This window comes from Chitinophagaceae bacterium (genome assembly GCA_007695095.1).
In the GTDB taxonomy this organism is placed as follows: domain Bacteria; phylum Bacteroidota; class Bacteroidia; order Chitinophagales; family REEL01; genus REEL01.
Genome location: REEL01000062.1, coordinates 1 through 47,359 on the forward strand (window position 1 = coordinate 1; position 47,359 = coordinate 47,359).

The following is a 47,359-nucleotide window of genomic DNA, read 5'->3' on the forward strand; positions in this document are numbered from 1 at the left end:
AAATTAATTGAATTAGGCTATTAAAGAATATAGTTAAGTCCTTATCGTTATTAAGTTAAACAATAAGATTATGGAAGTAAGATACAAAAGCCTTAGCATTTTTGAGTTTCAACAACGCTTTCCGGATGAAAGAAGTTGTTACATTCATTTATCAAAATTAAAATGGTCACAGGGCTATCAATGTAAAAAATGTGGTCATAAAAACTATTGCAAAGGGAAAAAAGAATTTGATCGCCAGTGTACATCATGCAAGTATAGTGAAAGTCCTACTGCTGGTACTTTATTCCACAAACTCAAGTTTTCAGTCCTAAAAGCTTTTTGGATTATCTATTATTTATCCACCAATAAGAAAGGGATGGCCTCTACAGAGCTGAGTAGGAAGTTAGAACTGAGGCAAAAAACCTGCTGGTTGTTTAAGCAAAAAGTGATGCAAGCGATGAAAAGTAGTGGGCAACACCCATTGGAAGATCAAGTTGAAGTAGACGAATTTGTAGTAGGTCAACAAGAAGAAAAGGTAAGGGGCAGAAAGAATAAGAAAAAAAAACTGGTAGTATTGGCAATTGAGAAGAAAGGCAAAGGAGTCGGAAGAATGTATGCAAAGCACATTAGCAGAGCATCAAAGAAAGAGTTGGGCTCCTTTATGCATCAAACAATAGAAAAGCAAGCAGGAATTACCACAGACGGTTGGCCTGCCTATAAGGGCTTGAAAGTAGACTTTCCAAACCTCAAGCAAGTCAAGTCAGGAGCAAAAGGGAAGAATTTTAACATGCTACACAGAACAGTGATGGGTTTTAAATTATGGCTAAGAGGAATACATGCACATGCAGAACTTTTGCAAGGATACTTGGACGAATATTGCTACAGATTTAACAGAAGCTTTATGAAAGAGGGAATATTTGACAATTTATTAAACCGTATGGTAAGCGGTCAACCGTGTACTTATAAAATGATTATTTCTTAATAGCCTAATTCTAAAAATTAATTTTAATCGTAGAATTTTATTTTGGTCAGTAATTTTAAGGTTTAGCCTGCGTTTTTTATTAAATTTATGTAACTATACATTATGCCACGTTTACTATTCATTTTCTTTATTCTTTTGTTTGGCACCCATAGCGTGTACTGTCAGTCACAAATGGTAAGAAGCGACCGTCCGTATGTGGATAGTAAAGTCAGGGTACTCTTCATTCTTGATGCCTCGGGAAGTATGCGGGAGATGGTTGGAAATCAAAGAAGATTTGAATTAGCTAAAGATTTACTGCTAGAGCTCCATGATAGCATATATAAGAATAGGCCTGATACTGAGTTTGCTCTCCGGGTATTCGGACACCGTTCAGGTCATGATGTGTCTGATTGTAAGGATACAGCCCTGGAAATCCCTTTTTCAAAAAATAACTTCAGAAGATTCCAAAACACTTTGCAGGGTTTAGCTCCTCGGGGTTGGACACCAATTGCTTATTCACTTTCTGAGGCAGCAAAAGATTTCACCGGCAGTAAGCCTGATGAAAAAAATGTCGTTATTCTAATCACAGACGGACTTGAAACCTGTGGAGGTGATCCATGTGAAATAGCAGAAATTTTTGAAAGAAACCGAATTGCTATAAGACCTTTTGTTATTGGGATGGGACTTGATGAAGACCAGCTTATCAATTTTGATTGTGTAGGCCCAAATTTAGATGCTTCTGATCCTGAAAGCTTTTTAGCTGTGAAACAAAAAGTAGTATCCTATGCAATAGGAGAAACTTCATTAATTATTAATTTATTAGATAAAAATGATAATGCAACAGTGAGTAATCTGCCTTTTTCTGTTTATGATTACTATGAAAAGAATTTATTAAACCGCTTTATACATACCATAAGCCGGAGAGGAAATACGGACACTATCTGGCTCAATCCTTCCGGAAAATACTATGTAAAAGTACATTCAAAACCGGCTATTTACAGCCCTGCATTTAGGCTGAACCCCGGGGAACATAATGAAATTGACATACCGGTTAAATTAGGAGAACTCTTTATTTACAGTCCGGGAAGTCCTCAGGATATGAATCATATACAAACGATCATTAAAAAAATCCCTGAGGATGAAACCGTCTATGTTCAGGACTTTTCTACAACAGAAAATTATTTAGAGGGTGACTATAAAATTCATATTTTAACAATGCCTGTGATAAGCAAAGAAATTTCTCTGAAAGCTGATGAAAAAAAGGAAATTTCTATTGAAAGAGGCGGAATGGTTAATCTGATGAATGCTGAGGGGATAATTGCCGGCCTTTATCATAAAGACGGCAAGTATAAAAAACTCTTTTGGGAAGAGCTTATAAGCATTAACAGAATCACTTTACTCTTGCAACCCGGCGAATATGAAATTATTTATCGTCATAAAGACGCAAGTACATCTTATGCTACAAACTCTCAAAAATTCAGTGTTTTTTCCGGAGGTCAGGTAAACCTCAGATTGTAAAATAAATTTTATGAATAAAAGATTACTGATATTTTTTCTTTTTACTGCTTTGTTTTCATTTAAAGCTTTTTCGAATGAAACAACGCGCATTTTATTTATTTTAGATGCGTCGAGTAGTATGTCTATTACCTGGCATGACGATAAAACCAGAATGGACATTGCAAAAGAGGTTTTAGGAAATTTAATAGATAGTCTTGAAGGTAAAAAAAATATAGAGCTGGCTTTCAGAGTTTACGGACATCAATCTCAACTAGGACAGAGAAACTGCACAGACACAAGGCTTGAGGTGCGTTTCAGCAGAAATAATGCCGGACAAATCAAAAGAAAACTGGCAGATATTCGCCCCAGAGGAACTACTCCTATTGCCTACACATTGTCTCAGGCTGCCGGTGATTTCCCAAGTTCAGATACAAGAAATATCATCATTCTTTTAACTGATGGTGAAGAGACCTGTGGAGGTAATCCTTGTGAAGTAGCTCAGGAACTTGAGCAAAAAGGAGTGGTACTCAGGCATTTTGCCATTGGCATCGGCTTAACAGAGGAAGTAATGTCCTCATTCGAATGTCTGGGCAATCACTTTAATGCTCAGGATGGTGTCAGGCTACAAATGATACTTGAAAGTATTATCAGACAAATTACAGATGAAACAAGTGCTCAGGTTTTTATAGGAAACAATGTTAACAGACAATCTTATACAAATTTAAATTTCTCAATAATAAATCATCATACAGACGAGATAATAACCAGCTTATACCATACCTTATCAGAAAATAACATACCGGACACATTATTTATTGATCCGGTGATAAACTACAATCTGCTATTTCATACAATTCCGGCGGTTTACAGAAGTAATATTTCTATCGAACCCGGCAAAAACAACCAACTAACTTACAATATGCCACAAGGTTTTTTAAGTTTTACTATAAGCCAACCTTCTATTTCCCGCACACTGGAAGATAAAATTCGGCTGGTTGTTTATGAAAATGAGAATGGTAATGTGCTCATGAACATGAGAAATAAACAAAACACAAGATTCCTGAGTGATAACTATAAAACTGAAATTTTAACCCTTCCGATAATTACGAGGAATAGCACAAACATAGAAACTGACAAGACTCTTCGTGTTGAAATACCTTCTCCCGGGGTATTAAACCTGAATAAACGTCACGAATATTTCGGTGGAATTTTTGTTATGAAATCCGGTGAGCTGGAAATGATACACGAACTGAAACGAGGAAACAGAAACGAAACGCTGGCTCTACAACCCGGTAAGTATAAAATCATTTACAGAACCCGCCTGGCAGACACTGCTTACCAAACTGAATACCTTAATTTTAATATTAAAAGCGGCGAATCACTTCGCTTAGAGCTATAGTAAAGTATTTTTTTATTATAAAAGCAGTTGTAAACTATGAAATTCTCATGTACCACTTTTTTTAAAAAAACTAAATTCTAAAAGCTTCCTTACATAATTCATATTTAACCGACTAAAATATTATTTTTGCATTGCTAAACAAAAGATATATATGCTAAATTTTGATATAAAAGAACATAAAGATACCCGCTCCGGCTTTGGAGACGGCATTTTTGAGCTGGCAGTAGAAAATGAGAATGTAGTTGCCCTATGTGCCGACCTTGCCGGTTCATTAAAACTCAATAAATTTATTGAAAAATTTCCTGAAAGATATTATCAGGTTGGGATAGCCGAGGCCAATATGATGGGAATCGCTGCCGGTTTAACAATCGGTAAAAAAATACCTTTTGCCTGTACATTTGCAAATTTTGCTACCGGAAGGGTGTATGATCAGATAAGGCAATCCATTGCTTATTCCAATAAAAATGTAAAAATTTGTGCTTCTCATAGTGGATTAACACTTGGTGAAGACGGAGCAACTCATCAAATTTTAGAGGATTTAGGTTTAATGAAAATGCTACCCGGCATGACCGTGATTAACACTTGTGATTACAATCAGACAAAAGCCGCTACCAAAGCAATTGCTGATTGGGACGGGCCGGTTTATCTTCGATTTGGACGTCCAAAAATGCCGGTTTTTACACCGGAAAATCAAAAATTTGAAATTGGAAAGGCCTGGAATATTCATGAGGGCAAAGATGTAAGCATTTTCTGTACCGGCCACCTTGTATGGAAATCTGTAGAAGCAGCCATTGAGCTTGAAAAATCCGGAATATCCGTTGATTTAATAAATATTCACACCATTAAACCTTTGGATATAGAAGCAGTTTTATCTTCAGCTAAAAAAACAGGAAAAGTTGTAACTGCTGAAGAACATCAAATGAATGGCGGTTTAGGTGACAGTATAGCTCAATTATTGGGCAGAAATTATCCGGTTCCAATGGAAATGGTTGCTGTAAATGATTCTTTTGGAGAAAGTGGAAAACCCGAAGATCTGATGAAAAAGTACAATATTGACAGCTCAGATATTGTAAATGCAGTTAAAAAAGTTTTAAAAAGATAAAAATGAAAAACAAAGCCTATCTCCCTTCTGAAGTTGATTTTAAAATCGAAGACATTGCAAACCGTAATGAACCTTTGAATGTTTTGATGTGTACTCCTGACCATTTTGACATAATAGATGTTAAAAATGTACACATGGAAGGACAGGCCGGAAATTTAGATAAGGAAAAGGCAAAAAGTCAGTGGAATTCTCAAAAAGAAATTTATCAAACTCTCAAAACCCGTGGAGTTATAAATGACTATTGGGAAATCAAAGGACAGATGGACTGTGAAGATATGGTCTTCTGCGCCAATCAGACTTTTCCATGGATTAATAATAAAAATGAAAAGCTGGTAATTCTCAGTAAAATGAGGCATCCTTCCAGACAAAAGGAAGTTGCTTATTTTAAAGAGTTTTTTGAAAATAAAGGCTATCAAACAATAGATTTAAAAAAATCAGAAATGTTTGAAGGTATGGGTGATGCTATACCTCATTACGGTAAAAATTTGATTTACGGAGGCTTTGGTCACCGTACTAAAAAAGAAACCTATGACGAAATAGCTGAAACTCTAGATGTAACTATAGTCTGCCTTGAGTTAATTGACAGTCGTTTTTATCACTTAGATACTTGTTTTATCCCATTGGATGAAGAAAGTGTAATTCTGTGTCCCGAGGCATTTACTTTGGAAGGTCTGAAGGTTATAGAAAAATTGTTTTCAAATGTTATAAGAATCCCATCAACAGAAGCTTCAGGCTTGTTTTCGCTGAATGCCCATACCATTAACAATCAAAAAAACGGGAAAAAAGCTGCAATTATACAGTATGGTTCAATTTTTACCTACAATGCGCTGGAAAAGTCAGGCTTTGAAGTTTTTGAAATTGATACAGCAGAATTTATGAAATCAGGCGGGAGTGTTTTTTGTATGAAAATGATGACTTATTAAACGGCTTAGACTTCATTTTTTTCCCATTTTTCAATGGTTTCCCCTATTAGATTGAGTACTTTTTCCTTGCCGGTTTTTTTCAAAGCTGAGGTAGTTATATTGGTCGGCATAGCTTCCCATGACTCAAGCATTGCATTTTCAAAAAGGCTTTTATTATCTGAAACCGTTTTTTGGTTTATTTTATCCGATTTAGTATAAAGAATCACGAATGGAATTCCCATTTCACCAAGCATATTAGCAAAATCCAGATCATTTTGCTGAGGTTTAATTCTGATATCAATTAACAAAAAGACACAAGCCAGATTTTCCCTTTTTGACAAGTAGTTATGAATCATCTTCTCCCACTTTTCTCTGGATGTTTTTGAAGCTTTAGCATAGCCGTAACCGGGCAAATCAACTAAATACCACTCGTCATCGATAATAAAATGATTTATGAGCTGGGTTTTCCCGGGAGTTGAAGAAGTCTTAGCTAATTTCTTATTACCTGCCAGCATATTAATCAAACTGGATTTCCCTACATTAGACCGACCAATAAAAGCGAACTCCGGCAAATTTGTTTCCGGACAAACACTCAAAGAGTCAGAACTTTTTACGAATTTTGCATCTTTAATCAACATCTTCTCATAATTTTTGTTTGAAAATACAATTATAAAACGAAATAAGCTTTGTCAGAACAAGTTAAACCATATAATCAGGAAGATAGCAGTAAAAAAGAACAGGTAGAACAAATGTTCGACAACATCGCCGGCCGCTATGATTTCTTAAACAGACTTTTATCCGTAGGAATTGATAAAATCTGGAGACGTAAAGTTATTAATATTTTACGACCACACAAACCTAAGTTAATTTTGGATGTTGCTACAGGCACGGCTGATTTGGCTTTAGCCTTGAACAAGTTAAATCCGGATAAAATAATAGGCATTGACATTGCAGAAAAAATGCTGGAAATTGGCAGAACAAAAATTAAAAACAAGAATTTACCCGATAAAGTTGAGTTACTGAAAGGTGATTCTGAAGAAATTCAGTTTGAGGATAATTTTTTTGACGCTGTTACCGTTGCTTTTGGAGTTAGAAACTTTGAAAATTTAGACAAAGGCTTATCGGAGATTTTTCGGGTTACCAAGCAGGGAGGAATCGTAACAGTACTTGAGTTTTCTAAACCAACGGTCTTTCCGGTTAAACAATTTTACAGTTTTTATTTTAACTTTATCCTGCCGGTAGTAGGAAAGTTGTTTTCCGGTGACCAACGTGCATACAAATATCTCCCGGAATCCGTTAGAGTCTTTCCGGTTGGAAAAGAATTTGAAAAAAGATTACAATCAGCAGGATTTAAAAAAACCTCATGCAAAAGACTAAGTTTCGGAATCGCATCCATTTATATAGCAGAAAAATAGCCGTTTCAGTTTTATTTTTCTTATTTGCCTTCACATCCAACTCAACATTCGCGCAACAAAACTATTTAGATTTTGCGAATAAGAGTTTATACTTTGGGATTTCTCTGGGGTATAATACTTCTGATTTTAAAATTATTCATTCCAATGATTTTATTCAGGGTGATAGCATCTTGACCGTTCATACTGACAGAGGCCCCGGCTTCCAGTTGGGTATTATTTCTAATTTGGAGTTCAGCAATTATTTTGATGTTCGCTTTGTGCCTACCCTTTCTTTTGCTGAAAAAAGTCTGGATTACAAACTCAGCAACAATGAAACTGTCAGAAAAAATATAGAATCTATAAACCTTGAGTTTCCGGTAAGTATCCGTTTTAAATCTCAGCCGGTAAATGATGTTCGCTTTTATGTAATGGCAGGACTGAAGTACAATCTGGATTTAGCTTCAAATGCAGAAGCAAGACAAGCGGAAGACATGGTTAGAGTTACCCGTCATGATTACTCCGTTGAATATGGTTTAGGTATTCAAATTTACTTCCCGCTTTTTGTCTTTTCACCGGAAATAAAAATCTCCCACGGATTAGTAAATATACATGCCCCTAATGAGGATCTTATATTCTCTAACGTAATAGACCAATTATTTTCAAGGACTATTATGATAAGCTTTAACTTCGAAGGTTAATTCAGTTTAGAACTTGTTTTTCCACATCATAGATTCAATTGGCTTGATGCTGCGCTCATTGTATTTTGCATTCTGCTTGGAGTGATAGTAGTTTTTGATTTCTCCTTCAACAGCAAAATAAATTAACTGTCCTATAGGCATTCCCGCATACACTCTCACCGGTTGTGCGCAGCTAATTTCAAGTGTCCAGGTATTGCAGTAGCCCACATCCCCTTTACCTGCCGTTGCATGTATATCTATTCCCAACCTTCCAATGCTTGACTTTCCCTCTAAAAATGGAACATGTGCGTGAGTCTCAGTGTACTCTTCTGTAACACCTAGGTATAGTGTATTTGGTTGTAAAACATATCCCTCTTCAGGAATTTCAACAGAAATGATAGTATTGTGCGCTTTGGCATCCAGAACCCTGTCTTTATAAACCGCCAAATGTTTACTTAAATGAACATCATAAGAATTGGTACCCAAACAATTTTCTTTAAAAGGTTCAATCTTAATAGTGCCTTTTTCCATTTCTTCAAGTATGCGCTTATCTGAAAGAATCATAAAGTTATTTTTAAAAAAGTTTTGCCGTAAAGATACATTCAGCAATTAAATTTTCTTAGGATTATCTACTGAATATTTACTCCCCGCATCATCACTACCTTATCGTCTCCGCAAGTAATTATCATTTCAGGGTCATCCAGCCAAATTATATCGTTTACTGAATTTTTGTGTGAAATCATTTTATCTTTTTCTATCACTTTTATCAATTTCAACGAGTATGTATCCCAAATTTTTACCGCCTTATCTCTGGATGCTGTTGCAAACCATTTTCCGGAAGGATGAAACGCAATTTGATTTATGGTAAACAAATGAGCCGGCACAGACATTAGCAATTCGTAATTATTTTTTACATCCCATATTGAATAATGAGCATCCCGGCTTCCGGCGACTAAAAGTGAACCATCAGGCGAATATGCCAGAGTAAAAACCGAGCTTTTGTGATGCTTTAGGATTCTTTTAATTTTGAATTCCTTATCCAAAATATAAGTATCACCATCACTGGATGAAAATGCTATATCTCCACTTCCTGCTGAACATGAAAACCTTCTGAGGCTCTTACCACTAAGTTGATGCTTCCTTACTAAATCATAATTATTAGTATCCCACATAGAAAACATTCCGTCTCCCCCGGCAGCTAATAGTAAGGATTTATCGAAAGGCAACAACTGTAAATCAAAAATACTATTTTCATGTAAGGCCAGGTGCTTTAATTCTTTTCGGTGTTCTAAATCTAAGACATGTATGCCGCCATTCATCTGCCCTATAAATAAAACCGGCTGATTTTCATGTAAGGCAATGGAAAATATCTGAGTGTCTATTTGAGCAATCACCTTACCGTCAGACTCCGGATGATCAATACTCCACTCAACGACCATCCCATCCCCACCGGCAGATAAAACAGTTCGATTTTGTGGTACATAGTGCAAACGATATAATGAAGATTTATGCCCGGTATGTATACTAGGGTCTTTTAATTTTATTGAATTCATATGATTTTGTAAATTTACTCAATTACCCATAATTTCAAGCCTTAAATAAAAAAAAATGAGTCTTATAAAGCTTCTGGAAACAACCGGAGAAACAAAAATTGGTGTTTGGAAAATGGAAGAAGAAGATGCATTTTTTTCTGAAAAACTAATCTTAAATGCCTATGACACTGAGGTTTTAAACAAAAGATCGCATCCGATAAAGAAAAAAGAATGGCTTGCCTCTCGATTTTTACTTAAATCTTTACTAAACTACAAAAAACAATTAATTTTAAAAGCAAATGGAAATGGCAGACCTTTTCTGGAAAACCACAAAGCAGAAGTGTCACTTTCTCACAGTCACGAAATGGTGGCTGCAATATGCAGCTACGTTTATAAAGTGAGTATTGACATTGAAAAAATCCAGCCTAAGATTCTGAATATCACTAAGAAGTTTTGCAGTGATGATGAAAAAGAAATGGTAAAAAATATGGATGAAGTACTTTTTTATACCATTATATGGTCTGTTAAAGAAACTGCTTTTAAACTCTATGACGATTATCATCTGGCTTTTAAAGAAAATATTCAAATCACCGCTTTGATTTTTAAAGGTGATAAAGGCCATTGTATAGTAGAAATTAATAAATCAGGCTTCTATAAAAAACTTAAAGTTCCGGTTTACTTAATCCGGGAGAATTATATTTTAAGCTATTCTACTTTATAGAAATATTACCGAATTCCGTAGAAATAATTTACTTCAGGATTACACTTTTCAGCATATCAGCATATTTTTTCTGAAAAGTATATAATTTATCGAGTTCTATCAAGTGGTCTTGTATTTTTTCTAAATCATTATTCTTTTCTGCCTCCTGAATTTGCAGACGTTCTTTCTCACAAAGATTTAAAATCACTTTTAAGTTAAATCGCAGGTATGTGGTAATTAAATCATTTTCAGCTCTTTTTTCACGCGACATCAAATAAATTTGGTGCTTTTCAGCCCAATTATTGCTCGGTTCCGGAAGATTCATGAAAATATCGATTACAAAGTCTTTTTGTTCTTTATTATCAGATTGATAGAAAAATTCGGGAGTAGGACATATTTTACCTTCAGTCCAGTGTGATTTCATCTTTTTAAACACTTCAATTGCATGATTATTTTTAAAATAACCTTCATTTATCTCTTCAAATATAAAGGTGGCAATTGTCTTTTCTTCATCATAGATGTTATTCCCAAACTCAAGTAAAATACGGATAACATCTTTTTCCTGATAATCAGAACTAACTTCTAATTCAGCCGCCTCTTTTGTCTCAGTTGCTAAAAGCTCTTCTTCCAAATTTGAATATTCCTGGAAGTTCGTTTCTTTTGTTCTCTTTTTTTGCTGGTCAAAATAATCTTTACGAAGTATTCTGGCTATTTTCTTAAATAATAAATCTTCCGGGAGATCCAGTTTTTTAGAACATTCTCTTATATAAATAGTACGCTTAATCGGGTCATTTATAAGTGCTATAGTTTCTGTTAACAGGTTCGCTGCTTTTGCTATAGATGATGGATCTTTGCCTTCTTTTTTCAAAAAATCATCTGCCAAGAAAATTATGAAGTCTGTAGCCTTTTCTTCAATAAACTTTAAAAACCCGTCTCCACCCAGTTTTCGAACATATGAATCCGGGTCTTCTCCATCCGGTAGAATAACTATTTTTATATCCAGCCCTTCACGTAAAATAATTTCCATTCCTCTTTTGGCAGCGTTAATTCCTGCGCTGTCACCATCATAAATAAGGGTTATTTTATCTGAAAGACGCTTAATCAAACGTACCTGATCCTCAGTCATAGCTGTCCCTGCCGTTGCTACTACGTTCTCAATACCGGACTGTACTAAAGAGAGGACATCTGTATAACCTTCTACTAAAAAGCAATTATTATTCTGTCTGATAGAATTTCTGGCTGCACTGATCCCATAAAGAATCTTACTTTTACTGTAAATAATGGATTCAGGGCTGTTCAGATATTTTGGCTGATTTTCAGCACTCTTTAAAATTCTACCACCAAAAGCAACTACCTTTCCGGTATAGTTATGAATGGGAAAAATAACTCTGGCTCTGAAAAAATCATAAGCATGCTCATTTTTTTCTCTGATCAGGCCTGCTTTGATAAGTAACTCTTTTTTATATCCGGCTTGCAAAGCTGCTTCTGTAAAAGCTGAGAAGCTTTCTTTTGAATACCCGAGTTGAAATAGCTGTATTGTCTTTTTGGTAAATCCCCGTTCTTTAAAGTAAGTTTGTCCAACCTGAATTCCTTCTTCAGACTCCCACAAAGTTTTTTCAAACCATTCTGCAGCAAACTTAAAAATCAAAAACAAGCTTTCCTTTTCATCATCTGTTCGTTTCTGTTCTTTATCATCTACTGATACATCCGGAATTTGAATATTATACTTCTCTGCAAGTTTCCGCAAGGCTTCCGGATAAGAAAGATTATCAACTTCTTTTACGAAACTGATACTATCACCTCCTACCCCGCAACCAAAACACTTAAAAATACCTTTTTGGGGAGATACCATCATAGAGGGAGTCTTTTCATTATGAAAAGGACATAAGCCAACATAGTTTGCCCCTCTCTTTTTTAAGCGCACATAATCCCCTACAACATCCTCTATTTGGGCGTTATATAAAATTTCCTGTACGACACTATCCGGTATAAATGACATAATTAATCACAAAAATAAACTAATTTATACAGTTCAAATAAAACTTTTTTTTTCTAAACAGATAAAAAAGACATTTTAAAATAATAGTAAAAAAGTTATGCTAAAACTACATGAAATACTTGAAAAATCTGCATTTGAAGACTAAAAACATAAGTGTCTGGTTTGCTGTTTTTTATAACTATATAAAAATATTGGCACGTTATTAGATAATGTTTTAAAAAAAAAGGAGGATATTATGAAACGCTCAATTTTACTTTTGACAATTTTTTCCCTGTTATCTTTAAGTTCTTTTGCTTATCATAACACAAGTACTTTTAGTTTCAGGATGGATAACAACGAAAATGTATTTATCATTTTAGGAAATTATCACTATGGACCGGCTTCAAGTTTTGAATTTGACATTCAGGCAGGGAGGTATAACCTTAAAGTGGAAAGAAGATTTAATACTTACTTTGGCTATACTACCCATGTTTTGTACAATGGCCATATAAATATCCGCAATAATATGCATGTGTTTGCCAGTTTGAATCATTTTAATCGCCTGAATATATCTGAGAAAGTTAAAAACTATACTCCACACTGGGGTAATCCGAGCGCCGGATACAACACTTGTCCTTCAGCCGGAGCTGTAACTCAAACAGTATATTATGAATATTCGCATCATCATCCTGTTGTTCAACCTATGAATAGCCAATCATTTAATAATCTATTGGCTACAATTAGAAATCAGTCTTTTGACAGTTCTAAAAGACAAGTGGCTAAGCAAGTAATTTCCAATAATTACTTTAGCACTTCACAGGCAAAGGCGATTATCAGATTATTTACTTTTGAAAGCAGCAAATTAGAAATAGCCAAATATATTTACAACAATACTATTGATAAAGAAAACTACTTTACCGTTTATGATGAGTTTACCTTTAGTAGCAGTGTAAGAGAATTATCAAGATATATATCTCAATACTAATTTTTCTCACTCTTTCTTTGCTTGAAAAGCCTGAATATTATTTTCAGGCTTTTCTTTTTTTATTTAAACATAAAAGTGTTTAGAAGTACCCTTAAAAAGTTTCTTCAGTTTTAGATTGAATATTGTATTTTTGCCCAAATCAACCATTAAATATGTCCTCAGCCAAAACCGGAATTTTATTGTTAGAAGATGGAACAATCTTTAAAGGAAAAGCAAGTGGAAAATTAAAAACCTCATCCGGGGAAATTTGTTTTAATACCGGAATGACAGGTTACCAGGAAGTTTTCACAGACCCCTCATATTCCGGGCAACTACTGGTTATGACAAATGCCCACATTGGCAATTACGGCTATCAAACTGAAGAAACTGAATCTGATAAAGTCCAGATTTCCGGATTAATTTGCAACCGTTTTTCTTCTTTTTACAGTAGAAAAAGTGCAGATGGAAGCTTAGAGTCATTCCTTACCGAAAATGAAATATTGGTTATACACGATATAGATACGCGCGCATTGGTACATCATATCCGTAAAAAAGGAGCCATGAATGCTATCATTTCCGGTGAAGACAAGTCAATAGAAGAACTAACAGAAATGCTGAAAAACACACCTTCCATGGAAGGTTTGGAATTATCCAGCAAGGTTTCGGTTAAGGAAGCTTATGAATTTGGAAATCCTAATGCTGAAATTAAAATAGCCGCTCTTGATTTAGGTATCAAGAAAAACATACTGCGTTGTTTGGATGAAAGAGCTTGTTTTATAAAAGTATTTCCTGCAAAAACGAGCTTTAGCGAAATGGAAAAGTGGAATCCGAATGCTTATTTTATTAGCAATGGACCCGGTGACCCATCCCCTATGGATTATGCAATTCAAACGGTTAAAGAAATACTCGATGCTAAAAAACCAATTTTTGGAATTTGTTTGGGCAATCAGATTTTAGCTTTAGCATGCGGACTAAAAACTTTTAAATTACATCACGGTCACAGAGGATTAAATCATCCTGTTATAAATAATAAAAGTCGATTGAGTGAAATAACCAGTCAAAATCATGGATTTAGTGTGAGTACAGAAAATTTAGAAAACTTTCCCAATATAGAAGTGACCCATACTAATCTTAATGACAATACAATTGCCGGAATTCGTTTAAAAGACAGACCGGCTTTTGCTGTGCAGTATCACCCTGAATCATCGGCAGGTCCTCATGATTCAAGATATCTTTTTGATGATTTTGTGAAAATGATTAAAGAAAACATGTTAACTCATTCAATAACCCCTTAAAGAATAAAAAATGGGTAAAATAACAAATGTACATGCCAGAATGATCTTTGACTCCAGAGGAAACCCTACACTTGAATGTGAGGTTACAACATCCGGTGGACATACGGGCAGAGCTGCGGTTCCATCAGGAGCTTCTACCGGTGAATTTGAAGCTGTTGAGCTAAGAGATGGCAATCAAGATGAATACATGGGTAAAGGCGTTTCAAAAGCTATTAATAACGTAAATAAAGTTATCAAACCTATTTTAATAGGTAAAACAGTTTTTGAACAAAAAGAAATAGATAAACTACTTATTGATACAGATGGTACATCCAATAAAGCAAATTTAGGGGCAAATGCTATTTTAGGTGTTTCTCTGGCAGTAGCAAGGGCTGCTTCTTTAGAAAAAAACATTCCTTTATTTCGCTATCTCGGCGGTAAAAATTCTAATACACTGCCTATTCCTCTAATGAATATATTAAACGGTGGTTCACACGCTGACAATAAAATAGATTTTCAGGAATTTATGATTGTACCCGTCAAAGCCTCAAGTTTTTCTGAAGCTTTAAAAATGGGTGTTGAAGTTTTCCATCAGCTGAAAAAAGTTTTAAAAAAGAATGGTTATTCAACGAATGTGGGTGATGAAGGTGGCTTTGCACCAAATTTAAATTCCAATGAAGAAGCTATTGAAATTGTAATAGAAGCTATTGAAAAAGCTTCCTATAAAGCCGGTGAAGATATATTTATCGCCTTAGATCCGGCAGCTTCAGAATTCTTTAATAAAGAAGAAAATGTCTATGAATTTAAATGGTCTTCCGGACAAAAACTAAGTCCTGAAGAAATGGTAAGTTACTGGGCAGAATGGATTGATAAGTATCCCATTATATCAATAGAAGATGGTTTATACGAAGATGATTGGAATGCCTGGAAATTACTTACTGAAAGAGTTGGTAAAAAAATTCAATTAGTGGGTGACGATTTGTTTGTAACAAATGTGGATCGATTAAAAAAAGGAATTGAAAATAATATAGCAAACTCAATATTAATAAAAGTAAATCAAATTGGCACACTTACTGAAACTATTGATGCAATTCATTTAGCACAAAAATCCGGATACACAACAGTTATAAGCCACAGGTCAGGTGAAACTGAAGACACAACCATAGCAGATTTGGCAGTAGCCTTTAATACCGGTCAAATAAAAACCGGTTCTGCTTGCCGCACAGACCGAATGGCCAAATACAATCAATTGCTGAGGATAGAAGAATATTTAGGCGATAAGGCTTACTATCCCGGCAAAAATTCTGAATTATTAAAGAATTAAAGAAAGTTCACTTTGTATCTTTAACTTAAAAGCTATGATTTAATAGGTTTTAAAATAAGAATTAAGTAATTTTAAGTATGAATCGGATTAAAAAAATATTTGCATCTAAATATTTAACCTACCTGAAGAATAAATACGTACTCACTGTAATCGTGTTTACATTCTGGATTTTAGTTATGGATCAACATAATTTGATTTTTCAGTACCGCTTAAATAAAGAACTCAGCGAGGCTCAAAAAATGGAGCAATATTATTTATCAAAAATAGAAGAAGTAAATAAACAAAAAACACATTTGTTTACCAGTTCAGAAAATTTAATTCAATTTGCCCGCGAACAGTACTTGATGAAAAAAGAACATGAAGATATTTTTATAATTGTTAAAGACGCCAAATAATGTCTGCCAAATGGCTGCTTTACGGGGCCAATGGTTATACCGGCAAGTTAATCTTAGAAGCCGCTGCGCAAAGTAATAACCTACCAATTATCAGCGGTAGAAACTCAAAACAAATAGAAGAATTAGCAGATAAATACGGTTGTCAATACCTGATTTCAAACTCTGAGAATCTTTCTGAAAAGTTGAATAATCAATTCGGAAATATCAAACTAATATTGAACTGCGCAGGTCCTTTTGTAAACACATATAAAGGGGTTATAAAGGCTTGCTTAGACCACTCTATACATTATACAGATATAACCGGTGAATGGACCGTCATGGAGGCTTTAGCTGCTTTTCATCAAGAAGCGGTCGAAAAGAACATTGTAGTCATGCCGGGAGTAGGTTTTGATGTTGTTCCTACAGATTGCCTTGCACTTAAATTGTCAGGGATGATTTCTAATCCTGAAAAGTTAATTTTAGGTTTTGCAGGCATGAATAAAGCTTCAAGAGGCACTTTGAAGTCTGCTGTTTATCATGCTGACAAAGGGAACTATATACGTTTGGGCGGTAAGATTCAAAAGATTCCATTTAAAAATACTAATGAATGTATTGAAATTAATAAGCGTAAATTTAATCTTATCAACATCCCCTGGGGAGATATCTTTACAGCCTACTATACTACTAATATACAGAATATAGAAGTGCAAACATCTGTATCTAAAAAAGCAATTAAGTATATAAGTTCCATTAACTTGCTAAAGCATATCTTTAAGATAGGTTTATTAAAAAATTTAGCTATAAATTATATAAACAATAAACTACCTGAAGGTCCGGAAGAATCTGATAAAAAAGATAGTGTCACATATGTTTTTGGGAAAGTCACAAATAGTAACGGAGAATCAGCAGATTTGTGCTGGTCCACACCTGATGGCTATACCTTAACAGTAATGACCTCACTTAAAATCATTGAATTTATATTAAATGACCCAAAAATATCCGGTTTCAAAACACCTGCAGGAGCTTATGGGTTTGAGTGGTTTCTTAATCTGGAAAACATAAACACAGATATAACTAAAAAGAGTTGCTAACCGATAGTTAACAACTCTTTTCAATAGTTTTTATTTAGTTTATTTCCTACGAGGAAATAATATGTCTTTTAAAATTCATTTTCCACACCGAAACGTTCTCTTTCCTGACGCTCTAATTTTCTGTTTAAGCCAAGCACTTTACTAACTTTCAAACCGGTAAAGAAATACCAATCTCTGTTAGCATCTCCTCTTTTATTATTAAGGAAGTTTTTATGGTACGGCTTATTTGGATTTCTTACCATTGAAGGGTCTATCAATATATCAACTACGTCATGAGTAACCCCGTAAACATCTGTAACTTGTCCATAATCGGGTGCATTTGCTTTAATAGCATCAAATGTACCGTCTTCGTCCAGATAGAAGAATCCACCAATATCATCCAGGTAATCTGTAAACGTAAATCTAAAGCCTAACTCAGCTGTTAGTACAAAAGACTTCTGAATGATGAAATTTAAGTTAACACCAAAGGGTACACTAATTTGTCTTAAACTATAATGATCTCTTCCTGCACCCGGTACATTTTGACCTTCAGTACCAATTGGATGTAAATCATACCATTCATCAGTAAATACATGCTCACCCAACTCATCATTTAAGCCCAAATAAGCTCTTGCCTGAGGATTAAATTGATATGCTGCTATACCTGCGAATAAAGATGGAGCAAATCTTTCTCCTCGATTAACGCCATATTGCATCAGATACCATTCTATATTTGCTGAAATTTCATAAATTGGAGATCTGAAATGGACTGCTCTTCTTACTCTATTAGGATCTAATTCATTAAAGTCTGTTCCGGAAAGCATACCATATCTAAAACCGAGAGATGCGCTAAACCATCTGGATATATTATATTTACCAAAAATACCAAAGGCAAGATTGAACTCATCCTGATCTATATTCGCTCTGGTCAACTCCCCTGCATAATTAGAAAGACCTAAAAATAAACCTACTTCAAAAGTTCTTGCAAGAGATACATAAGAGCCTAAGTAAGATAAATCACCCACTTCAGATAAACTCTCTAAAGTTCTCAGTGAAGCAGCAGATGGTTCGAATGAACTTCTTTGACTTACAACATCACCTGTTGAGGCAAACTGAGGAACAAAACCCTCTCTATACAGACGACTGTATCTGTTTACTGCCTGAAGCTGTCCGATTGGAAATTCAGGTACTTCAAAACCTTCCTCATCTACAAAATTATAGAATACAATATATCCGAGTTTGTTTCTTAGGAAATTCGGTTCAGAAACTCTGAAAGATAGTTTAGTATTATTCTCAGACCATCTGGCTGTGTCAATATCAATATTCTGAACATTTACTTCATTGTTGATTGTATCAAAATACAGAAAATCCATTTGATAATCATCAATACTAGTAACCGGTCTGTTGAAGTAAACATCAAAATTGACATTTAGACCGCTTACTTCAGGTAGTTTAGTATAATCATTTATTTCAACTCCATCCCAGTCAACCCTGTAAATATGACCATGTACATTTGGTGAAGGTTTTTCCAAAATCGGTTCAGCTATCAATAATGGAAGGTTATTATTATGATAGAAGTGATCGAAAGTTGAGTAAATATAGTTTTTGTCTTTAGATCTAAAGAAATTTTCTGAAACGTTAAAAGATTCTCCATTACCTTGTATACCAAAGCTAATCTCTCTTATAATACTATCAGTAGATGCATTTATCTGGTAATTATTAAAAATAGAATTGCGTTTGATTGAGGCAAGGTAAGCCTTATCTTCATTGTCGAACAAACCAAAAACCGGTGTATTCGATGGGATTCCTTTGTCAACACCATATACAACATTGTTAGTAATCAGGTTTTCAGTAAAGTTTAACTCAAGGTGGTCACTTTGGAAATCTTCTATATAAATACTACCCCAATTATTTACAAAATTATTTCTGTTAAAAGTTACCTCAGCTTTTTGGTTAAAATCACCGGTACCAACTGTTGAAGGCATTTGAATTAAAATTGAAGATTGCCCGGACTGTATATCCTGAAAAACTGTATTCTCGACTTTAACGGTTTTTCTAAACCAGTTTGATTCAAGTAAAAGCGGCTTCTCCAACTCAGTAAATTTTGCATATCGTATATTGATTGCAGAACCTCTATTGCCTCTAACAACTATACCGTCACCTCTAAAAACCTCATCCTTACTTAAAAGATGAACGAAATTATTTGCTGTTCCATTTATATTTAAACCGCCTTCAACTACCAAAGTTGTATTAGGGGAGAAAATCAATGTTACATTTTCAGGAATTGTTAATGTTGCTTCAGAAGATACGCGTACATTATGCTGTATCAAATACTTCTGACCACTTGTCAGGCTTCTGTTTTCATCAATAAATCCCTCTAATACAGTTGCATTAGACAAATCCAAATGATGACTTGCTTCTGATTTAAGTGGAATGAATATAGTAACAAACAGACTCGTAAAGAGTAGATATCTGAGCGTTATTAACATTTTTATAGAATTTAAACTTTTCATCGCAAGTAATATTTAGTCTTTAGTTAATTTTTATTGAATATTGATAATTAGAGGGCTAATGTACTCATTAGTTCCATCCGGTCCTTTAATATGTATATTATCAAACACATAGATATCTCCTGGCTGAGCTAAGTCAATAAGCTCTCTGGATTTTCCTGAAAAGTATGACCCCTGAACAGATTCACGAAAGATTCCTAACCCTTCTCCATTTATATAAACTACTTCATAGTCTATGATTCTATAACGAGGGTCGATATCTAAATCTTCCAGTTTGACAGACAACCCATTCTGTAATTTGAATAATGAAGCAGCGAATTCTCCACTGGTTCGGTTATGTATTTGTGCCACAGGCTTAGGTAAGTTTCTGGCAACAAAACTTTGTTCGGCTACTGTTCTCTTTGTTCCATCCGCTCTGGTCTCTGTCAATGATATTCTGACTCTTCCCTGACGATTAACTCTTGCATAATATTGATCTCCAACTTTGTGAAGCTCACCATTTGAAATTTCAACATTATACTCTCTGTCTTCTCTACTTGGTTTAACTATATTAATCGGATTATCGACACCTATATATAGATTATTAAACTTCTCTTGATTTATAACCGGTTTTTGCTCTTTTACTTCATACTTTATTTCGAAAGGTCTTTCAGCAGTACGTCTCATATCAAATGTAAGATCTCCGTCTTCAGTTACTTCCTCAAAGTCAGTATCAGAAGGCATCTTTTGAACAAGACCTCTAACAACTTTTTCCCCCGGACTGTCAGTATCCAACTCAATTCTCGCGACGCCATCCTGAAATTGAACTCTCCGCTGAACTCTTCCGGCTTCATCGTAAATAATAACTTCAAAATCTGACTCAAGTTCTTTCTTAGACACAGAAGGCAACCGAACTAATGCAATTCCTTCTTCGCCTAAATTATAAGTATCACCCGGTAGTCCCTTATCTATAAACACATCTTCGATTAATGGGTCTTCCGTAACAGTATCCATTACAATTACCCCCGGAAACTCCAAATAACTCTCAGATAAATCATGTAATGAACTCATTACTGCAGATTCTGCAATTCTCAAGTCATGCTGAAACTTAGATAAAATGGTAACTACAGCAGCTAATGGAACATTATCGAAATAGTATTTTTCCCATTCGAAGACAATGCCCGTAGACTTTCTTAAAGTATCTGTAGTCACTAAAATGGTATCCAGCATTCTTCTTTGCTGATCACCAAGTATCAACATAAGTTCCGACTTAGCTTCTTCAATAGTTGATTTAATTTCAGATGCTTTGCCGGATCGATAAAGCATTCTGGTCGGAAGTAAGGGATCCAAACCACTATCTAAGTGACCATGCCTGTTATAGCCTCCTGACTCTTCCACAAGTCTGACCTTAATTTCATCTAGATACTCAATTGCTCCACGTGTAATTTCACGGGTTCTAACTATCTGACTAAAAGCCGGACCAAAACGTGCTGAATCATATTCACTTATGGTTTGGACTGCTTTTAACACTTTCTCATTACTCGCATCAAGCCGGTAATTCGCTCTTTCTAAAGAACGATTTAAATCTGTATAGGTTTCGATAAACTCCACCGGCATAATGAGAACAACATAGGCTATAAGTAAAAGGTAAAGCAAATTTACCAGTCGTTGCCTTAATGGATTAGTTGTTTTCATTTTTTTTTATCTTATTTAATAAAGGTATTCCTATTTCTAAGTCTAATTAATAGTCAGAAGAATATTTAGTCTAAATTCTTTCCGCCCATTACATTCAATACTTTATCATATTGCTTAGACATATCAGACATACTTTTATTCAGTCTGTTAATTTCACGTTCAAAATTTTCAGAAGAAACACGCATTCTGTCAATCTGCTCATTCAAATGAGCCAGATTAGATGTTTCAGACATTTTGTGAACATTGTTCTCCAGCTTCTCAATGCTATTTGTCAAACGTTCAATAATCATAGGGTCAACATTTGCTTTTTGGACCATTTCTTCTAATTGTTCCACACCTGTTGGCTGGTCTGTAGTCAATTGAGGAAAAAGTTTATCCCATTTGTATTCTTTTTCCGGTCTTTTTAACTCAAAAGCTGAAATAAAGAATACTATTGCTTCCGTTGTCAGGCCTATAAATAGCATTTCGTTGGCGTATTGCCAATTTAAGAATTTGAACATCATACCGGTGATTACTATTGATGCACCGATACCATATGCCATTGTCAAACCGTCTAATTTTCCTTTAACTTTTGCTTCCATAATGCTTCTGATTAGATATTAAGTTGCTAATATATAAATTATTTGAAAAAAATACTACCTATTGCAAATTTTAGATTCATAAATCTTTCGACAAAATTAACTTAATTAATTTTATAACAGCAAATAAAATAAACAATTTAGCTTGTCAGATTAATGTTAATCTATTGTTTATAATTAATTAAAGGTCTATTAAAAATATAAATTTTGACAAACCTATAAAATGCCTTAGTCTATTACCATATATAAATATTGCTAAAATTATCGGGTGCAAAATAGTAAGTATTTTGTTAACAAACAAACAAAAATAAAAAGGCTTTAAAAAATAGGCTGAGTAAGAAGTCGTATATTATTGACAATATTTACGTATCATTTCATCTGCACGCCTCTCTCCAAGGTTTCTGGACCTCAGCCAATCCGCACAGGCAGCGGATTGGGAACCGGTTAGCTGCTTGGCACTTCCTGAAAGAAAATAATTAATTCCGTTAATGTATTCTGTTAAAAATTCTGTTGTTTCACTATTATGGTAAATATTTTCTTTAACATTTACAAAAAGTGCCGCATTAAAATCGTTTACTGCAAGAAAATACTGATTAAGTTCATAATAACAACTCCCTCTATGGCTAAGTGCTAAGTGCATTAGGTCGCTATTAGAAGGACTGCTTCGAATAACTTCTGTTAAAAGCGGAAGGGCTGATTCAAAATCTTCCGTGTTTAAAAAATCTAATGCATTATTATAAGTAACCAACAATTCCTCTATTTTATCTTCTTCTGCTTTAAGCTCTGCAATTGCTATAAACATAATTAATATAACCGGGGAGAATGTAAAAATTATTTTCTGCATGGGGTATTTTTTAAAATGAGTATCCCAAAAATAAAAAAAGCTTCGAATAATTCGAAGCTTTTTTATTTGCAGTCCGTAGGGGAATCGAACCCCTGTTACCAGGATGAAAACCTGGCGTCCTAACCCCTAGACGAACGGACCGTTTTTCATAAGACGTTGCAAAGATAAAAATAATTTTATTTTTAAAACAAAGAATTTTAAAAAAAATTTTAAGCATACTTTAGGATAGTTTAACTTTGTAATCAGAGAGTGACTTTTTCATACTTTCTATTTTATCGATTACCATTAAATTAAAATGATGAAAAAAGTTAGAATTGCTATAAATGGGTTTGGCAGAATTGGCAGGCTTACAACAAATTATATTAACAAAGTTTTTGCTAATGAATTAGAAGTTGTAGCTGTAAATGATCTTACAGATAACAAAACACTCGCTCATCTGCTAAAATATGACTCTGCTCATGGCGTCCAGGATTTTGAGATAAGTTATGATGATAAAAAAATTACAGCAGGTAAAAATGAAATTTTAGTTTTTAGTGAAAAAGACCCGGAAAATTTACCCTGGGGTGATTTAGATATAGATATTGTTTTGGAATGTACCGGAAAGTTCAGAAAAGCTGATGTTTTATCTAAACACATTAAAGCAGGTGCTAAAAAAGTAATTCTTTCTGCTCCTTCAAAAGATAATAGTGTTAAATCGTTTGTACTAGGTGTTAATGATAGTGAAATTACTGCGGGCGATACCATAATCAGTAATGCGTCCTGCACTACTAACTGTTTAGCGCCGATGGCGAAAATATTAAATGAAAACTGGGGTATTGAAGAAGGTTTTATGACCACCGTTCACGCTTACACCGGTGATCAAAATTTACAGGATGGCCCGCACAAAGATTTACGAAGGGCAAGAGCTGCTGCTCAAAACATAGTGCCGACAACTACCGGTGCAGCACAAGCAGTGGAATTAGTGATTCCTGAACTAAAAGGTAAACTATCCGGCTTTGCTGCCAGAGTTCCGGTTATTGATGGTTCTTTAACAGACTTTACCTGCTTGCTTAAAAAGCATGCTACAAAAGAAGAAATAAATCTAACTTTCAAAAGAGCAGCTGAAAGCAATTTAAAAGGTTTGCTTGAATATACTGAAGAACCATTGGTTTCTTCTGACATAATCGGAAATAATCATAGTTGCATTTTTGATTCCTCTTTAACCGACGTTAGAACAAAACTGGTTAAAGTAATTGGTTGGTATGATAATGAACAGGGATATGCTGCGAGAATGGCTGACATGTGTATTTGTCTAAAAAAATATATTTAAAAATGACTTTACGTACAATAGATGATGTCAATTTTAGTGGAAAAAAAGTGCTATTGCGAGTGGACTTTAATGTGCCTGTGAAAGAAGGCAAAATTTCAGATGAAACAAGAATTAATGCTGCTCTTCCTACTATAGAAAAAGTATTAAAGGATGGGGGGAAACTGATTATCATGTCCCACTTTGGAAGACCTAAGTCAGGCTATGAAGAAAAATTCAGTTTGCACCAAATTAAAAAAAGGCTGGCGGAAGTGACCAATACCGTTGTTAATTTTAACGGCTTTACAATTGGTAACGAAGCTGAAAAAATGAGCAATGATTTAAATCCCGGAGAAATCTACCTACTCGAAAATACCCGCTTTTTTGAAGGAGAAACCAAAGGTGATAAGGATTTTGCCGAAAAACTTTCCAAACTGGGAGATATTTATATCAATGATGCTTTTGGAGCGGCTCACAGAGCGCATGCTTCAACCACGACTGTAGCATATTTTTTCCCGCCGGATTACAGGATAGCAGGAAAGCTTATGGAAAGTGAAATTAAAAATGCTGAAAAAGTTTTACTGAATCATCAAAAACCTTTTACTGCCATTCTGGGTGGTGCAAAAGTTTCGGATAAAATAAATTTAATTGAGCAATTGACTGAAAAAGCAGACAACATACTTATAGGCGGTGGCATGGCTTATACTTTTATTAAGTCTGAAGGTGGAGAAATAGGAAACTCCCTTTTTGAAAAAGAAAGCATTCCTGTGATTGAAAAAATAAAAGAAATAGCCGAAAAAAATAATTGCAGGTTAATTTTACCTGAAGATTCAATTATTGCAGACAGCTTTTCAGAAACAGCTTCCGTTAAAACCGTTAAAAGTAAAGAAATTCCGGAAAATTGGATGGGTCTGGACATAGGGCCTGAAAGTCGTAAAACTTATTCCGAAATCATTTTAGAATCTAAAACAATTCTATGGAATGGGCCAATGGGTGTTTTTGAAATGGAACCCTTTCAGCATGGCACAGCAGAAATTGCAAAAAAAGTTGCTGAAGCTACTGAAAATGGATGCTTTTCTTTAGTTGGTGGTGGAGACTCTGTTTCTGCTGTTAAAAAATTTAAGCTGGAAGAAAAAATCAGCTATATCTCTACAGGTGGCGGAGCTTTATTAGAGTTTTTTGAAGGGAAAAAGCTACCCGGAATTATCGCATTAACAAACGAATAAATTATTTAAAATAAACCCCCGCCTATTTTTGCATTAACTTTGTTGATTACATCCCCTAAGTGTTCAGGATTCTCAGCAAAATTAATTTTATCAACATCTATTATCAGTAAGTTGCCTTCGTCATAAGCGGTAATCCACTTTTCATAATACTCATTTAGTCTTTTCAAGTAATCCAAACGGATATTTTCTTCATAATCCCGTCCTCTCTTCTGTATTTGATTCACTAAAGTAGGTAAAGATGCTCTCAAATATATAATCAAATCCGGAGGTCCAATCATATAACTTATGGTTTTAAACAAACTCAGGTAATTCTCAAAATCCCGGGTAGACATCAGGCCCATAGCATTTAAATTGGGTGCGAAAATATTTGCATCCTCATAAATAGTTCTGTCCTGAACTACCGTTTGCTCACCTTCTTTAATTTTTATAGCCTGCTTAAAACGATTATTTAAAAAGAAAATCTGCAAATTAAACGACCATCTCCTCATATCATTATAAAAATCAAATAAGTAAGGATTGTTGTTTACCTCCTCATAGTGGGCTTCCCATTTAAAATGCTTAGCCAGCTTTTCAGTTAAGGTTGTTTTCCCGGAGCCGATATTGCCGGCTACAGCTATATGCTTTATTTTATTAGTCTGAGAGTCTTTCTCTGTCATTTTTTTAAATTTTAAATACTTCCAATACCTATAGTTTCCTTAACTTCTTTCAATGTTTTTGATGCAGATTCTCTGGCTTTCTCTTGTCCCTGTTTTAGTATTTTCTGTAAGTTTTCTTTATCATTTTGTATATCTGTAATTCTTTGCCTGATTGGATTGGTAAAATTAATAATATCCTCTGCAAGTTGTTTTTTTAAATCCCCGTAGCGTATTGAACAATCTTTATAAGCATTGATAAAATGAGTTTTGGTACTTTCATCGGAAACCAAACTCATGATATCAAAAATATTTTTTATCGGCTCTGAAAGAGGGCTATCAGGTTCAGTCGGCCCGGCATCTGTTACTGCCCTCATTACCTTCTTTTTAATTGAACCCGGATCTTCGACAAGATAAATAGCATTACCGGGTCCTTCAGACTTTCCCATTTTACCGCTTCCATCCAGTCCCGGTACTTTAACTAATTCCTCACTAAAATTAAACGCCTGAGGCTCCGGAAACACTTCACAATTATATAAATGATGAAATCTTTTTACAAAATTACGGGTCATTTCAAGATGTTGAATCTGATCCTTGCCCACCGGAACTTTATTGGCTTTATGAATAATTATATCTATTGCCATCAATACCGGATATGTCAGCAAACCTGCGTTTATATTTTCCTGTTGCTTGCTAACTTTATCCTTATAAGTTGTACACCTCTCAAGTTCACCTTTATAAGCAATCATATTAAAAATAAGATAAAGCTCGGCAATTTCAGGTATATCACTTTGCAAATACAATACTGTTTTTTCAGGATCAAGACCACATGCCAGATATTCACTTAACACATAGCTTACATTTTGCTTTAATTCTCCACTTTTAGGATGTGTCGTTAAAGAATGATAATCCGCTATAAAAAAGAAAGTTTTATAGGACTCCTGGAGCTTCACAAAGTTTTTTACAGCTCCGAAATAATTACCCAAATGCAGGCGCCCGGTAGGACGGACACCACTAACGACAGTTTCCATGTTAAATAAACAATTTTATGCGAAATTATTAAACATAATTCAATTTCAAACCATTTATAAGTTTTAAATAAAGTTTAAAGTGTCATGCTTTCATAAAAACACGAATTTTATTGAATTTCAGATAAAAGTTTACAAATAACTTAATTCCTTTGTAATGTTAAAATCAATTTATGAAAATGTATTTCTTACTTTTGCAAAAAAAAGAGCATGGAAATAAATGACAAATTAATTGACAAGCTTGCAGATTTGTGCAAACTGGAGTTTTCAGAAAATGAAAAAACGGAACTGTCTGCTGATCTTTCAAACATTTTGGACCTGATAGAAAAACTCAAAGAGTTACCCACTGATAATGTAGAGCCCTTGATTTATGTAAATGATGATTTAAATCAATTTAGAGAGGATAGTGCGAAAAATGAAATCACCCGTGAACAAGCCTTAAAAAATGCTCCGTCAAAAGATTCTGATTATATAAAAGTACCGAAATTCATAAATAAATAAGTTGATGGCTGCACAATCGATGATTTTTATTGAGGACATAAAAAAGATTTATATTTTAGGATCAGAAGTTATAAATGCTTTAGCAGGCGTTGACCTGACTATTGAAAAAAATGAATATGTAGCACTGATGGGGCCTTCAGGTTCCGGGAAATCTACATTAATGAATATTTTGGGATGTTTAGATACTCCAAGCAGCGGAAATTATTACTTAAATAATACGCTTGTAAGTAAAATGAAAGATAATGAACTGGCTGAAATCAGAAATCAGGAAATTGGGTTTATTTTTCAAACATTTAATCTCTTACCTCGTTTGACAGCATTGGAAAATGTAGCACTTCCAATGATTTATGCAGGCATGGGAGCGTCAAAAAGAAAAGAAAAAGCAAAAAATGTATTAGGCATGGTGGGTTTGTCTGACAGAATGCATCACAAACCAAGTGAACTCTCCGGTGGACAAAGACAAAGAGTAGCTATTGCCAGAGCACTGGTAAACGACCCTTCAATTATCTTAGCAGATGAACCAACCGGAAACCTTGACAGTAAGACCTCTGATGAAATAATGGGAATTTTTGATGTGATTCACAAAGAAGGAAATACCGTTATTTTGGTTACTCACGAGGAAGAAATAGCGACCTATTCGAATAGGATTATTCGTTTAAGAGACGGGTTGATCGAAAGTGATGTAAACAGGTTGAATAATTAAGATAAAGTGTTAATTTTTAATCTTCTTCAATTATTTTTAACTATTATGAACTTTTTCCACGGCTACTTTATTACAGAAGAAAATCTATTTATACACGAGATTGGATTTAAAGAAGTTAATTAATATGAAAATATATACGAAAACAGGCGATAAAGGAAAAACAAGTCTGCTTGGCGGCACTAAAGTTCCCAAATACCATTTACGAATTGAAGCTTACGGAACCATCGATGAACTGAATGCACACTTAGGAATGATTATGAGTTTTGATGAAAAAAAATTAGTGAGCGAAAAACTACGGCTAATTCAAGACAGATTATTTACCATTGGATCTTCCTTAGCAGCTGACCCCGAAAAAACTAAAATGGTGATTCCTGATTTAAAAGAGGAGGATATTACTTTTTTAGAAAATGAAATAGATAAAATGGAATCGGAATTGCCAAGCTTGAAAAATTTTATTTTGCCCGGCGGAAACTCTTTAAGTGCTTCAATACACATAGCCAGATGCGTTTGCAGACGGGCAGAAAGAAATGTTGTGCATCTTTCTGAAGAACATTTTACAGAAACTAAAGTTATTATCTACCTAAATAGGTTGAGTGATTATTTATTTGTCTTATCTCGTTGGATAACCTTTACTTACGGACTGGAAGAAATTAACTGGACACCCAGAAAATAATTTTTTTATAATTTTTTGCTTTACAAGTTGATTATCTGAACTTAAATTTTATTTTTGCACCTCATTAAAAAATGCATAGTATATGTATTGGACTTTAGAACTTGCTTCACATTTAGAAGATGCCCCATGGCCGGCTACAAAAGACGAACTTATAGATTACGCTATTCGCTCGGGTGCTCCTATTGAAGTAATAGAAAATCTTCAGGAACTCGAAGACGAAGGTGAAATCTATGAAGGGATTGAAGATATATGGCCGGATTACCCTACAACTGATGATTTCTTCTTCGATGAAGAGGAGTATTAGGGATATTTTTTCTTTTTTAAAAGTGTCTTTCTTTTAAGCTTTTTTTCTTACTAATCTGAAAAGAATTTCTTCAGCAAAACTGTTGCACATTCCAAATCAATCGGGGATGTGATTTTGATATTCATCTCGTTTCCTTCAATCAGAGAAATTTTTCCAATTTGATTCTCATAAACAGAAGCATCGTCTGTAAACTCAGCTTTGTAGTCTGGCTCGTAAGCCTTTTGTATTAAATCTGCTTTAAAAAATTGAGGGGTTTGAACTGTTTTATACAATTCCCTTTTAACCGCAAAATTGTTACTATTTTCAACCTTTCTGAGACTTGAAGTAATTGAAATGACAGGAATTACTGCTTGCTTTGCCTTAACGGTTTCCCAACCCTTTTCCAGAAGCTCTTTTTTAACAAAAGGTCTGGCACCATCATGAATAGCAATATACTCAACATCAGTATCCAAATTTTTCAAGCCATTTTTTACAGACTCAAATCTACTTTCACCACCCTCAACTAAAGTTACATTTTCCAACAGAGCAGGAAATTCTGCTTTCATTGCCGAATAATAGGTAAAGTGAGTCTTCCCAATGACTAAAATAATTTGGGAAGTAGGGTCAGCTGCTTTAATATGCTTTAATGTAAAATATATGACAGGCTTTCCGGTAGTTAATTCAAGAAACTGTTTCGGAATATTTCCTCCCATTCTAATACCGCTACCTCCGGCAACAATTATGATAGCTCTTTTCATAAGTCTGCGTTTAAAAGAACATCAAACCTTAGGCATGCACTAAGGCATGGACTTTAGATTTTAACAGCTGTTAAATAATCAGCATTGCATCTCCATAACTAAAGAAGCGATATTTTTCTTTTATAGCCTCTTGATAGGCCTCCATTATCATATCATAATCTGCAAATGAAGCCACCATAATCAACAAGCTTGATTTCGGAAGATGGAAATTCGTTAATAAAGAGTTTGCAATAGAAAAATCATAAGGAGGATGGCAAAATAAGTTTGTCCAACCCTGATCCACTTTTAATCTGCGAGATGCTGAAACTGCTGATTCAATAGCTCTCATGGATGTAGTTCCAATAGCGCAAATTTTCTTATTTTTATCTTTAGCAGTATTCACAATTTCTGCTGTAGACTCATTAATTTGAAAAAACTCTGAGTCCATTTTATGTTTGGAAAGATCCTCTACTTCAATATCTCTGAAAGTTCCTAAACCAACATGAAGAGTCACTTCTGCAAAATTAACCCCTTCAAGCTCCAGTCTTTTCATTACTTCTCTGCTAAAGTGTAAACCGGCTGTCGGAGCGGCAACGGCACCTTCCTCTTTTGCAAATATAGTTTGATAGCGGTCTTTATCATCTCCTTCGGGTCTTCTTTTGATATACATAGGTAAGGGAGTTTCACCATAGCTAAAAAGCATTTCCTTAAATATTTCATAAGGTCTTTCATCTAAAAAACGGATTGTACGCCCTCTCGAAGTTGTATTATCAATTACTTCAGCTACTATTTCACCGTCATCGCCAAAATACAGCTTATTCCCTACTCGTATTTTTCTTGCAGGATCTACCAATACATCCCAAAGTTTCATTTCACGATTCAACTCACGCAACAAAAACACTTCAATTTTAGCCCCGGTTTTTTCTTTCCTGCCGAAAAGTCGAGCCGGAAAAACTTTTGTATTATTCACAATCATTACATCACCATCGGTGAAGTAACTCAATAAATCTTTGAAAACTTTATGTTCTATTGAACCGGTTTTTCTGTTTAAAACCATTAATCGACTTTCGTCCCTTTCCTGAGTCGGATACTGAGCAATTAAAGATTTCGGCAAGTCATAATCAAACTGAGATAATTTCATGTAAGCAGGTTTTTAAAATCAAGGTGCAAAGTTAAGAAAAATAAAGCTTTTTGATAGGCTTTTTAAATTTTTTAATGTATTTTAAAACGTGTAAAACAGAAATTAATTTCAGATAAAAATTATGCAGGCTGCTTTTCATACAAACATTATTTAATTTAGCAAGCCGGTTTAACTATTTCGGAGTTTTGAATTTATGAAAAAACAGCTGCTGCATTACTTTCTCGGACAATTGGCTCCTGCAATTTCCGGCATAATTTTAATTGTGCTTGCCGTCAGATTATTAGGTGAAGAGGAATACGGCTTTTATGCAGTAATTTACAGCAGCCTGGTTTTAATTCATAATTTATTTTTTGGGTGGGTTCAACAAAGCCTCCTTCGGTTTATCAGTCAATATGAAAACCTTCGCAAGGTTGTTCTGAATAAATTCCTGTTTATAAATAGCCTGAGTGCCATTAGCGCAGGCCTTACAGCCTTTATACTGAGTTTGCTTTTCTTTAAACTGGATGTAAGCAATGCCTTATGGATAGGCAGCTTTATGGTTTTGTATGTGTTTTTAACCTTTTACCTCATAAGTTTTCAGGCATTTTTTAAAACTGCTTACTATGCATTTACCAATACATTTTATTACTTAGGGTATATCATCTTTTTTTTAATCCTGATTTATACTCTGGAAAACGGTAGTTATATGTTGATTTTTAAATCTATGGTTTTTACTTTGATATTAATCCATATTTATGCTTTAAGCAGGTTGCATAAAAAGTTTAAGATAAATTTCAGTAAAGCTTTTGTGGATAAAGATTTTATAAAAAGAGCTTTTAACTTTGGCTTTCCTCTGACACTCTGGCTATTTGTTTCCCTATTGTTAGGCTTCAGCGACCGCTACATTATTTTTTACTATCTGGGTGCTGAAGAAACAGGTACTTACACTGCTATTTATGATATGTTTTATAAAATTTCAACCTTTGTTTGTCTGCCCGTTCTTTATGCATTCCATCCACAAATAATGGATTTATGGAATAAAGATAAAAGGGATGAAGCTGTGCGATTAATTAAAAAAGCTATGAAAATTGAAATTGCCGCTGCCCTTGCTTTTATTCTTTTATTGATACCCATTGCCCCTCCTGTGATTTTCAATTTGTTGAAACTGGAAGGTGCACACTTACATTTAATATCCATAGTAATCGTTGCAGGTGGGTTTGCCTGGCAGTTAGCAATGTTTGCTCATAAACCACAGGAATTGCTTTTTCGGCAAAAATTTATGCTTGCCGGAGTCATCCTTGCTCTATTATTAAATATTAGTCTTAACTTTCTTTTTATACCGGTTTACGGCATTACTGCTGCGGCATTCACCACCTTAATAAGTGCTGTTTTTTATTTGTTAATAATGTCAGCAGATTCATTGAAAATCAGAAAAAGATTACACTGATTAACTCAAATACGCCTTTTCGCTACCTTCTTCCAGCATAACTTTAATATGCTCCTGTACAGTCGTTGAAAGGGAAAATCCAACAAAATCAGGCTTAACAGGAAACATCTTATGCTGCCGGTCAACCAAGACGGCTATCTGAATTTTTTTCGGTAAATATTTTAAAAAAGGCTTTATCGCAAAAGCAAGTGTTTTGCCGGTATTTGCCACATCATCCACTAGTATAATAATTTTGCCGTTTAGATTCTCCAAGTCTCTATCAAAACTTATTTCATTTTCATGCGGCTTTTTCTTACTGATAGACATCTCATACATCTGAATGTTGAAGTCTTTTCTTTGCTCTATGATAGCTTTAAGCTTTCTTGCAAGTTTAACACCATTTTCCTTTATCCCTATAAAAATCACTTCTTTTTCACCGGTATTTTCTTCTAATATCTGACATGCAATACGGGTAATCTTTTGATCTATTAATTTTTTATCCAGTATTTCGATTTGCTTAGATTCCATTTTTATTGCAATAATATTTTCTTTTGTAAAAGTTGTGATTTAGCTGATTGAAAGTTAAGCAAAAATAATCCTTTAGGTAAATTCACTACATTTATTTTATGAAAAGTTTCACCCGCTGGAACAGCTCCATCCAAAACTATTCTTCCGGTTAAGTCAGAAAGCTCATAAGTTATTCTGTTTTCGGGCACTTTATCAAATTCAATATAAAAATATTCTTCTGCCGGATTCGGATAAACATTTAAATTTAAGATTTGACCATCGACCAAAATCTCATGCACAGACGTAGTATCATAAAAACAACTACCATCATCGACATTTGCTTCCGGATTAAAGTTTGTTGCCAATTCATCTGTACAGCCATGAACAGCTTCAACACAAGACCCATCGTCCATATTTGCGTCTGCATCAAAATTTAAAGCATCCGGATCTGTACACCCGTAATTCAAATCCATCTGGATTGCCCCAAATACGTTTAACTTTCCCCAACCATAAGTTTCATCAGGTAAAAGAGGAGGTGTAAAATCATCTTCAAGAGCTGATAAAGTAATAGCGTCTTTCACTTCAAAATACCAGGCATCTGGATTTTTCTGTAAATAAAGTGCCGCTGCTCCGGCTACTTTTGGTGCTGCTAAAGAGGTTCCCCCATTTGTGCTGTGCATGCCCTCCGGGGCAACTCTATTTGCTTGTCCTGAAGAAATTAAAGCATTTACATTGGTCAGATTTCCGGTTGCCATTGTTCTGGTTCCTGAAGCAGTAATATCCGGTTTTACCCGTTCATCTCTGGTTGGGCCTCTGCTGGACGTCGGATGTATAATTCCAACCGGATTTTCAGCTACTACCGTTGTTGTTCCATTAAAATTTTCATGAGCATATCGAGCTTCTGCATTTCCAACTGTAATCACTTTATCTGAACAAGTAAAGCTACTTACTAAGGTTTTAGCATTATCAGGAAGTTTATAATTTACAATTTCCGGTACAATAGAGGCCGGAGGCAAACCAAATTCTACCATGTTAGAATGCCCCATAATACTTTGTGAGCTCCAAATATCTATCCTGCCGTCTCCGGTTGCTATAAATCGCCACAAATCTGTTGTATTGGCAGGATTTACTTCTATCTCCACTTTATACATATGCCCTTGGTGCCTTACTGTTAAAATAACAGCTCCCACAAAAGCTCCCTGATGATAAATAGCTCTTGAGATAGTTTGTTGATCTCCGGGATTTAAGTTTACAAATTGATTTTTAACATTAAAAAATTCTGTTTGACCTAAAAACTGAAAGCTTGTATCATCCGCACCTATTGAAAACCATACATCATTTAAGTCAGCAGTATCGGCAAACAATTCATAATACACAACATTAAACGTAGAGGTATATCTGAACCAGGTAAATGTAGTATCTGCTGTCACATCATACCCAAGGTGATAATTAACATTTCCACGGTTTCCGGCTGCCGCAACCAGTACCCTACCTGCTCTTTCTTCCAGCATGTTTTCGATTAGTCTGGCGGGTAAATCCCGGGCATCTCTTGAACCGTAATATGTACCAAGGCTGGCATTTATTACTACCGGCTTACCCATAGCATCTGCCTTTCTAAAAATATATTCAACAGCATCCACAAACTTAGATAAAGTAGGATCCTGATAATCATAAGCTACTATTATCAAATCAGATTTTGGAGCAACTCCTTTATAGTTCTCAACTTCCCTACCGCTTGAGGCGGCAGCTCCTGTTACATGCGTGCCGTGACCGAAACGATTTGCAGGTTCGCTATGGTTTACATTTCCGTTCTCAAAATCCTGAAAAGTCCACTCCGTTCCATAAATATAAGGCATAGGTGGATTTAAATTGCTTGCATTCTGATCCCACATATATTTTATTCGGCTGCCATTTTCATCTTTAAAGTCTTCGTGATTATAAAAAATTCCGGCATCTATAATTCCAACGACAACCCCTTCGCCTTTATAAGCCATATCAAGGGGACTCACTCCATCGTGAACCTGATTTACATTGTGAATAATCAATGAAGTGTCCATTAATTGCACCAAAGGTTTATTTCCTTTGTCAATTTGTTTTATAAAAGCCTCTTGGCGTAAACTTTCAATATTTTCTGCTTTAATTTGAACTGCAGCTATTCCATTATAATGATACTTAATAAATCCATCATTACTGCCCAGCCAATTTTCCAGTTCATTTATATCTCCCTCAACAAAAATATGTTCAATGCCACGAACTACTTTTTCCCCATCGGCTGTATGCAATTGTTGGTTTTTATAAAAAAATACCGGCACATCCTCTGATGCATATAGAGAAAAAAGTATGGAAACAAAGAAATAAGTAAGAAGTAATCTTATCATTTTTATATTATTTTTTCAAAATTCATCTAATTCTAAAACAAAACTAAAGGTAAAAAAAATTGTTAATATCATCATTTAAAACCTTTAACTTTTACCTAATAATGATGTTCATACAGAAAATTGTGTACGTATTTTTCTACAAAACGTTGTAAAAGCGTATTTTAGCTTGAAAATATCAAAATATGACCGGAATTATTCAACAGATAGTGTTCGTTATAGTGCTAATAGGAGGAATAACTATTTTTTCATTAAAGATGAAAAAGATTATTCGAAATATAAAACTCGGTAAAGACTTAGACCTATCAGGGAATACAGGCCAACGAATAAAAAAAATGCTGTTAATTGCTTTTGGACAAAAAAAAATGTTCAAAAATCTAATACCTGCATTTTTCCATCTGTTAATCTACATTGGATTCATCATTATTAACATAGAAATACTCGAAATTATCTTAGATGGGATTTTAGGGAAACACCGTATATTTTTCAGTGACCTGGGGATGAATGCTACTCTCTATAGTTTTATAATCAACACTTTTGAGTTTTTGGCTTTAGGTGTAATTATAGCCTGTGTAGCTTTTCTTATCAGAAGGCACTTTTTGGGAATCAAAAGGTTTCAGCATAGTGATTTAAAACGCTGGCCTAAACTGGATGCTGATATTATACTCTATGTAGAGATTGTGCTAATGGGATGTTTTCTGTTTTGGAATGCATCTGATCAAAGCTTACAAAAAATTTATGCTTCCGGTGGCGGAACACCTGAAAATGCTGCAATTTACGTTGAAACCGGCACTTTTTATCTAAGCAGCTTACTGATGCCTTTGCTTTCAGGTATGGGAGAAGGTAGTTTAATCCTTTTAGAAAGAACTATGTGGTGGGGACATATCGTTGGCATTTTAATTTTTCTGAATTATATCCCTTATTCAAAGCATTTTCACATAATGATGGCATTTCCGAATACCTACTTTTCCAGATTACAACCTCAGGGAGAAATTTACAATATGCCTGAGATTACCCGTGAAATCGAAATGATGATGAATCCGGATGCAGCTCAAAGTGGTGAAGAAGCTCCGCCCCCTTCAAAATTCGGAGCAAAAGATGTTACTGACTTAAACTGGAAAAATCTACTGGATGCCTACAGCTGTACTGAATGTGGGAGATGTACTGCAGCTTGTCCGGCTAATCAAACCGGTAAATTATTATCCCCGAGAAAAATAATGATGGATACCAGGGACAGGCTGGAAGAAATAGGAAATAATATTGATAAAAAAGGAGCAGACTTTGAAGATGGGAAATCTTTAGTTAGCGACGAGTATATTACAGAAGAAGAACTTAGAGCTTGCACTACTTGTAATGCATGTGTAGAAGAATGTCCAATCAATATAAACCCGTTGGATATTATTTATGAACTGCGCCGAAATCTGATTATGGAAGAGTCTAAAGCTCCGGGTGAATGGAATTCCATGTTTACCAATATAGAAAACAATGCAGCTCCATGGCAGTTTTCACAACAAGACAGGCTGAAATGGAAAGATGACTTAAATGACGAGAACAAATAAAATAAAGATATGTCTGAAGATAAAATGACAGTACCTACAATGGCAGAATTGCTTGCAAAAGGTGAGAAGCCTGAAATTCTTTTCTGGGTTGGTTGCGCAGGAAGTTTTGATCAAAGAGCTCAAAAAATTACTATTGCTTTTGTGAAAATTTTAAATAAGCTGAAAATTCCTTTTGCCGTTTTAGGAACTGAAGAAAGCTGCACCGGGGACCCGGCCAGAAGAGCAGGAAATGAGTTTTTATTCCAAATGACAGCAAAGACAAACATAGAAGTATTGAATGCCTATGAAGTTCAAAAGATTGTTACCACTTGTCCGCACTGCTTCAATACATTAAAAAATGAATATCCGGCACTGGGAGGAAATTATGATGTGGTTCATCACTCTACTTTTTTACAAATGCTCATAAATGAAGGGAAACTTAAAGTTGAAGGAGGACAGGCTTTCAAAGGCAAAAGAATCACTTTTCACGATAGCTGCTACCTTGGAAGAGCTAATAATATATACGAGGCCCCTAGAGAGGTACTGGAAACACTGGATGCTGAATTAACAGAAATGAAAAGCTGCAAAACTAAAGGCTTATGCTGTGGTGCAGGTGGTGCACAAATGTTTAAAGAAGAAGAAAAAGGAGAAATCAGAGTAAATCAAAAAAGAGTAAATCAGGCTTTGGAAACAAAAGCTGATATTATTGCTGCCGCTTGTCCGTTTTGTATGACAATGATGACTGATGGAGTAAAAGAAAAAGATAAGCAAGAAAGTGTTAAAGTTTATGACCTGGCGGAACTAATTGCTGATGCACAGAATTTATAATTAAAAACGTCTTATGCAAATATTTTCAGAAGCAAAAAAAGTTTTTCCGGATAATGCGCGGGTATGGGTTTATCAAGCTGACAGAAAACTAAACGAATACGAAAAAATCAGTATTTCCGGTAAACTAAATCGTTTTTTAAATGATTGGGCTGCCCATGGTAAAAAACTGGATTGTAGTGGCGAAATCCTTCATGACTTATTCATAGTGCTGATAGTTGATGAATCTTTTGAAGCAGCCAGCGGTTGTTCTATTGATAGTTCCGTTAACTTTATACGTTCTATCGGAGAAGAGTTGAATATTAATTTTTTTGATCGCTTTGCTATAGCTTATGAAGATAATAATGAGATTAAAGTTTGCAGCAAAAATGAGTTTGAAGCTTTGGCAGCAGAAAACAAGGTCAATAAAAACACCATTGTTTTCAATAATTTAGTCTTAGATTATGCAAATCTAAAAAACAACTGGAAGGTTCCGGCACACCAAAGCTGGCAAAGTAAATTCTTTAACTTAAATTAAGAAATAAAATTTCCGGCTATTTGTTTCCTAAAGACTTAGCTCACTATTCAACACAAAGTCTAAATCAATCAAATTCATGATTTTATTCTTGGCAGAATTTGATTGAAATTTCAATTTATATTCTTCAGCCTTGTCCTTTTTATCTTTATGCAGGTACTGTGTAAATTTTAAATAATTTTTCCAGTCTTCCTCCTGATAATCGATTCTTTTCATTAATCGTCTGTAAAGAGACACTTCGTAATCAAACTGAGCCTTTGCATCGTTGATGAGTTGAATTAAAACTGTAAGAGCCGAGTTTTCCATGCAAATCCAATTACCACTTTTATCTATATATGTTCGATAATTTCTTGCATTCAATAAATAAGCATGTGCATCTGAAAAATCTTTTCTATAAAAAGAAGCAACCGCTTTTAAATAATTAAAATAATATTTATACCGATTACTGCATTTGGATAGTAATTCTTCATCTAAATGCTTTTCTAAAAAAGGTGCTATTTCAGTATATTGCTTATTAGATTTGAGATGATAGCTGTAAATAAACAAAAAGTAGAAATAAACATTTTCATAGGTCATATACCCTTTTATAGATTTGACATCATTTTTCAATTGTAATAAACTATTTTTAAAAGCTTCTTTATTCCCTTTCAGATAATAAAACTTATTCATTAAAGTCTGAATCGCAAATTTACAATCTGGATAAAAATAAGGGATAGAATGGTGTATGTAAATAGAAAGTAAATTATTAACATCTTCCTCCAATGAATCAGTTACTGTTCCTTTACCATTTACACAATTAATCTCAAAAGAAACTTTAGCACTTAAATATAAAAACTCGGAAACTTTAGTATTAATCCGGTTATGCAACTCTCCCATTTCTTTTATGATAGAAGTTACACTATCTATCTTCCACTGTGGGGAATAATAAAATAAGTCCGGACTCTCAAAAACTGTCAGATAAAATAAACGCTCAAGCCGGTATTGAAAGACCTCCTTCTTCTCATAAACATCTATTTTTTGTTCAAACTCATTCCTTTTCTTAAATTCACAATAACCGGTTAACCAATAGCAAAAATAGATTTCCCTCATTCCTTTAACCAATTCAAGGTCTTCTGCCTGTTTTCTTACCTTATCGAGAAATTTAATGAACAAATCCGGGTTTTGAGAATATAGTAACAAACGTAATTTTTCAATTTTTTCCCTTACATCTACGACTTTATTCTTTTTGATTTGAAGTTTTAAATCTATAATATCCTCTACTACACGATGCTTCAAAGTATAGAAAGCCTGCCTGTTTTCTTCATAATCCATCAGATATATTAACTGCTCTAAATCACAGGATTGCTTCTTTATAATAGTGTTAACCAGCTTATCTTTCACCGGAAACTTTGAAAACTTCTTACCCAATAAAGTAACCTCTTCCGGGCTTAATGACTTCACAATTGATAACAAAATATCCATAACTCAACGAATCTTAATTGAAAAATTAAAAGCTAAAGATAATTGAGCTTTGCGGTAAAAGCCAATTTTATTTCTTTAAATTAAGATTACCTTATTAAACTTCTATGTAAGGATAAAAATGGATAGATGAGGATAATGACTTTTGGCTTATTCGTTTGATTATTATAGTTATCCTTAAATTTATCAACCTTTATAATATTGAATATTAAACTTCTAAGCACCGAATTCAATGTAAGAATAGGCGTTTTTTTTTCTGAAAAAAAAAGTTGTTAATAGTCTTAAAATTATTGAAGTTTAAGTAATAAGCTTTTAAATATGATGCAGTAAGCATATCCTTGAGTTTTTAATATAAAAAACAACGTTTTTATTAACATTCTCTTAATAAGTTTAAATTTTCATAAACTACTGAATATCTGCATTTTACACTATCTATCACCAGTTTACACATTCCTTTTAAGTCTAAATACAATGTAAGAAACTGCACTTTTTTAGCCTGTTTTTAAGTAAAATACAATGTATATTTGGTATGATTAAACTAATTTTTTACTAAATATTTATTATTATGAAAAGGCTTTACATTTTACTTTTTTTATTTTCTTGCTTATATCTGCCTAAGGCTACCGCCAATAACATACAGGTAGATGATGCTGTTTTGTATAACCAAAATACGGCAGCTACACCATCTTATACACATGTACGATTTGACCTAACCTGGGATAATTCCTGGAGAGTTTCGGCAGGACCGGCAAACTGGGATGGTGCCTGGTTATTTGTAAAATACCAGATTCAGGGAGAAGAATGGAAACATGCCACTCTTTCTACCGATGCACCGGATCATGACGTTTTAAACGACAATGGAACGGCTATGACTATTGACCCTTCACCTGATGGTAAGGGAGTTTTCGTACATCGCTCAGGGGATGGCATAGGAGATATTAACCTAAATGATGTCTTATTGAGATGGAACTACGAAACAGACGGTGTTTTAGATACAGATAATTTGCAAATAAAAGTTTTTGCAATAGAAATGGTCTATATACCGGAAGGTCCGTTTTTTGTCGGTGATGGAAACATTACAACTTCTCCTTCAACTAGGGCTTTCAGTATAAACAATACCGGAAATAATCTTCCTTACCGCATTACCAGTGAAGATGCTATAACATTTGCGGCAAGCACTTATACAGGTGATGATTTAGTATATAACCCAAATTTCACCTCAGCTCATACCCTATTAGCTACCTTCCCAAAAGGTTTTCAGGCATTTTGGGTTATGAAATATGAGGTTACTCAAAAACAGTATTTAGACTTTTTTAATACACTACCTAATAATCAAACTATTCGTGGATACAGAAATTTAGGAGTGAATAATTCTCCAACTGCTGAAACATTTAGAAATAACTTTTACTGGGATGGACAGGCAAATAGCGATGCTATATTAACTAATGGAAGAAGCGGAGACAGAGCTTGCAATTATCTAAGTACGGCAGATGCCTTAGCCTATGCTGACTGGTCAGGATTAAGACCAATCACAGAATTTGAATTTGAAAAAATGGCAAGGGGTACTGATAATACAGATCCGAATAATCCCGTACCGGTATTTCCAACCAATGGCGAATTTGCCTGGGGGAATACTACTGTGATGGGTATCAGCAGCTTAGTAAATGACGGGCAAGTGGATGAGAATATAGCAAGTCCTATGACTGCCAACGCCCATAGTACATCTACAATTAACGGTCCGGTTAGAAACGGCATATTTGCCGCTAAAAATCCAACTTCCGATCAGCGTACTCTTACCGGCGGCTCATATTACGGTGTTATGGAATTAAGTGGTAATTTAGAAGAGATAGTTATCGCTGCAAGTTATTGGTCAAGTACAAATAACTCTCCCTCGTGTACATTTACAGGAAATCATGGAGATGGTGAACTTAACGATGGCAGAGCGGATGTTAATGGCTGGATGCAAACTGGTTGTTTTAATTCAGCCTGTGATGCAATTATCTCACCTAATACAAGAGCTAATCAATTTATAACCTTAAAAGGTGGTGCATTCAACTCTAATAACAATTTAATGAGGGTTTCGGACAGAAGTCGTGGTATAATATACTCCTCTGGATGTTCTAGCACAAGCACTTTATATAGTAGTAGGTTTAACTATATTGGTTTTCGTGCAGGCCGCACCGCAAACTAATTCAGTCATGCAATATCCTTTAAAGCGTTTCTTATGAAATGGCTATATAAAAATATTATTGTTACGGTTCTTTGCTTATGTTGTTGTTATCAGGCAGCATATAGTCAAGCAACCTATCCTGAGGTAACAGGCTTTGAGGCTGCCCGCTCTTATGATGAGATTGTCTTGCACTGGAATCATTATTATACCCCCAATGCAACCGGATATCATATCTACTGGAGCACCAGTCCCGGACAAAGTACGGCCGATTCTGACACTATCATACTCGGTCAGACTGTTACACACACTCACACAAATTTAGACCCCAACCAAACTTATTACTACCGGGTTAGGGCTTTATTTGTCAATCAGGAATATACAGCACTTATGGATGAAATTGAAATCAGTCCTTTAGACTTTCAGCTTTTTAGCGGAGGCGAAGGGGATGGTTACGATGAAACTCACATTTGCTTAACTGATTTGGATGGTTCACCATTAACCTATATTCCCACCGGTCTAACCGGAGCGTCCATGCCTTTGGCAATTTCTGTATACTGGGATACAGACCCTATAGTACAGGAGTATATATTGGAAGTAGCCAATGCTGCTGCAGGTCCTTTTACGCCTCTGGCTCAATTATACAGTGCCGGTTTTCAACATGAAAATCTGGTTGGGAATCAAAATTACTACTATCGTTTGACAGCCATTTTAAAAGGGAATTGCCCTGCCGATTATACCTCTGTACTTCGGATATCAACGGTAGATGCTGATTTCTATGATGGCGGTGAAGGCGATGGTTATGATAAAGACCATATTTGTTTAGGTTTTCTCAATGGTGACCCGGATCTCCCTGCACCGGTTGGCTTAGAAGTTGCCGCTTCTCATGGAGAAAATGTACTTTTTTGGAATCCGACTCCCGATGCGACAAATTATATAGTTGAGTACAGCACTGATCAAATAAACTTTAGTGTTGTCGGTTCTACCAATAATATAAGTTTTAACCATGAGGGAATCTCTCAGGGGACAACCTATTATTACAGAATTACTGCTGAGGGAAGTGGAGTTTGTCCTTTTGGATACTCCGATACGATTTCGGCAGAGCCCAGAGAAGATGTGATGTATGCCGGTGGAGTAGGAGATGGATACGATAATGATACATCATGCGCTATTGATTTGGATGGTAATTCACAGGCACCTGTTCCAAGCGGACTGACAGTTGCGGGAGGCTATGACCAGAATGTCATTTACTGGGACTTCCTGCCCGGAGCCCTGCAGTATTATTTGCAATTTACTACTGATCCGCTTTTAGGATATACCTTGTTGGACTCAACAGATAATATAATGTATATACATACCGGATTAACTCCGGGTGTCACCTACTATTATCAGGTATCGGCAGATTTTGGAGGTGATTGTCCTGCAGGATTCTCACCTCCGGAAAGTGGTGCGCCGGTTGTACAGGCTGATATTTTTAAAGGCGGAATCGGAGATGGTCATGACATGTCTTCTTCATGTAATATTGATTTAGATGGTAATTCTGCTGTCGCTCCACCGGAAGGCTTTGAAGTTGCCGCTTCACACCATTCAAATGTGTTGTTTTGGGATCCTTATTCCGGTGTTTCAGAATTTATCATATATTGGAGTAATAGCTCTTCAGGTCCTTTCAATCTGTTGACTTCCACAAATGATATAAGCTATGTGCATGACAATCTGGATCCTTCACTGGACTATTTTTACAGGGTAGAGGCAAGTTTTGGTGGTACATGTCCGGGAGGACTTAGTGCCATAAACGGGAACATGCCGGTTGAACAAGCTTATATGAAAGGTGGAATCGGGGATGGTCATGATATGTTTACTTCTTGTCCGTCATCATTAAACGGGGATACTGTTTTATATGCACCAACCGGATTTACAGTAGCTGCAGGATTAAATCAAAACTATATTTACTGGGACTTTTTACCGGGTGCTACACATTACATATTGGAATTCAGCACTGATCCGTTTACCGGATTTACGGCATTCCCTCCTATAACAGATATTAGTTTTGTCCACGAAGGCTTAAGCAGTAATGTAACCTATTACTATCGTTTAACCTCTGAATTTGCTCAGGGATGTCCTGCCGGATTTACCGGAACTGATATGGCTGAACCGGTTGCTCAGGCAGATATCTTTAAAGGGGGAATCGGAGATGGATATGATATGACAACTTCCTGTTTTTGGTCACCTTTGGATGGTTTAACTCCTCCTTTGGTAGCTGTTGATTCGGTTATTTGCTCATCGGATCCGGTTTTACTGGAAACTGATGCGGCTGATGGTTATCAATGGTTATTGAATAATCAGCCTATTGCAGGGGCTAATAGTAGCAGCTATCAGGCTACTGAAGCGGGATTCTATTCCGTTTTTATTCAGAATCTGACCGGTTGTTGGGTAAAATCATTTCAGATAGAAATACTGGAAGGAGACACATTGCCTTTACCGGTAGTTCCTGACGGAGAGCCATTAGTTTGTGAAGGAACTACACATATGTACACTATACAAGCTGTGCCGGGAGCCACAACTTATGTTTGGGAAGCACCCGGAGGGGCAATTATAAGTGGCAGTGGAACTGAGGTAGATATCACATTTGGCAGCAACTCCGGAAATGTTCAGGTAATGGCACAAAATGCTTGTGGAAACACTGCACCTGTTCCTTTGCATGTGGATGTAATACCAATCACTCAGGGAATATGGACAGGTACGATTAACAGAGACTGGCATATTGACGGCAACTGGGGATGTGGCAGTGTACCAACTCCGGTAACGGATGTTTTGATTCCTGCACAACCTGTCAATCAACCCATTATCTATAATAACAATACAGGTGTATGCCGGTCTATATGGTTAGATCCGGGTGCATCACTTGATATTGAAACAAACGCAGTTTTACGGGTCAATGATTGATTTTTTTCTTTTTCCCATTTTATAAAAAAAGAGCCTGAAAGCAATGCGATCAGGCTCTTTTTTTGTTATACCCGCTCTTACTAAGTAATTATAGAAACAAAGTTTTTTCTTTGATATGAAAGCTTTATTTGCTTTTTGGGGTGGTTAAAATGTAAATTGCATATAAAACCCAAATGATGATGTCAACAAAAATTATTTTTTTACGAGCCAACTTAGATTTTTTTAATAAAAGTAAAGGAAGTATTTTATTCTTATTAATATTTTTCTCTCCGGTTTTAATCTATGCTCAGGACAATGTGGGTATTGGTACTACAACTCCGGACCCATCAGCATTATTGGAAGTACAATCATCAGATAAAGGGTTTTTACCTCCCCGATTAACAACAGTCCAAAGAGATAATATAAATGCTCCGGCAGAAGGTTTAGTTATTTACAATACAGATACAAAATGTATAGAATTTTTTGATTCTGCAAGTTGGATAAGTATATGCGGAGGGGTTCCACCTACAAGTCCGGATTTTACTTGTGGAGATACGGTTACATTCACCTACAATAATCAATCTGTCAGCTATGGATCAGTTGAGGGTGAAAATGGCACTTGCTGGATGGATAGAAATCTGGGTGCATCAAGAGTAGCTGTAAGTTTCAATGATTCTCAGGCCTACGGTGATTTATTTCAATGGGGGAGGTTAGCGGATGGCCATCAGATTAGAACCAGCCCGGTAACTACTGTTGAAAGTAGTACCGATGTCCCGGGACATGGAGATTTTATATCTACTATGAGTACCACAAATGATTGGAGAAATCCTCAAAACAATGGTTTATGGCAGGGAGATGGCGGAATTAATGACCCATGCCCGGCAGGATGGAGAGTCCCTACAGAGGGTGAATTAAATGCTGAAAGACTAAGTTGGAGTCAGCTAAATTATACCGGTGCTTTTAACAGTGACTTGAAGTGGACAGCTGCCGGAGGTAGAAGTCACTTTCAGGGAAACCTTAATTTAGTAGATACAAGAGGGAGCTACTGGACCTCCACTGCTGATGGAATAAACAGTTACGGCTTGTTTGTAACGAATAATGACGCCTATATGTTTAATGACCCGAGAGGGCATGGCAGAAGTATACGGTGTATATTGGATTAATTTTTTCACTAAAAAATCAACATATGTTTATAACAAAAAAACCGATATGGTTACTTTTATTTTTAATGATAAGTCTTCAAACTATCGCACAAGTATCCATTAATTCGGATGGTTCTTCACCGGATCCGAGTTCTATGTTAGATGTAAAATCAGATGACAGAGGCTTTTTGCCACCAAGACTTTCTACTGCTCAAAGAGATGCAATAGTAAATCCGGCAGCAGGTCTTCAGATTTATAATACAGATACAGAATGTTTAAATTATGCAGACAATAGTGGTCAGTGGTTAGAAGTTTGTGGAACAAATACCGCATGTACACCACAACCCGGACAGGCAGATGCCGGAGTGGATCAGCTTGAACTAACCGGGACATCAACAACCCTAGATGCATTAGCTCCGGTTAGTGGTGAAACTGGCAGCTGGACTATTTTATCCGGAAGTGGTGGTAATATAGTTGATGTTGCGTCAGAAAACTCCTTCTTTGAAGGTGTTGCAGGCGAAAGCTACACACTTGAATGGACAATTAGCACTGTATGTGGAAGTACTACAGACCAGGTCACAATCAGCTTTGAAACACCGGTAGCTTTTTTATGTGGAGATAATGTGGTCTTCACTTACAGAGGTAGTCAGGTAACTTATGGAACTGTTACCGGGGAAAATAATACCTGCTGGATGGATAGAAACTTAGGTGCTTCCCAAGTTGCTACGGCTATTGATGATGCAGCAGCTTACGGTGACTTATTTCAATGGGGACGAGGTGATGACGGTCATCAAGACAGAAATAGTAACACAACTTCTATTTTAAGCCCGGGAGATGTCCCCGGCCATAACGAATTTATTACAACAAGTGCTGCCCCTAATGACTGGAGAGCAACACAAAACAATAGTTTATGGCAAGGAGATGGTGGCATTAATGATCCTTGTCCTGATGGATGGCGGGTTCCAACTGAAGACGAATTAAATGATGAAAGACTTACATGGAGCAATACAGCTCAGGATGCTTTTGACAGTAATTTAAAGTTTACAATGCCGGGATACAGAATGCCGGATGGAACAGTAACAAATGAAGGGACACAAGCTTATTATTATTCTTCTACTCCAACATCTAGTGGAGCAAACGTAAGATTTTTAAACTACTTATCTTCATTTAGCTTTATGAATAATGCTCCTCGAGCAAGAGGACAAAGTGTTCGATGTATATTGGATTAAAAAGTTATTTTCATTTTTTTAAAAAAGCTCCTGATTTTATTTGGGAGCTTTTTTGATTATGTAAAGAAGAGCTTTGCAAGACCCAAGTAAGAAGTTGAAAGTAGAAAGTTTATAAAGTCTGAAAGGTATAAGGTAGTAGTTTATAGAAAATTTATGATGTCAAATGGAAAATGTTTTGAGAGGTCTACGCATTAATACGGAGATGCTTCCTGACGTCAGCATGACAGCTTGTTTGATGGCTGTACTTTTTCATAAAATTGTTAAAAGAACTTTTACAACTAATCCCTCTCTAGCAATAGAGAGGGTGCAGGGTGAGTCATACTTAGAGCATAATG

Annotated in this window: 42 protein-coding genes and 1 tRNA gene; 27 read left to right on the forward strand and 16 right to left on the reverse strand. The window is 35.3% G+C overall.

The window, feature by feature from the left end:
* Positions 1–70 precede the first annotated feature (70 nt).
* From EA412_01705 to EA412_01725, 5 genes are all read left to right on the forward strand, one after another.
* On the forward strand, positions 71–961 hold the full coding sequence (locus tag EA412_01705) for an IS1595 family transposase (protein TVR82210.1): 891 nt from the start codon (positions 71–73) through the stop codon (positions 959–961).
* A gap of 102 nt (positions 962–1,063) precedes the next feature.
* On the forward strand, positions 1,064–2,458 hold the full coding sequence (locus tag EA412_01710) for a VWA domain-containing protein (protein ID TVR82211.1): 1,395 nt from the start codon (positions 1,064–1,066) through the stop codon (positions 2,456–2,458).
* A 10-nt stretch (positions 2,459–2,468) separates the two neighbouring features.
* Positions 2,469–3,836, forward strand: coding sequence for a VWA domain-containing protein (locus EA412_01715; protein TVR82212.1), 1,368 nt, complete (start codon positions 2,469–2,471; stop codon positions 3,834–3,836).
* 151 nt (positions 3,837–3,987) lie between these two features.
* Entirely contained in the window at positions 3,988–4,938 is a 951-nt protein-coding gene (locus tag EA412_01720; GenBank protein TVR82213.1) for a transketolase family protein, read from the forward strand.
* Positions 4,939–4,940: 2 nt separating this feature from the next.
* Positions 4,941–5,861: a hypothetical protein gene (locus tag EA412_01725; GenBank protein TVR82214.1), complete on the forward strand. Its 921-nt coding sequence runs from the start codon at positions 4,941–4,943 to the stop codon at positions 5,859–5,861.
* Positions 5,862–5,866: 5 nt separating this feature from the next.
* On the opposite strand, the gene EA412_01730 is transcribed toward EA412_01725, so the two are convergent.
* A complete protein-coding gene (locus tag EA412_01730; GenBank protein ID TVR82215.1) occupies positions 5,867–6,478 on the reverse strand; it encodes a YihA family ribosome biogenesis GTP-binding protein in 612 nt (203 codons plus the stop codon).
* A 48-nt stretch (positions 6,479–6,526) separates the two neighbouring features.
* On the opposite strand from EA412_01730, the gene ubiE reads away from it, so the two are divergent.
* The gene (gene ubiE, locus EA412_01735) at positions 6,527–7,255 is read left to right on the forward strand and encodes a bifunctional demethylmenaquinone methyltransferase/2-methoxy-6-polyprenyl-1,4-benzoquinol methylase UbiE (GenBank protein TVR82216.1); all 729 of its coding nucleotides are present in this window, start codon (positions 6,527–6,529) and stop codon (positions 7,253–7,255) included.
* Positions 7,204–7,932 (forward strand): PorT family protein, encoded by a 729-nt coding sequence (locus EA412_01740; GenBank protein TVR82250.1) that lies wholly within the window; start codon positions 7,204–7,206, stop codon positions 7,930–7,932. The genes ubiE and EA412_01740 overlap by 52 nt, the downstream gene beginning before the upstream one ends.
* A gap of 6 nt (positions 7,933–7,938) precedes the next feature.
* Here EA412_01740 and EA412_01745 read toward each other — a convergent pair whose 3' ends face one another.
* Complete coding sequence (locus EA412_01745; protein TVR82217.1) at positions 7,939–8,475, reverse strand: dCTP deaminase; 537 nt, start codon at positions 8,473–8,475, stop codon at positions 7,939–7,941.
* Between the two features lie 65 nt (positions 8,476–8,540).
* Positions 8,541–9,464: a WD40 repeat domain-containing protein gene (locus EA412_01750; GenBank protein TVR82218.1), complete on the reverse strand. Its 924-nt coding sequence runs from the start codon at positions 9,462–9,464 to the stop codon at positions 8,541–8,543.
* A 55-nt stretch (positions 9,465–9,519) separates the two neighbouring features.
* On the opposite strand from EA412_01750, the gene EA412_01755 reads away from it, so the two are divergent.
* Positions 9,520–10,164, forward strand: a complete 645-nt coding sequence (locus EA412_01755; GenBank protein ID TVR82219.1) for a 4'-phosphopantetheinyl transferase superfamily protein — start codon at positions 9,520–9,522, stop codon at positions 10,162–10,164.
* 28 nt (positions 10,165–10,192) lie between these two features.
* Here EA412_01755 and EA412_01760 read toward each other — a convergent pair whose 3' ends face one another.
* On the reverse strand, positions 10,193–12,142 hold the full coding sequence (locus tag EA412_01760; protein TVR82220.1) for a DNA primase: 1,950 nt from the start codon (positions 12,140–12,142) through the stop codon (positions 10,193–10,195).
* 235 nt (positions 12,143–12,377) lie between these two features.
* Here EA412_01760 and EA412_01765 point away from each other — a divergent pair, with 235 nt between their 5' ends.
* From EA412_01765 to EA412_01785, 5 genes are all read left to right on the forward strand, one after another.
* Positions 12,378–13,106 (forward strand): DUF4476 domain-containing protein, encoded by a 729-nt coding sequence (locus EA412_01765; GenBank protein TVR82221.1) that lies wholly within the window; start codon positions 12,378–12,380, stop codon positions 13,104–13,106.
* A gap of 152 nt (positions 13,107–13,258) precedes the next feature.
* Positions 13,259–14,380, forward strand: a complete 1,122-nt coding sequence (locus EA412_01770; GenBank protein TVR82222.1) for a carbamoyl-phosphate synthase small subunit — start codon at positions 13,259–13,261, stop codon at positions 14,378–14,380.
* A gap of 10 nt (positions 14,381–14,390) precedes the next feature.
* The gene (locus EA412_01775) at positions 14,391–15,683 is read left to right on the forward strand and encodes a phosphopyruvate hydratase (protein ID TVR82223.1); all 1,293 of its coding nucleotides are present in this window, start codon (positions 14,391–14,393) and stop codon (positions 15,681–15,683) included.
* A 77-nt stretch (positions 15,684–15,760) separates the two neighbouring features.
* Positions 15,761–16,078 carry a septum formation initiator family protein gene (locus EA412_01780; GenBank protein ID TVR82224.1) on the forward strand — a complete coding sequence of 106 codons (318 nt, stop codon included), beginning with the start codon at positions 15,761–15,763 and terminating at the stop codon, positions 16,076–16,078.
* On the forward strand, positions 16,078–17,148 hold the full coding sequence (locus tag EA412_01785; protein ID TVR82225.1) for a hypothetical protein: 1,071 nt from the start codon (positions 16,078–16,080) through the stop codon (positions 17,146–17,148). Before EA412_01780 ends, EA412_01785 begins: the two co-directional genes overlap by 1 nt.
* 68 nt (positions 17,149–17,216) lie before the next feature.
* On the opposite strand, the gene EA412_01790 is transcribed toward EA412_01785, so the two are convergent.
* From EA412_01790 to EA412_01810, 5 genes are all read right to left on the reverse strand, one after another.
* Positions 17,217–19,640 carry a hypothetical protein gene (locus EA412_01790; protein ID TVR82226.1) on the reverse strand — a complete coding sequence of 808 codons (2,424 nt, stop codon included), beginning with the start codon at positions 19,638–19,640 and terminating at the stop codon, positions 17,217–17,219.
* A gap of 30 nt (positions 19,641–19,670) precedes the next feature.
* The gene (locus tag EA412_01795) at positions 19,671–21,311 is read right to left on the reverse strand and encodes a hypothetical protein (protein ID TVR82227.1); all 1,641 of its coding nucleotides are present in this window, start codon (positions 21,309–21,311) and stop codon (positions 19,671–19,673) included.
* Between the two features lie 65 nt (positions 21,312–21,376).
* Positions 21,377–21,892 (reverse strand): gliding motility protein GldL, encoded by a 516-nt coding sequence (gene gldL, locus EA412_01800; protein TVR82228.1) that lies wholly within the window; start codon positions 21,890–21,892, stop codon positions 21,377–21,379.
* A 346-nt stretch (positions 21,893–22,238) separates the two neighbouring features.
* Complete coding sequence (locus EA412_01805; protein TVR82229.1) at positions 22,239–22,733, reverse strand: tetratricopeptide repeat protein; 495 nt, start codon at positions 22,731–22,733, stop codon at positions 22,239–22,241.
* A gap of 66 nt (positions 22,734–22,799) precedes the next feature.
* A tRNA-Glu gene (locus EA412_01810) sits at positions 22,800–22,874 on the reverse strand.
* Positions 22,875–23,031: 157 nt separating this feature from the next.
* Between EA412_01810 and gap the strand changes: the two genes are divergently transcribed.
* Both gap and EA412_01820 read left to right on the forward strand, forming a co-directional pair.
* A complete protein-coding gene (gene gap / locus EA412_01815; GenBank protein TVR82251.1) occupies positions 23,032–24,042 on the forward strand; it encodes a type I glyceraldehyde-3-phosphate dehydrogenase in 1,011 nt (336 codons plus the stop codon).
* 2 nt (positions 24,043–24,044) lie between these two features.
* Positions 24,045–25,244, forward strand: coding sequence for a phosphoglycerate kinase (locus tag EA412_01820; GenBank protein TVR82230.1), 1,200 nt, complete (start codon positions 24,045–24,047; stop codon positions 25,242–25,244).
* A 5-nt stretch (positions 25,245–25,249) separates the two neighbouring features.
* On the opposite strand, the gene EA412_01825 is transcribed toward EA412_01820, so the two are convergent.
* Positions 25,250–25,900 (reverse strand): deoxynucleoside kinase, encoded by a 651-nt coding sequence (locus EA412_01825; GenBank protein ID TVR82231.1) that lies wholly within the window; start codon positions 25,898–25,900, stop codon positions 25,250–25,252.
* Positions 25,901–25,911: 11 nt separating this feature from the next.
* On the reverse strand, positions 25,912–26,907 hold the full coding sequence (gene trpS, locus EA412_01830) for a tryptophan--tRNA ligase (GenBank protein TVR82232.1): 996 nt from the start codon (positions 26,905–26,907) through the stop codon (positions 25,912–25,914).
* Positions 26,908–27,114: 207 nt separating this feature from the next.
* On the opposite strand from trpS, the gene gatC reads away from it, so the two are divergent.
* The 4 genes from gatC to EA412_01850 all read left to right on the forward strand — a co-directional run bounded on the left by gatC (position 27,115) and on the right by EA412_01850 (position 29,085).
* A complete protein-coding gene (gatC, locus tag EA412_01835; GenBank protein TVR82233.1) occupies positions 27,115–27,405 on the forward strand; it encodes an Asp-tRNA(Asn)/Glu-tRNA(Gln) amidotransferase subunit GatC in 291 nt (96 codons plus the stop codon).
* 4 nt (positions 27,406–27,409) lie between these two features.
* Complete coding sequence (locus EA412_01840; GenBank protein TVR82234.1) at positions 27,410–28,108, forward strand: ABC transporter ATP-binding protein; 699 nt, start codon at positions 27,410–27,412, stop codon at positions 28,106–28,108.
* Positions 28,109–28,232: 124 nt separating this feature from the next.
* Complete coding sequence (locus tag EA412_01845; protein ID TVR82235.1) at positions 28,233–28,781, forward strand: cob(I)yrinic acid a,c-diamide adenosyltransferase; 549 nt, start codon at positions 28,233–28,235, stop codon at positions 28,779–28,781.
* 82 nt (positions 28,782–28,863) lie between these two features.
* Positions 28,864–29,085 (forward strand): DUF2795 domain-containing protein, encoded by a 222-nt coding sequence (locus EA412_01850; GenBank protein TVR82236.1) that lies wholly within the window; start codon positions 28,864–28,866, stop codon positions 29,083–29,085.
* Positions 29,086–29,135: 50 nt separating this feature from the next.
* On the opposite strand, the gene EA412_01855 is transcribed toward EA412_01850, so the two are convergent.
* Entirely contained in the window at positions 29,136–29,822 is a 687-nt protein-coding gene (locus EA412_01855) for a 2-C-methyl-D-erythritol 4-phosphate cytidylyltransferase (GenBank protein ID TVR82237.1), read from the reverse strand.
* A gap of 70 nt (positions 29,823–29,892) precedes the next feature.
* Positions 29,893–30,942 (reverse strand): tRNA preQ1(34) S-adenosylmethionine ribosyltransferase-isomerase QueA, encoded by a 1,050-nt coding sequence (gene queA / locus EA412_01860; protein ID TVR82238.1) that lies wholly within the window; start codon positions 30,940–30,942, stop codon positions 29,893–29,895.
* 193 nt (positions 30,943–31,135) lie between these two features.
* On the opposite strand from queA, the gene EA412_01865 reads away from it, so the two are divergent.
* Positions 31,136–32,368, forward strand: coding sequence for a hypothetical protein (locus EA412_01865; GenBank protein ID TVR82239.1), 1,233 nt, complete (start codon positions 31,136–31,138; stop codon positions 32,366–32,368).
* On the opposite strand, the gene EA412_01870 is transcribed toward EA412_01865, so the two are convergent.
* Together EA412_01870 and EA412_01875 are read right to left on the reverse strand one after the other, a co-directional pair.
* Entirely contained in the window at positions 32,369–32,875 is a 507-nt protein-coding gene (locus tag EA412_01870; protein ID TVR82240.1) for a phosphoribosyltransferase, read from the reverse strand. It lies immediately after the preceding gene.
* Positions 32,876–32,877: 2 nt separating this feature from the next.
* A complete protein-coding gene (locus tag EA412_01875) occupies positions 32,878–35,232 on the reverse strand; it encodes a T9SS C-terminal target domain-containing protein (protein ID TVR82241.1) in 2,355 nt (784 codons plus the stop codon).
* Between the two features lie 182 nt (positions 35,233–35,414).
* Between EA412_01875 and EA412_01880 the strand changes: the two genes are divergently transcribed.
* From EA412_01880 to EA412_01890, 3 genes are read left to right on the forward strand one after another with little or no spacing between them, the layout of a single operon-like run.
* Positions 35,415–36,788 (forward strand): (Fe-S)-binding protein, encoded by a 1,374-nt coding sequence (locus EA412_01880; GenBank protein TVR82242.1) that lies wholly within the window; start codon positions 35,415–35,417, stop codon positions 36,786–36,788.
* Between the two features lie 9 nt (positions 36,789–36,797).
* Entirely contained in the window at positions 36,798–37,595 is a 798-nt protein-coding gene (locus tag EA412_01885) for a (Fe-S)-binding protein (protein TVR82243.1), read from the forward strand.
* Positions 37,596–37,608: 13 nt separating this feature from the next.
* Complete coding sequence (locus tag EA412_01890) at positions 37,609–38,109, forward strand: ABC transporter ATPase (GenBank protein ID TVR82244.1); 501 nt, start codon at positions 37,609–37,611, stop codon at positions 38,107–38,109.
* A gap of 27 nt (positions 38,110–38,136) precedes the next feature.
* Here the strand turns inward: EA412_01890 and EA412_01895 are convergent, their stop codons facing one another.
* Entirely contained in the window at positions 38,137–39,567 is a 1,431-nt protein-coding gene (locus EA412_01895; protein TVR82245.1) for a hypothetical protein, read from the reverse strand.
* A gap of 562 nt (positions 39,568–40,129) precedes the next feature.
* On the opposite strand from EA412_01895, the gene EA412_01900 reads away from it, so the two are divergent.
* From EA412_01900 to EA412_01915, 4 genes are all read left to right on the forward strand, one after another.
* Positions 40,130–41,755, forward strand: coding sequence for a hypothetical protein (locus EA412_01900; protein ID TVR82246.1), 1,626 nt, complete (start codon positions 40,130–40,132; stop codon positions 41,753–41,755).
* Positions 41,756–41,788: 33 nt separating this feature from the next.
* Positions 41,789–44,674, forward strand: a complete 2,886-nt coding sequence (locus EA412_01905) for a hypothetical protein (GenBank protein ID TVR82247.1) — start codon at positions 41,789–41,791, stop codon at positions 44,672–44,674.
* 179 nt (positions 44,675–44,853) lie between these two features.
* Positions 44,854–45,816: a hypothetical protein gene (locus tag EA412_01910; protein ID TVR82248.1), complete on the forward strand. Its 963-nt coding sequence runs from the start codon at positions 44,854–44,856 to the stop codon at positions 45,814–45,816.
* A gap of 23 nt (positions 45,817–45,839) precedes the next feature.
* Positions 45,840–47,024, forward strand: coding sequence for a hypothetical protein (locus EA412_01915; protein ID TVR82249.1), 1,185 nt, complete (start codon positions 45,840–45,842; stop codon positions 47,022–47,024).
* The last annotated feature ends 335 nt before the right edge of the window (positions 47,025–47,359 follow it).

Bases quoted from the DNA above. Each gene is read 5' to 3' on its own strand.
- EA412_01705 (TVR82210.1), top strand. From the start codon at position 71: ATGGAAGTAAGATACAAAAGCCTTAGCATTTTTGAGTTTCAACAACGC.
- EA412_01710 (TVR82211.1), top strand. From the start codon at position 1,064: ATGCCACGTTTACTATTCATTTTCTTTATTCTTTTGTTTGGCACCCAT.
- EA412_01715 (TVR82212.1), top strand. From the start codon at position 2,469: ATGAATAAAAGATTACTGATATTTTTTCTTTTTACTGCTTTGTTTTCA.
- EA412_01720 (TVR82213.1), top strand. From the start codon at position 3,988: ATGCTAAATTTTGATATAAAAGAACATAAAGATACCCGCTCCGGCTTT.
- EA412_01725 (TVR82214.1), top strand. From the start codon at position 4,941: ATGAAAAACAAAGCCTATCTCCCTTCTGAAGTTGATTTTAAAATCGAA.
- EA412_01730 (TVR82215.1), bottom strand. From the start codon at position 6,478: ATGTTGATTAAAGATGCAAAATTCGTAAAAAGTTCTGACTCTTTGAGT.
- EA412_01740 (TVR82250.1), top strand. From the start codon at position 7,204: ATGCAAAAGACTAAGTTTCGGAATCGCATCCATTTATATAGCAGAAAA.
- EA412_01745 (TVR82217.1), bottom strand. From the start codon at position 8,475: ATGATTCTTTCAGATAAGCGCATACTTGAAGAAATGGAAAAAGGCACT.
- EA412_01750 (TVR82218.1), bottom strand. From the start codon at position 9,464: ATGAATTCAATAAAATTAAAAGACCCTAGTATACATACCGGGCATAAA.
- EA412_01755 (TVR82219.1), top strand. From the start codon at position 9,520: ATGAGTCTTATAAAGCTTCTGGAAACAACCGGAGAAACAAAAATTGGT.
- EA412_01760 (TVR82220.1), bottom strand. From the start codon at position 12,142: ATGTCATTTATACCGGATAGTGTCGTACAGGAAATTTTATATAACGCC.
- EA412_01765 (TVR82221.1), top strand. From the start codon at position 12,378: ATGAAACGCTCAATTTTACTTTTGACAATTTTTTCCCTGTTATCTTTA.
- EA412_01770 (TVR82222.1), top strand. From the start codon at position 13,259: ATGTCCTCAGCCAAAACCGGAATTTTATTGTTAGAAGATGGAACAATC.
- EA412_01775 (TVR82223.1), top strand. From the start codon at position 14,391: ATGGGTAAAATAACAAATGTACATGCCAGAATGATCTTTGACTCCAGA.
- EA412_01780 (TVR82224.1), top strand. From the start codon at position 15,761: ATGAATCGGATTAAAAAAATATTTGCATCTAAATATTTAACCTACCTG.
- EA412_01785 (TVR82225.1), top strand. From the start codon at position 16,078: ATGTCTGCCAAATGGCTGCTTTACGGGGCCAATGGTTATACCGGCAAG.
- EA412_01790 (TVR82226.1), bottom strand. From the start codon at position 19,640: ATGAAAAGTTTAAATTCTATAAAAATGTTAATAACGCTCAGATATCTA.
- EA412_01795 (TVR82227.1), bottom strand. From the start codon at position 21,311: ATGAAAACAACTAATCCATTAAGGCAACGACTGGTAAATTTGCTTTAC.
- gldL (TVR82228.1), bottom strand. From the start codon at position 21,892: ATGGAAGCAAAAGTTAAAGGAAAATTAGACGGTTTGACAATGGCATAT.
- EA412_01805 (TVR82229.1), bottom strand. From the start codon at position 22,733: ATGCAGAAAATAATTTTTACATTCTCCCCGGTTATATTAATTATGTTT.
- gap (TVR82251.1), top strand. From the start codon at position 23,032: ATGAAAAAAGTTAGAATTGCTATAAATGGGTTTGGCAGAATTGGCAGG.
- EA412_01820 (TVR82230.1), top strand. From the start codon at position 24,045: ATGACTTTACGTACAATAGATGATGTCAATTTTAGTGGAAAAAAAGTG.
- EA412_01825 (TVR82231.1), bottom strand. From the start codon at position 25,900: ATGACAGAGAAAGACTCTCAGACTAATAAAATAAAGCATATAGCTGTA.
- trpS (TVR82232.1), bottom strand. From the start codon at position 26,907: ATGGAAACTGTCGTTAGTGGTGTCCGTCCTACCGGGCGCCTGCATTTG.
- gatC (TVR82233.1), top strand. From the start codon at position 27,115: ATGGAAATAAATGACAAATTAATTGACAAGCTTGCAGATTTGTGCAAA.
- EA412_01840 (TVR82234.1), top strand. From the start codon at position 27,410: ATGGCTGCACAATCGATGATTTTTATTGAGGACATAAAAAAGATTTAT.
- EA412_01845 (TVR82235.1), top strand. From the start codon at position 28,233: ATGAAAATATATACGAAAACAGGCGATAAAGGAAAAACAAGTCTGCTT.
- EA412_01850 (TVR82236.1), top strand. From the start codon at position 28,864: ATGTATTGGACTTTAGAACTTGCTTCACATTTAGAAGATGCCCCATGG.
- EA412_01855 (TVR82237.1), bottom strand. From the start codon at position 29,822: ATGAAAAGAGCTATCATAATTGTTGCCGGAGGTAGCGGTATTAGAATG.
- queA (TVR82238.1), bottom strand. From the start codon at position 30,942: ATGAAATTATCTCAGTTTGATTATGACTTGCCGAAATCTTTAATTGCT.
- EA412_01865 (TVR82239.1), top strand. From the start codon at position 31,136: ATGAAAAAACAGCTGCTGCATTACTTTCTCGGACAATTGGCTCCTGCA.
- EA412_01870 (TVR82240.1), bottom strand. From the start codon at position 32,875: ATGGAATCTAAGCAAATCGAAATACTGGATAAAAAATTAATAGATCAA.
- EA412_01875 (TVR82241.1), bottom strand. From the start codon at position 35,232: ATGATAAGATTACTTCTTACTTATTTCTTTGTTTCCATACTTTTTTCT.
- EA412_01880 (TVR82242.1), top strand. From the start codon at position 35,415: ATGACCGGAATTATTCAACAGATAGTGTTCGTTATAGTGCTAATAGGA.
- EA412_01885 (TVR82243.1), top strand. From the start codon at position 36,798: ATGTCTGAAGATAAAATGACAGTACCTACAATGGCAGAATTGCTTGCA.
- EA412_01890 (TVR82244.1), top strand. From the start codon at position 37,609: ATGCAAATATTTTCAGAAGCAAAAAAAGTTTTTCCGGATAATGCGCGG.
- EA412_01895 (TVR82245.1), bottom strand. From the start codon at position 39,567: ATGGATATTTTGTTATCAATTGTGAAGTCATTAAGCCCGGAAGAGGTT.
- EA412_01900 (TVR82246.1), top strand. From the start codon at position 40,130: ATGAAAAGGCTTTACATTTTACTTTTTTTATTTTCTTGCTTATATCTG.
- EA412_01905 (TVR82247.1), top strand. From the start codon at position 41,789: ATGAAATGGCTATATAAAAATATTATTGTTACGGTTCTTTGCTTATGT.
- EA412_01910 (TVR82248.1), top strand. From the start codon at position 44,854: ATGTCAACAAAAATTATTTTTTTACGAGCCAACTTAGATTTTTTTAAT.
- EA412_01915 (TVR82249.1), top strand. From the start codon at position 45,840: ATGTTTATAACAAAAAAACCGATATGGTTACTTTTATTTTTAATGATA.